Here is a 57,324-nt window from a genome sequence, read left to right as displayed (position 1 = left end):
GGCCGGGCCCGCCTGCCGCCGAGGAGGGCGGCGGCGAGGAGGGAGGTGACGGCGTCGGGGTCCGGCGGGGGCTGCCGGTCGAGGGCGGCGACCTCCTCCTCGACGAGCTCTTCGAGGACGCGCCGCCAGCGGCGGACGGCCAGGCCGATGCGCTCCGCCGCCTCCCGGTCGGCTGCGGGCGGAGGCAGGGCTTCCGCGGCGGGTTCGCGCCGCCACGCCTCGGCGATCCTCTCCTCGGCGGCGGCGACCGCGCACTGGAGCAGGGCGGCGAGGGATTCGGCCAGCGAGTCGAGGAGTTCGTCGGCGGTGGTGTCGAGGGGGTAGCCGCGCCAGCGGGTGAGAGCGTCCCCGGCGAGTACGGCGCCCTGGTCGAGCCGGGCCCGGACCCGCTTGCCCTCCTTGCGGTACGCGTCCTCGACGGCCGTGGTGAGCCGTACGGCGGCGGCGTACTGGGCGGCGACGGCGGACGCCAGCTCCGGCATGCGGCGCCGGAGAGAGTCCAGGGCGCCGAGCGCGGTGCGCCCGACGGCGTACTGGCGGGCGGCGGGGTCCTCGGCGTGGTGGGCGAGCCAGGCGCCGAGCGGGGCGACGGCGCTGGCGGGCAGCAGCCCGCCGCCGCCCGCGGACTCGGGCAGCTCGGGCACGGTGAAGCGGGGAACGTCGCCGAGTCCGGCGCGGGTGAGGAGGGCCCCGTACTGGCGGGAGACCTCCGCGAGGACCTGGTGGGGGACGCGGTCGAGGACGGTGACGAGGGTGGCCTTGTACTGCTTGGCGGTGCGCAGCATGTGCCAGGGCACGGCGTCGGCGTAGCGGGAGGCGGTGGTGACCATCACCCAGACGTCGGCGGCGCAGATGAGCTCGGCGGCGAGTGTCCGGTTCTCGACGACGAGGGAGTCGATGTCGGGGGCGTCGAGGAGGGCGAGGCCGCGCGGCAGGCCGGTGACGGTCTCGATGCGCAGCTCGCGGGTGGCGGCGGAGCCGGAACGGCCGCGTCCGCCGGGGGTGCCGCGGCCGGCGTGTCCGGTGGCGCCGCGGCCTCGGCCGCGGGCGGGGTACGTGTCGTCCTCGTCGGGCGGCGCCCAGACGCGGAGCAGGTCGGGCAGGACCCGCATGCCGGCGAACCAGTGGTGGTCGTCGGGGTGGCAGACGAGGACGGGGATCCGGGTGGTGGGGCGCAGCACGCCGGCCTCGCTGACCTGGCGGCCGACGAGGGAGTTGACGAGGGTGGACTTGCCGGCCCCGGTGGATCCGCCGACGACGGCCAGGAGCGGCGCCTCGGGGGACTTCAGGCGCGGTACGAGGTAGTCGTCGAGCTGCGCGAGCAGCTCGGCTCTGGTCTGGCGGGCGCGCGGGGCACCGGGAAGGGGCAGCGGCAGACGCACGGAGGCGACCCGGTCGCGCAGGGCGGACAGGGCATCGAGCAGCTGAGGCCGAACATCCAAGGTCACCACATGGGAAGAATGCCCAATTTGGGACCCTTTTTGAAGCTTATACGCCCTCTGCGCGCCGACCGCGACTCCGGAGGGACCTTCCGGTCAGAGCAGACGAGTGGGGCGCAGGCATAACGAGTGCACAACACCCGGCCCGACGCGGCGCAAAAGCGGTGCGAGAATCGCACCTGCCTGCGATTATCGGGACCGCTTCACCGAACCTCCACATCGTGGCACGCGGGTGAAGCAACCGGGACAAGGCGACCGGAGCCCTATCCTTGACCCGGCACGGACGACAGTCCCACCCCCACCCCGGGGCTCCAGGCCGCCACGGCCGCCTTCCGGCCCCCGTAGCTCAGTGGATAGAGCAGGTGCCTTCTAAGCACTTGGCCGCAGGTTCGAGTCCTGCCGGGGGCACTCTCCTTATCTGACCAGCGGAAACGCTGGTCAGAACTCTTTTCGGCACCTTTACACGGCACGAGGAGCCAAGTGCCCGGCCGGACGGGGTGCAGGCGTTCGCATACCCCGGACCGAAATACGGCCGAATTCCTCCCGCTCAACGCCGGGCCGCCGCCTCGGCGCGGAGGAGGCGTTTGTCCGGTTTGCCGTGGGAGGTGAGCGGGATGTCGTCGCGCCAGAACACCGCCGTCGGGCGGTAGGCCGGGGCGAGGGCGCGTTCCACGAGGTCGCAGGCCTCGGCCGCGGCCGCCCCGTCGGGCGTGCGGCCCGCGGCCGGGACGAGGAAGGCGCACACCTCCTCCCCCGCCGCCCCGCCGGGCCGGCCGACCACGGCGGCGCGGGCGACCGCCGGATGCCGCGCGAGGGCAGCCTCCACGGGCAGGCAGTACACGTTGTCCCCGTCGACCATCACCGCGTCCGCGAGCCGGTCGTCGAGGTGGAGGTAGCCGTCGGCGTCGGTGTGGCCGAGGTCGCCGGTGCGCAGCCAGCCGTCGCGGAGCACGGCCGCCGTCAGGTCGGGGCGGCCCCAGTAGCCGGACATCACCGCCGCCGACCTGGTCCACACCTCGCCGGTCCGCCCGGCGGGCAGCGGCCGGCCCTGCGGGTCGCGGACCTCGACCTCCACGCCGGCGGCGGGCCGCCCGACCGAGGTCAGCAGCTCCGGCCGGTCCCTGACCGCGGCGTCGTGGTCGGCGGGGGTCAGCCGGCAGATCACCGCGGACTCGTTCATTCCGTACCCCTGCTGCCAGCGGCCGCCCCAGCGGGTGACCGCCTCCCGCAGCCGCTCGGGCAGGACGGGCGCGGCGCCGTACGAGATGACGCCGAGCCCGGGGATCCCGTCGGCCGTCGCCGGGTCGTCGAGGAGCCGGTAGAGCATGCCGGGCATCAGGTACGAGGCCGCGGGCGCCAGCCGCCGGCAGGCGGCTGCGAACTCCCGCGGCTCGAAGGCCGCCAGGATCTCCGTACGGCCGCCGGCGCGCAGCTGCTCCAGGCAGCGGCCGCCCGCCCGCTGGGCGAGGGAGGTGACGGACACGTACGCGGGCGGCTCGCCCCGCTCGCGCGTGGCGCGCCCGTCGGTGCGGGCGGCGAGCGCCCGGAACGTGGACGCCACGCCCTTGGGGACTCCGGTCGTGCCGCCGGTGTACGCCACGCGGGCCACGTCGTCCTCCCGGGCGGCCACGGGTACCGGGACGGCGTCGCGGGCGTCGGCGGCCCGCAGCAGCGTGTCGAGGGAGAGCAGCCCGGCCCCGGCAGCCGGGACGGGGATGTCGTGGACGACGAGCGCGGGGCGGCAGTCGCGCAGGATGAAGTCCAGCCCTGAGGTGTACGGGTCGGCGACGACCTGGGTGAGGCGGGCGCCCAGCACATGCGCCGCGAGCCGCAGCTGGACCACCTCGCTCCGGTTCCGGCCGAAGACGACGGCGAGGCCGGTGCCGCGCCCGACACCGCGGTCCGCGAGTTCCCCGGCCAGCCGGTGGACGCGGGCCAGCAGCCCGGCGAAGTCCAGCACCTCGCCGCCGGATCCGAGGGCGGGCCGGTCCCCGTACCGCTCCAGCGCTCCGACCAGGTCGGCCACGTACCGTGCCCGTGCTGGCGCCATGCCCACTCCTCTCCTCGGGAAGCGGAGGCGACCGTACGCGCCGGGGGCGGGTGCCCGGCCGGCGTGTCCGCTTCCCGGTGCTGCCGCGGCCCGGCGCCCGCCGGCCATGGGCGGCATGACGGACGCGTCCCGGGCACGCCCGTTCGGTCCGGCCGCCGCCTGCTGCGCCGGCCACCGGCCCTTCTACCCGCCCGAGCCGTGCGACGCACTGGCGAGCCCGCCGGGATTCCGCCGGTCGTGGCGCGCGCCGCCGGCATCGGGGCCGGTGGCCGGGAGCGCGAAGGCCCGAGTGGGGGCTGGGGCCGAAAGTCGCCGTCCGTTGGGGCGGGTCGGCGGTCAGGTGGCGGGGACGTCGGCCGGGGTGTCCTGCGAGGACACCCCGAAGGTTTTCACGGCCTGGTAGTACGTCCAGGCGGTGCCGTCGCAGGACGTCTTCCTGGCGCCGGAGTAGCCGGCGCACACGCGCTGCAGGTCGGCGTGGAAGGCCTCGTCGAGGCGGGCCTTGTGGGCGGGGAAGGTGCCGGCCCTCTTGAAGTTGCGGTAGCCGAAGTCGTGGCGGGCGCAGGCGTTCCGGAAGGGGAACCCGAGGGGGTTGTCGGGCGAGGAGGAGCAGTGGTCCGTCGACCAGTCGAAGCCGTACGCCGCCCACGCGCCCGGGTCGGCACGCGCCGCGGCCCACGCGGTGTAGCTGGCGGAGCCGGTCTGCGTCCACCTGACCAGCACCTGCGGCTTGTCGGCGGGGACGGCGGAGGCGGGAGCGGCGAGGACGAGCACGCCGGCAGCGGCAGCGGCAGCGGCGACGCGGGCAAGGGTACGACGGCTGGGCACGGAATCCTCCTGGAGCGGGAGCCGGGGGACACCGCGCGAGCCACGTCCCGCGGCGGAGAGGGACTCCGCCCCGCAGCAGGACACGACGCCGCCCCGATCCCCACGCCCGCTACAACGGCGCGGCGCGGCCCGGGTGTCGGGGCGGGCGGGAGCGCAGGTGTCGCCTGTGACCTGTCCCCCTCAGGCGTCAGGCGGCAGGGGGCCGGCGCCAGGCGTGTCGGGCCTGCCATCCGGACCATGCAGTCCTCAGGTACCAGTCCCCGTCAGACCTCAGACAGATCTCACGTTCGTCCTGGGAGGGACGCCGGACGACGGCCCCCCGACCGAGACTGAGGGCATGAACCGCCGTCCCCTCGTCATCGCCGCCGCCGTGGCCGCCGTGGTCGCGACCGCCGCGTTCGCGCTGCCCAACCTCCCGCCCAACCCCCTGACCGACCCGATCACCGACCAGGTGTTCCAGGAGAAGAGCAAGCGGTACCCGACCGCCGCCGACGCGCCGCGGCGCGGACCGGAGGCGTTCACGCTGCCGTCGTGGGTGCCCGAGGACGCGAGGGACATACGGATACACGCGCGCACCACCGGGGGCGGGGCCCGCCTGATCCGCTTCACGCTGGGCTCCGCCCCGCTCGACGGGCCGCAGTGCCGTTCCGGGGCGCCGAAGCGGCCCCGGGGGCGGGAGTTGGACGCCAAGTGGTGGCCGCGCGGCATACGCGCGCAGGAGCGGCCGGAATGCCGGGACGCCCACCAGTACCAGGTGGCGGTGCGCGGCAAGCGCGTCTACGCCTGGACCGACGGCACCCCCTCCCCCGGCACCGCACCCGGCCGGTCCATACCCGCCGTGGCGCGCTGACCGCCACTCCCGCGGGCCGCTGCGGGACCCAGGGGTGCGGGAGCGGCAGCTGCTTGCGCCGGAGCCGCCATCTCCCGGCGGCGGGGCGGAACTTCACGGCCGATCCCCTCGTCCGGCGCGCGGAGGGCCTCCTCTACCCTCGTCGGGTGAGTACCTTCGTGAACCGGCTCGGCGAGGACGTGCCGCGCACCGGCGAGCCGCCGCACGGTGACGTCGCGGCGGCGTGGTCACTCGACACCACCCTCGACGTGGTCGGCGGCCACCGCATCGAGGAGGCGCTCCCGCTGCTGGACGCCGAGGAGCGGGACCGGGCGGAGCGGTTCGTACGGCCCGGCGACCGGCACCGCTACCTCGCCTCCCACCTCGGGCTGCGACTGCTGCTCGGCGGATACCTGGGGCTGGCTCCGGAGAAGGTGACACTGATCCGGGAGGCGTGTCCGTGCTGCGCCGCGCCGCACGGCCGGCCCGCGGTGGCCGGTGGAGGGGTGCAGTTCTCGCTCTCGCACAGCGACGACATGGCGTACCTGGCGTTCGCCGGGACGGCGGTCGGGGTCGACGTGGAGAAGGTGCCCGGTGACGACGTGGTGGCGGATGTCATCGACCTGCTGCACCCGTCCGAGACGGCGGAGCTGGCCGCGCTGCCGGCGGCCGGGCGGCGGATCCCGATGGCCCGGATGTGGGCCCGCAAGGAGGCCTGCCTGAAGGCCACCGGCGTGGGCTTGGCGGACGGTCTGGCCGAACCGTACGTCGGCACCGGTCCCCACCCGGCACCGCTCGCCGGCTGGTACCTGACGGACCTCCCGACACCGCCCGCCTACGCGGCCGCGCTGGCCCTCAGGACCTGACCGCCGCCCACTGCGTGCGAGGGGTGCGCCGGGACCCTTGCGGGCAGGCGGAGGTGCCGGGCGGGGCGCGCCACGCCGGGGTGGCGGGGGCGGGATGTTCGCGGCGGGGGCCGTTATGGTGGCCGCCATGGACATCCTCCGGGCCACCACCGTTGCCGAACTCCAGGCTGCGGAAGGGCTCTTCGACGGTCCCGCACCCCTGGACCGGTGCGAGCGGTTCCTGTCGGCGCCGGGGCACGTGATGCTGATCGCGTATGTGGACGGGGTGCCCGCCGGGATGGTCAGCGGCGTCGAGATGAGCCACCCCGACAAGGGGACCGAGATGTGCCTGTACGAGCTCTCCGTCGACGAGGGCTACCGCCGCCGCGGCATCGGCCGGGCGCTGACCGAGGCGCTCGCCGCGGAGGCCCGCGACCGGGGCTGCTACGGCATGTGGGTGGGGGTCGACACCGACAACGAAGCCGCGCTGGCGACGTACGACTCGGCGGGCGCCCGCGACGAGGGTGTCTTCGCCATGCGCGGCTGGCCGCTGGCCGACTGACCCTCCCGCCGGCGTACCGGTCCGGCCGCCGCCGGCGTACCGGTCCGGCCGTGGGCGGGGCCGTCCAGTCACCGGCGTGCCGGCCGGCACCGGCGGCCTGCTGCTCCGCCTCCCTGCCGCCTCCGCCCACTGGCCCCGATCTGATGTCACATCAATTCCTGTCTGCCTCCGACCGAAGGGAGCCATTGACTTCTCATCGGCGCGACGCATCAATGACGGCCACCGCACCGGCTCGGCCTCCTCCCCACAGCGGGTGGGCGGGAGGGGTTCGTCCGACGAAGGAGTGGCGACCCAGTGAGTAGAACGCTCCCACGCAGAATCCTGGCCGGGGCGGGCGCGCTGTCCCTGGTGCTGGCGGCCGGCGCGGCCGGTCTGGCCGGCACGGCGCAGGCGGCGACCAGGACCACGCCCGTCTTCGAGAACTGCGACGCCCCGGCCCCGCAGCCGGACGGCTCGGGCACCCAGGACTACACGGTGACCCTGCCCGGCACCGCGAAGGCCGGGGACACCGTCCCCGTCACCATCGACCCGGGCGCGAGCCCGCTGATCCCGGGGTTCTCGATCACGACGGTGAACACCACCAAGCTCACCCTCAAGGTCGGCGGCACCACCCAGCTGGTCACCAGCCCGCCGGAGACGGTCAGCGTCGTGGCCGGCACCCCGCTCGACCCCAAGCCGTTCTCCGGGACGGTCCGCATCCCCGACGGCACCGAGGGCACCGCGGTCGACGTCCGGCTGGACCTGGCCGTAACCGACGCCGACCTCGGCGGCACGGTCTTCACCACCACCTGCACCCCGGCGCCCCGCCCGAGCGCCGTCCTCGGCTCGGTCGCCGTCGAGGCGCTGCCGAAGGATCCCGTCACGACCAAGGCGACGCCCAACAGCGGCGGGGCCGGCACGGCCGTCACCGTCAGCGGCGCCAACTTCCCCGCCGGGCCGGTCACCTGCTCGGCGCTGCTTGCGGGCGCGCCCACCGGCGACACCGGCACCGGTTCCGCGGACGCGTCGGGCGCCGCGACCTGCCTGCTGACCGTCACGAAGAAGGCCGACGCCGTCCGGATCGACGGCTCGGCCGCCCCCTACAAGTCCTTCGTGTTCGTCGAGGACCAGGCGGGGGTGAAGAACCCCGTCGACATCGAGGTGCTCCCCGGCCCGCTCGCGCTCGGCCCGGAGGCCGGCCAGCCGGCCGTCTCCTTCCCGCCGGTCACGATCAACGGCAAGGCCCAGTCGGTGGTCGGCGCGTTCCACGCCGCGGCCGTCCGGGACTTCCGCGGCGGCACCCTCGGCTGGGACGTGACGGCGACCCGTACGCCGTTCCTGAACCAGACGACCGGCCACTCCATGCCGCAGGCGCAGCTCGGCATCCAGCCGTCCTGCACCGTCACCAACCCGGACAGCCCGAGCACCTGCACCGCGGGCGCGCCCGGCGCGATCACCGACACGCCGATGAAGGTGGCCTCCCAGGCCCCCGGCGGCGAGGAGCTGACCGGCGGCGAGTTCGCGGTCGGCGGCGCCGGGATGATCCAGCTGCCGCCGTTCGTGTTCGCCGACACCTACCAGACGGTCGTCACCTTCTCGATCGCCTGACCCGCCCCTCCGCGCCCCGAGGGGAGCCCCGATGCGCTGCCGCACGCCCCGCCCCGGCCCGGCCCTCTGCCTGCTCCTGCTGGCCGCGGCGCTGCTCCTGCCCGCGGGGTCCCGGGCGTCGGCGGCGGACAACGGCACCTGGTCCGTCTTCCCGACGCCCGCCGCCGGCCGCACGGACCGGGCGTACTTCTTCCACCAGGGCGCGGCCGGGACGGCCGTCTCCGACAGCGTGACGGTCCTGAACTCCTCCGACCGGGAGCTGACCCTGCGGATCTTCGCCGCGGACGCGGTGAACACCCCGGCGGGCGGCGCGTTCGCGCTGCTGCCCGTGGAGCGCCCGCCGCGGGACGTCGGGGCGTGGATCGCGCTGGCCCCGCAGGCCGCGAACCCGGTGACGGTGCCCGCGCGGGGCCGGACGGACATCCCGTTCACGGTGCACGTGCCGCAGGACGCGGCGCCCGGCGACCACGTCGGCGGGATCGTCGCCCTCGGCACCGCCGTCGAGGGCGTCCGCCGGGAGGGCGGGGTGCAGGTGGGGGTCCGGCGGCAGGTCGGCGCCCGCCTGTACTTCCGGGTGCCGGGCCCGGTGGTGCCCGGCCTGAGCGTGGAGGACGTACGGGTCCGCCGCACCGCGCCGCTGCTGCCCTGGACGGGTAAGGCCCGCGCCACGATCTCGTACGTGCTGGTCAACCGCGGCAACGTGGTCGTGGAGCCGGAGGCCGCCGTCACCGCCGAGGGCCTCTTCGGCCGTACGCTGCTGGACCGGCCGGCCCGCGGGCGCGGGCCGGTGCTGCTGCCGGGCGGGCGGGTCGAGCTGTCGGAGCCGTGGCCGGACGCGCCGCAGGCCGACCGGGTCACGGTACGGGTCACGGCGGGGTCGGCCGCCCATCCGGGCCTGTCCGCCGTGGGCGGCACCCGCTTCGTGGCGGTCCCGTGGACCGCCCTCGCCGTCCTCCTCCTGCTCACGGCCGCGGCGGCCGCCCTCCTGCGCCGCCGCCGACACCGCCGGCGCCGGGGCCGCAGCACGGCCGCCCCGCACCCGGAGGAGTCCCCTGCTCCGGCGAGCTGAGCCGAACACGCGGGAACCCCCGGCCGCGAGCGGACGGGGGTTCCGGGCCGGCCTGCCGGCGGGGTCAGTGGTTGCGGGGGAAGCCCAGGTCCACGCCGGCGTGCGCCTCGGAGGGGTCCGGCCAGCGGGTCGTGACGACCTTGCCGCGGGTGTAGAAGTGGACGCCGTCGTTGCCGTAGATGTGGTGGTCGCCGAAGAGGGAGTCCTTCCAGCCGCCGAAGGAGTGGTAGCCCACCGGCACCGGGATCGGCACGTTGACGCCGACCATGCCGGCCTCGACCTCCAGCTGGAAGCGCCGGGCCGCGCCGCCGTCGCGGGTGAAGATCGCCGTGCCGTTGCCGAACGGCGAGGCGTTGATGAGGGCCACGCCCTCCTCGTAGGTCTCGGCGCGGAGCACGCACAGCACCGGGCCGAAGATCTCGTCGCGGTAGGCGTCGGAGTCGGTCTTGACGTTGTCCAGGAGGGACAGGCCGATCCAGTGGCCGTCCTCGAAGCCCTCGACGGTGTAGCCCGTGCCGTCCAGGATGACGTCCGCGCCCTGGGCGGCGGCGCCGTGGACGTACGAGGCGACCTTGTCGCGGTGCGCCTTGGTGATCAGGGGGCCCATCTCCGACGCCGGGTCGCTGCCCGGGCCGATCTTGATCTTCTCGGCGCGTTCGCGGATCTTCTCGACGAGGGCGTCGCCGATGGCGCCGACCGCCACGACGGCCGAGATGGCCATGCAGCGCTCGCCCGCGGAGCCGTACGCGGCGGAGACGGCGGCGTCGGCGGCCGCGTCGAGGTCGGCGTCGGGCAGGACCAGCATGTGGTTCTTGGCGCCGCCCAGGGCCTGGACCCGCTTGCCGTTGGCGGAGGCGGTGGTGTGGATGTGCCGGGCGATCGGGGTGGAGCCGACGAAGGAGACGGCGGCCACGTCCGGGTGCGAGAGCAGCGCGTCGACGGCCTCCCTGTCGCCGTGGACGACGTTCAGGACGCCGTCCGGCAGGCCGGCCTCGGACGCCAGCTCGGCCAGCCGGTTGGCGGCCGACGGGTCCTTCTCGCTCGGCTTGAGGACGAAGGTGTTGCCGCAGGCGACGGCCAGCGGGAACATCCACATCGGGACCATCGCCGGGAAGTTGAACGGGGTGATGCCCGCGACGACGCCGAGCGGCTGGCGGATCGCGGCGACGTCGACGCGGTTCGACACGGACGTGGACAGCTCGCCCTTGAGCTGGGTGGTGATGCCGCAGGCCAGCTCGACGATCTCCAGGCCGCGCGCGACCTCGCCGAGGGCGTCCGAGTGGACCTTGCCGTGCTCGGCCGTGATCAGCGCGGCGATCTCGTCGCGGTGGGCGTCGAGCAGGGCCCGGTAGGCGAAGAGCACCTTGGTGCGGGCGGCCAGCGAGGAGCGGCCCCAGTCCTGGAAGGCCTCCTTGGCGACGCGTACGGCGTCGTCGACCTCCGCGGCGGACGCCAGGGCGACCTGCGTGGTGACCTCGCCGGTGGCGGGGTCGGTGACGGGGCCGTAGTTGCCCGACGCGCCCTCGACGGTCTTGCCACCGATCCAGTGGTTGACGGTCTTCATTGCCTTTGCTCCTTCACAGATGGCGACGTCGCTGAGCGGCTTGCCGGTCGTACTCCTCGCGGGCCGCGACCGCGGCAGCGCGGGTCGCGGTCGCGGCCACGGGAACATCCCACCACGCCTGCGCGGGGGGTGGGCCCGACACAGTGTCGGGTGTTCGGGTCTGCGCGTAGACACATGTGGGACGGTCCGCCTCCCGCGCCTCGGCGAGGGCTTTGCGCAGGTCACCGATGGTGCGGGTGCGGATGACGGCCATGCCGAGGGAGGCCGCGTTCGCGGCGAGGTCCACCGGCAGCGGCGGCCCGCTGTACGTGCCGTCCCCTGCCCGGTGGCGGTAGGCGGTCCCGAACCCCTCGGCGCCGACGGCCTGGGAGAGGCCGCCGATGGAGGCGTAGCCGTGGTTGTCGAGGATCACCACCTTGATCGGGACGCCTTCCTGTACGGCGGTGACGATCTCGGTGGGGTTCATCAGGTACGTCCCGTCCCCGACGAGCGCCCACACGGGCCGGTCGGGGGCGGCGAGCGCGGCGCCGAGGGCGGCGGGGATCTCGTAGCCCATGCAGGAGTAGCCGTACTCGACGTGGTACTGGTCGGCGGAGCGGGCCCGCCACAGCCGGTGCAGGTCGCCGGGGAGGGACCCGGCGGCGTTCACGAGGACGTCGCTGCCGTCGACGAGGGCGTCCAGCAGGCCGAGGACCTGTGCCTGCGTCGGGGCGGCGTCCTCGTCGGGGACGGCGTAGGCCCGGTCGACCTGCTGCTCCCAGCGGGCCTTGGCCTCGCGGGAGGCGGCGGTGTGGGCGGGGTCGGCGCGGTGCCCGGCGACGGCGGCGCGGAGCGCGTCGAGGCCTTCGCGGGCGTCGGCGACGAGCGGGAGCGCGGCGAGCTTGTGGGCGTCGTACGGGTCGAGGTTGAGCCCGACGAACCGGACGGCGGGGTCCTGGAAGAGGGTCGCGGAGGCGGTGGTGAAGTCGGTCAGCCGGGTCCCGGCGGCGATGACGAGGTCGGCGCGGCGGGCGAGGCCGTCGGCGGCGGCGGTCCCGGTGTGCCCGATCCCGCCGACGTCGGCGGGGTGGCCGTACGGCAGGGCGCCCTTGCCGGCCTGGGTGCAGGCGACGGGGATGCCGGTGGCGTCGGCGAACGCGGCCAGCGCGGCCCCCGCCCCGCTGTGGCGGATCCCGCCGCCGGCGATGACCAGTGGCCGGGCGGCGGCCCGTACGGCGTCGGCGGCCGCGGCGAGTTCGCCCCGGTCGGGCAGCGGCCGGCGCACGCGCCACACGCGTTCCGCGAAGAACTCCTCGGGCCAGTCGTGGGCCTCGGCCTGCACGTCCTGCGGCAGGGCGAGCGTGACGGCGCCGGTCTGCACCGGGTCGGTGAGCACCCGCATCGCTTCGAGGGCGGCCGGGACGAGGGCTTCGGGCCGGGTGATCCGGTCGAAGTGGCGGGAGACGGGGCGCAGGGTGTCGTTGACGGACACGTCGCCCGCGCCGCGGGCTTCGAGCTGCTGGAGGACGGGGTCGGCGGGCCGGGTGGCGAAGGTGTCGCCGGGCAGCAGGAGTACGGGGATCCGGTTGATGGTGGCGAGGGCGGCGCCGGTGACGAGGTTGGTGGCGCCGGGGCCGATGGAGGTGGTGACGGCGTGGGTGGAGAGCCGGCCGCTCTGGCGGGCGTAGCCGACGGCGGCGTGGACCATGGCCTGCTCGTTGCGGCCCTGGAGGAACGGCATGCCGGCGCGGCCGGTCTCCAGGAGGGCCTGGCCGATCCCGGCGACGTTGCCGTGTCCGAAGATGCCCCAGGTGGCGGCGATGAGCCGCGTCGTGCGGCCGTCGCGCTCGGTGTACTGGCGGCTGAGGAAGCGGACGAGCGCCTGGGCGACGGTGAGCCTCATCGGGTTTCGTCCTCCGCTCGGGGGAAGGGCAGCCTGGGGTCGACGGCGAGGCCGGGCCAGGTGTCCCGGATCCAGGCGTGGTCGGGGTGGTCGCGGATGAGCCAGGCGCGGGCGGGGTCCGGTCCGGCCATCACGTTCAGGTAGTACATGTCGTGGCCGGGGGCGGCGATCGACGGGCCGTGCCAGCCGTCCGGGATGAGGACGGCGTCGCCGGTGCGCACCTCGGTGAGGATGTCGGTCCTCCCGCCCGGGGAGGGGCTGACGCGCTGGTAGCCGTAGCCGGGGGTGCCGCCGCGGGGGGCGATCTCGTAGTAGTAGACCTCCTCCAGCCGGGATTCGCGGCCGGGGTGGTGCTCGTCGTGCTTGTGGGGCGGGTACGAGGACCAGTTGCCGCCGGGGGTGAGGACTTCGACGGCGATGAGGCGGTCGCAGTCGAAGGCGTCGGCGGCGGCGAAGTTGTTCACCTGGCGGGAGCAGCCGCCTGCTCCGCGGAGTTCCACGGGCACGTGGCGGGCGGGCCCGTACCGGGGCGGAAGCGTCCGCTCGCAGACGGCGCCGGCGAGGGCGAACCGGCCGCCTCGGGGGGCGGTGACGCGGCTGCGGCTGTCCCGCGGGAGGTAGGCGAAGTCGCTGACGGCCGCGAAGACGGAGCTCCGGCCGTGCAGGGAGAACGCGGCGCCGGGCGCCGCCCCCGCCCCGCCGCCGGGGGTGCAGTGCACCCGCGCCGCGCCCCGGAGCGGCAGCACGATCCACTCGCAGCCGCCGGCCTCGTGCGTGTACGCCTCCCCCGGCTCCAGCTCCAGGATGCGGAGCCGGGCGTGCGGGAGGTCGTGCGCGGTCACCTCTGCCATGCCAGGGCCTCCTCGACCTCGTCCGGGTGGGGCATCGCGGAGGAGCAGGCGAGCCGGGAGGCGACGAGGGCGCCGGCCGCGTTCGCGTACCGCAGGATCCGCGGCAGGTCCCAGCCGGCGAGCAGCCCGTGGCAGAGGGCGCCGCCGAACGCGTCGCCCGCGCCGAGGCCGTTGACGACGTCGACCTTGACGGGGGCCGCTTCGGCGGTGGTCCCGTCGCGGTGCACGGCCAGGACGCCGTCGGCTCCGCGTTTGACGACGGCCAGGTCGGCGCCGGCGGCGAGCAGGGCCCGCGCCGCGGCGTACGGTTCGGACTCGCCGGTGGCGGTCTCGCACTCCTCGGGGTTGCCGACGGCGACGGTGGCGAGGCGCAGCGCCCGCGCGTAGTGCTCGGCCGGGTCCTCCCGCCAGAGCGCGGGCCGCCAGTCCAGGTCGAAGACGGTCGGCCCGGTCCGGGCCCGCGCTTCGAGCGCGGCCAGGGTGGCGGTCCGGCTGGGCTCCTCGCTCAGGCCGGTGCCGGTCGTCCAGAGGATGCGCGCCGCCCGCAGGGCGGCCGGGTCGAGGGAGTCGGCGGTGATCTCCAGGTCGGGGGCCTTGGGGTGGCGGTAGAAGTAGAGGGGGAAGCGGTCGGGCGGGAAGATCTCGCAGAACGTGAGGGGGGTCGGCAGCGCGGCCACCTCCTCCACCCAGCGGTCGTCCACGCCGAACGCCCGCAGTTGGGCGTGCAGGTACGCCCCGAACGGGTCGGCGCCGGTCCGGCTGATCAGCGCGGTGCGCCGGCCGAGCCGGGCGGCGGCCACGGCGACGTTCGCGGCGGAGCCGCCGAGGAACTTCCCGAAGGTGTCCGCCTCGGCGAGCGGTACACCCGTCCTCAGCGGGTAGAGATCCACTCCGATCCGCCCCATGGCGATGAGGTCGAACACGACGTCGTCCGCTGTGGTCGTCACCGGCTCCCCGTCCTCCACTCGTTCCGCACCAGTCCTGCCCGCCCACCCGCCCCGCCAGTCCCGCCCCGCAGGGCCGGTCCCGTCCCGCCCGTCCCGTTCCGTCCTGTCCGTCCCGTACCGAAGGTGGTGCCATGACCTCCTCCCCACCCGCGTTGACCCGTATCCGCGTCGGCTCGGCTCCGGACTCCTGGGGTGTCTGGTTTCCCGACGATCCGCTCCAGACGCCGTGGCACCGCTTCCTCGACGAGGTCGCGGAGTGCGGGTACGAGTGGATCGAGCTGGGCCCGTACGGCTACCTCCCCACCGATCCCGGCCGGCTCGCCGAGGAGACCGCGAAGCGGGGCCTGCGCGTGAGCGCCGGCACCGTCTTCACCGGACTCCATCACGGGCCGGCGGTCTGGGCGGACACCTGGGAGCACGTGTCGCGGATCGCCGCGCTGACCCGGGACATGGGCGCGGCCCACCTGGTGGTGATCCCGGCGTTCTGGCGGGACGACAAGACGGGCGCGGTGCTGGAGGACCGGGAGCTGACCGCCGGCGGATGGCGCGAACTGGCCGGGCAGACGGAGCGCCTGGGGCGGGAGGTCCGGGACCGGTTCGGGCTGCGGATCGCCGTCCACCCCCATGCGGACACCCACATCGACACCCCGGCGAACGTGGCGCGCTTCCTCGACGCGACCGACCCGGAGCTGGTGTCGCTGTGCCTGGACACGGGGCACTACGCCTACTGCGGCGGCGACAGCGTGGCGGCAATCGAGGAGTTCGGCGAGCGGATCGGCTACCTCCACCTCAAGCAGGTCGATCCGCGGATCCTCGCGGAGGTGGTGGCGGAGCAGGTGCCGTTCGGGCCGGCCGTGGCCCGGGGGGTGATGTGCGAGCCGCCGTCGGGGGTGCCGGCGCTGGAGCCGGTGCTCGCCGCCGCGCAGCGGCTGGGGGTGGACCTGTTCGCGATCGTGGAGCAGGACATGTACCCGTGCCCGCCCGAGCGTCCGCTGCCCATCGCCCGCCGCACCCGTGACTACCTGCGCTCCTGCGGCGCCCGCTGAACCGACCGGACCGGCCTGTGGGAGGTACGACGACATGAGCACGCTCGGCATCGCCGTCATCGGGGCGGGCAGGATGGGCGCCGACCACGCCCGGCGCATCGGGCGGACGGTCGGCGGGGCCCGCGTGGTGGCCGTGGCCGACCCGGACGGGGACCGCGCGAAGGAGGTCGCCGCCGGCCTGGACGGGGCGCGCGCCCTCACCGACCCGGCGGCGGCGGTGGCCGCGCCCGGCGTGGGGGCCGTGCTGATCGCCTCGCCGGCGGCCGCCCACGAGGAGGCGGTCGGGTACGCCCTGGAGCGGCGGCTGCCCGTCCTGTGCGAGAAGCCGCTGGCGCCGGACGCGGCGGGGGCGCTGCGGCTACTGGAGGCAGAGCAGCGGCTGGGGCGGCGGCTGGTGCAGGTGGGGTTCATGCGGCGGCACGACGCGGAGTACGGGCAGCTCAAGGAGCTGCTGGACGGGGGCGGGATCGGCCGGCCGCTGTTCCTGCACTGCCGGCACCGCAACGCGTCCTCGCCGCCGTTCTTCACGGCGGACATGCTGCTGGGCGACTCGGCGGTGCACGAGGTCGACGCGGCGCGCTGGCTGCTGGGGCAGGAGGTGACGGCGGTGTCGGTGTTCTCGCCGGCGCCGTCCTCGCTGGCCCCGGAGGGGCTGGGCGATCCCCGCTTCGTGCTGATGGAGACCTCCGGCGGGGCGCTGGTGGACGTGGAGGTCTTCGTGAACTGCGGGTTCGGCTACGAGGTGCGGTGCGAGGCGGTCGGGGAGTCGGGGAGCGCGTCCCTCGGCGAGCCGCAGGCGGTCGAGGTCCGCCGGGCCGGGCTGCGGGCGTCGGCGATCCCGCAGGACTTCACGGTGCGGTTCGCCGACGCGTACGACCGGCAGCTGCGCCGGTGGGTGGCCGCGGCGGCCCGGGGCGGGGTGGCGGGGCCGGACGCATGGGACGGCTACGCGGCGGCGGCCGTCTGCGAGGCGGCGGTGGCCGCGGCTCGCAGTGGGGTACGGACCGCGGTGGAGCTGGTGGAGCGGCCCGCGCTGTACCGCTGACGGGGCCGCCGGCCCGCACCGTCGGCGGTGTCCCGGCGGCGTCCCGGCTGTCGCCGCCGTGTCGCCTCCGTCCGCGTCACGCGGACTTCCGTAACAGGAAGTACACAAAAGCACACGTGCAGTCACGACTCCGCTGCCTTCCGGGAAACACCCGAGGTGATCGTTCGGGGCCGCGCGCCGGATCCCCCGCCGGCCTCCCGGCCGGCCCGGCGCGCGGACGAGGAGGTGTCGCCGATGAGCGACGGACCGCTGTGGTCCTACAAGGAGATCGCCGCCCACATCCGGGTCCAGCCGGACTCGGTGCGCTCCTACCGCAAGCACGGGCTGCTGCCCGCTCCGGACCTCGTGCAGGGCGGCAGGCCCTATTGGCGCGCGGACACGATCCGCGAGTGGGCGGCGCGCCGCCCGGGCAACCGCTCCCGCAGCAGCTCCTGACGCGCGGCGGCACAGGTCGCGGCCCGGACGCCCGGTGCGTCCGGGCCGCCCGCATGTCCGGAGCCCGCCCGGCCCGCGACCCGCCCCGCCCGCGGCGCGCGGAAACAGCCCTCCGCCACTCGCCTAATACCCCCTGGGGGTATAGTCTCGTGCTGTCGGAGGGACCGTGGCACACAACCGCCCCCTGCGGCAGCAGCCGGACGCACCCCTGAACGAGGAGAACGACATGACCGCCGAGACGGACACCCGCACCACCACCGTCTACCGCGTGACCGGCATGACCTGCGGCCACTGCGAGGGCGCCGTGACCGCCGAGCTCTCGGCCCTCCCGGGCGTGGCCTCGGTCAAGGCCGTCGCCGCCACCGGGGAGGTCACCGTGGTCTCCGAGGCACCGCTCGCGGAGGAGGACGTCCGGGCCGCCGTGGACGAGGCCGGCTACGAGTTCGCCGGCCAGGCCTGAGCAGCCGGGGCCCGGCGCCCCTCCCGCGCAGCACCCGACCCGGGCCGTACCGCCGGCTGATACCGGCTTCGTACGGCCCGGCCGTCCCTTTGGAGCCGGATCATGAGCATGAGCACGAGCCGCAGCACGGTGCACGACGGGCCCCCGCGGGCCGCGGCACCGCCCCCGCCCGCCGCCGAGGTCGAGCTGGCGATCGGCGGGATGACCTGCGCCTCCTGCGCGGCCCGCATCGAGAAGAAGCTGAACCGCATGGACGGCGTCACCGCCACGGTGAACTACGCCACCGAGAAGGCGCGGATCTCCTACGGCGCCGGCGTCGAGGTCGCCGACCTGATCGCGACGGTCGTGCGGACCGGGTACACCGCCGAGGAGCCGCCCCCGCCCGCCCCCGCCGCCACCCCCGCCGGCGCCCCGGAAGCGGAGGCTCCGAAGGAGGCGCCCGATCCGGCGACGGCGGCGCTGCGCACCCGGCTGCTCGTCTCCGCCGCGCTGTCCCTGCCGGTGGTCCTGCTCGCGATGCTGCCCTCCCTGCAGTTCGACAACTGGCAGTGGCTCTCCCTCACGCTCGCCGCCCCCGTCGTCGTCTGGGGCGCCCTGCCCTTCCACAAGGCCGCCTGGACCAACGCCCGGCACGGCGCGGCGACCATGGACACCCTCGTCTCGCTCGGCACCCTCGCCGCCTTCGCCTGGTCGCTGTGGGCGCTGTTCTTCGGGCACGCCGGCATGCCGGGCATGCGGCACGGCTTCGACTTCACCGTCTCCCGCACCGACGGCTCCTCCGCGATCTACCTGGAGGTCGCCGCCGGCGTCGTCACCTTCATCCTGCTCGGCCGCTACCTGGAGGCCCGGTCCAAGCGGAAGGCCGGCGCCGCGCTGAGGGCCCTGCTGGAGCTCGGCGCGAAGGACGTCACCGTCCTGCGCGACGGCCGCGAGGTGCTGGTCCCCGCCGCCTCCCTGCGGCCCGGCGACCGCTTCACCGTGCGCCCCGGGGAGAAGATCGCCACGGACGGCACGGTCGTCGAGGGCGAGTCCGCCGTCGACGCCTCGATGCTGACCGGCGAGTCCGTCCCGGTCGAGGTCGCCGCCGGCGACGCCGTCACCGGCGCGACCGTGAACACCTCCGGCCGCCTGGTCGTCGAGGCCGTCCGCGTCGGCTCCGACACCCAGCTGGCCCGCATGGCCCGGATGGTCGAGGAGGCGCAGAACGGCAAGGCCGAGGTGCAGCGGCTCGCCGACCGGATCTCCGCCGTGTTCGTGCCCGTCGTCCTGCTCATCGCGCTCGCCACCTGGGTCGGCTGGCTGCTCGCCACCGACGACCCCACCGCCGCGTTCACGGCCGCCGTCGCCGTGCTGATCATCGCCTGCCCCTGCGCGCTGGGCCTGGCCACGCCGACCGCGCTGATGGTCGGCACCGGGCGGGGCGCCCAGCTGGGCATCCTGATCAAGGGGCCGGAGGTGCTGGAGTCCACCCGCCGCGTCGACACCGTCGTCCTGGACAAGACCGGAACCGTCACCACCGGCCGCATGGCCCTGTCCGGCGTGCACCCCGCGCCCGGAACGGACGGCGCCGAGCTGCTGCGCCTCGCCGGGGCCCTGGAGCACGCCTCGGAGCATCCGATCGCGCGGGCCGTCGCGGCGGGCGCCGCCGAGCGCGGCCCGCTGCCGGTGCCGGAGTCCTTCGAGAACCTCGCCGGGCTCGGCGTCCGCGGCGTGGTGGAGGGCCGCGAGGTGCTCGTCGGCCGCGAGCGGCTCCTCGCCGAGCGGTCGATCACCCTCCCCGACGGGCCGGCGCAGGCCAAGGCGGCCGCCGAGGCCGAGGGGTCCACCGCCGTGCTGGTCGCCTGGGACGGTGCGGTGCGCGGTGTGCTGACCGTCGCGGACGCCGTCAAGGAGACCAGCGCCGAGGCGGTGTCCCGGCTGCGGGCGCTCGGCCTCACGCCGGTACTGCTGACCGGCGACAACCGGGCCGTCGCCGAGGCGGTGGCCCGCGAGGTCGGCATCGACGAGGTGATCGCCGAGGTGCTGCCGCAGGACAAGGTGGACGTGGTGCGGCGCCTGCAGTCCGAGGGCCGGACGGTGGCCATGGTCGGGGACGGCGTCAACGACGCCGCGGCCCTCGCCAGGGCCGACCTGGGCCTGGCCATGGGGACGGGCACCGACGCCGCGATCGAGGCGGGCGACCTGACGCTGGTCCGCGGCGACCTGCGGGTCGCGGCGGACGCCATCCGGCTCTCCCGGCGCACCCTCGCCACGATCAAGGGCAACCTGTTCTGGGCCTTCGGCTACAACCTGGCGGCCCTGCCGCTTGCGGCCGCCGGACTGCTCAATCCGATGATCGCAGGGGCCGCGATGGCCTTTTCCTCGGTTTTCGTGGTCACGAACAGCCTGCGGCTGCGATCCTTCCGGTAGCGGTTCCTCTCCTCACACTGTGCACACTTCCTTCACAGGAGACGCAGATCACAGTGACAGGAGCGTAACCATCGGCCCGGTCAGTGGGTCTAATGGGGCGGTGCCAGGAGCGTCTTGGGGGACGTTCACGGAGGTCTTGGGGGACGTCCGTGGCACCGGCCGGCCGGGACGCGTGCCCGACGGGGTGCTTTGAGCGGCCCCCCCGACCCGTACGGGTCCCGGCAGAACCCGACCGGAGCGCACCGGTGGTGCGCTCCTCGCCGACACCCGGCCCGGATCCCGTGGGGGGAGTCCTCGGCCGGGGCAAGGGAAAGCGCCCCGTCCGTCGACCCGTGGGGGGATCGACGGCGGGGCGCTTTTCGCGTACTGCGGGCCGGCGCCCCGGAGGGCGGCGGAGAGGCCGCGGGCCGTGCGTCAGCGGGCCTCGACCGGGACGAAGTCGCGCTCGACGACGCCCGTGTAGATCTGGCGCGGGCGGCCGATGCGGGAACCCGGCTCCTTGATCATCTCGTGCCACTGGGCGATCCAGCCGGGAAGGCGGCCGAGCGCGAAGAGCACGGTGAACATCTCGGTCGGGAAGCCCATCGCGCGGTAGATGAGGCCCGTGTAGAAGTCCACGTTCGGGTAGAGGTTGCGCGAGACGAAGTACTCGTCGGAGAGCGCGTGCTCCTCCAGCTTGAGGGCGATGTCGAGCAGCTCGTCGGACTTGCCGAGCGCCGAGAGCACGTCGTGGGCCGCAGCCTTGATGATCTTCGCGCGGGGGTCGAAGCTCTTGTACACCCGGTGGCCGAAGCCCATCAGGCGGACGCCGTCCTCCTTGTTCTTCACCTTGCGGATGAAGGCGTCGACATCGCCGCCGTTGGCCTGGATGCCCTCGAGCATCTCCAGCACGGACTGGTTGGCGCCGCCGTGCAGCGGGCCCCACAGGGCCGAGATGCCGGCGGAGATCGAGGCGAACATGTTCGCCTGCGAGGAGCCGACCAGGCGGACGGTGGAGGTGGAGCAGTTCTGCTCGTGGTCCGCGTGCAGGATCAGCAGCTTGTCGAGCGCGGAGACCACCACCGGGTCCAGCTCGTACTCCTGCGCCGGCACGGAGAACGTCATGCGCAGGAAGTTCTCGACGTAGCCGAGGTCGTTGCGCGGGTAGACGACCGGGTGGCCGACCGACTTCTTGTACGCGTACGCCGCGATCGTCGGGAGCTTGGCCAGCAGGCGGATCGTGGAGATGTGCCGCTGCTTGTCGTCGAACGGGTTGTGGCTGTCCTGGTAGAACGTCGACAGCGCGCTGACCACGGAGGACAGCATGGCCATCGGGTGCGCGTCGCGCGGGAAGCCGTCGTAGAACCGCTTGACGTCCTCGTGCAGCAGGGTGTGCTGGGTGATCTCGTTGCGGAACGACGCGAGCTGGTCGACGGTCGGCAGCTCGCCGTTGATCAGCAGGTACGCGACCTCGAGGAAGGTCGAGCGCTCCGCCAGCTGCTCGATCGGGTAGCCGCGGTAGCGCAGGATGCCCTGCTCGCCGTCCAGGTAGGTGATCGCGGACTTGTAGGCGGCGGTGTTGCCGTAGCCGCTGTCCAAGGTGACGAGCCCGGTCTGGGCCCTCAGCTTCGCGATGTCGAAGCCCTGGTCGCCCACGGTGCTCTCGACCACCGGGTAGGTGTATTCACCGTCCGCGTACCGGAGTACTACAGAGTTGTCGCTCACGTCATCCCTCACCGACGTAGTGCCTCTTCTTCGAGGTGCCCTGACTTCCTCTACCTTCCCCCATCTGGCGCAGGAGAGTGCACTCGGGGTCGGCGTAAGGCGATTTCGACGGCACTGAGTGCCGTCAACCTTCTTATCCTGCCCCCTCGGCGCCGAAAGCGGAAACCCTAGGCGGTGTTTCCCACCGGTATGCGGCCGGACAGCCTAGGGGCGACCGCCGTGAACCTCCTGCCTGCGGAAACCGTACGCACCGCCTGCGCGAGGGCCTTGCGCGACCCCACCAGCACGACCAGCTTCTTCGCCCTGGTCACCGCCGTGTAGAGCAGGTTCCGCTGGAGCATCCTCCAAGCGCCGGTGGTGACGGGGATCACGACGGCCGGGTATTCGCTGCCCTGGGAGCGGTGGATGGTGACGGCGTACGCATGGGCCAGTTCGTCCAGTTCCGCGAAGTCGTAGCCGACCTCCTCGTCCTCCTCGGTCCGGACGGTCAGCCGCTGCTCGACCGGGTCGAGGGCGGTGACCACGCCGACGGTGCCGTTGAAGACGCCGTTCGCTCCTTTTTCGTAATTGTTCCTGATCTGGGTGACCTTGTCCCCCACGCGGAAGACCCGGCCGCCGAACCGCTTCTCCGCGAGGTCCGGCCGGGCCGGGGTGATGGCCTGCTGGAGCAGCCCGTTGAGGTGGCCCGCCCCGGCCGGCCCGCCGTGCTTGGGTGCGAGGACCTGGATGTCGCGGCGCGGGTCCAGGCCGAAGCGGGCGGGGATCCGCCGCGCGGCGACGTCGACGGTGAGGCGGCCGGCCTCCTCGGTGTCCTCCTCGGGAAAGAGGAAGAAGTCGGGCAGGCCGTCGGTCAGCGGGGGCAGGCCGGTGTTGATCCGGTGGGCGTTGGTGACGACGCCGGACTGCTGGGCCTGCCGGAAGATCCGGGTGAGGCGGACCGCGGGGACGGGCCCGCCGTCGGCGAGGAGGTCCCGCAGCACCTCCCCCGCGCCGACCGAGGGCAGCTGGTCGACGTCGCCCACGAGCAGCAGGTGGGCACCCGGCGCCACGGCCTTGACCAGCCTGTTCGCCAGCAGCAGGTCCAGCATGGAGGCCTCGTCGACGACGACCAGGTCCGCGTCCAGCGGGCGGTCCCGGTCGTACGCGGCGTCCCCGCCGGGCTTGAGCTCCAGCAGCCGGTGCACGGTCGAGGCCTCGGCGCCGGTCAGCTCGGACAGCCGCTTCGCTGCCCGCCCGGTCGGCGCGGCGAGGACGACCTTCGCCTTCTTCGCCCGGGCCAGTTCCACGATGGAGCGGACGGTGAACGACTTGCCGCAGCCGGGCCCGCCGGTCAGGACGGCCACCTTCCGGGTGAGGGCGAGCCGTACGGCGTCCCGCTGCTCGGGGGCCAGCTCGGCACCGGTGCGCCCGGCGAGCCAGCCCAGCGCCCGCTCCCAGTCCACGTCCTGGAAGGACTGCATCCGGTCGTCCTCGGCGTTCAGCAGCCGCCGCACCTGCCCCACGAGCGAGAGCTCGGCGCGGTGGAACGGCACCAGGTACATGGCGGTGACCGGCGGCCCGCCGTCCGGGTCCGGCACCAGCTCCCGTACGACGCCCTCGGGGTCGGCGGCGAGTTCGGCCAGGCAGTCGATGACGAGGCCGGTGTCGACCTGGAGCATGGTGACTCCGTCGGCGATGAGCCGCTCCTCGGGCAGGAAGCAGTGGCCCTGGTCGGCGGACTGCGACAGCGCGTACTGGAGGCCGGCCTTGACCCGTTCGGGGCTGTCGTGCGGGATGCCGACGGCCTGGGCGATCCGGTCGGCGGTCAGGAAGCCGATGCCCCAGACGTCGGCGGCGAGCCGGTAGGGCTGGTTGCGGACCACCGAGATGGAGGCGTCCCCGTACTTCTTGTAGATGCGGACCGCGAGGGAGGTCGAGACGCCGACGCCCTGGAGGAAGACCATGACCTCCTTGATGGCCTTCTGCTCCTCCCAGGCGGCGCCGATCATCTTGGTCCGCTTGGGGCCGAGGCCCGGCACCTCGACCAGCCGCCCGGGGTCGGCCTCGATGACGTCGAGGGTGTCGGTCCCGAAGTGCTCGACGATGCGGTCGGCGATGCGCGGGCCGATCCCCTTGATCAGGCCGGAGCCGAGGTAGCGGCGGATGCCCTGGACGGTGGCGGGCAGCACGGTCCGGTAGTTCTCGACCGTGAACTGGCGGCCGTACTGGGGGTGCGAGCCCCAGCGGCCCTCCATGCGCAGCGATTCGCCGGGCTGGGCGCCCAGCAGGGAGCCGACGACCGTCAGCAGGTCCCCGCTGCCCCGGCCGGTGTCGACGCGGGCGACGGTGTAGCCGTTCTCCTCGTTCGCATACGTGATGCGCTCCAGGACCCCCTCGACCACCGCGAGTTGGACCGCCCCGTTCGTTGCCATGGGACGACGTTACCGTCCGCCCGTGACACTCCGGCGGGCCTGTGGACGGGCGGCCCGGGAACCGGAAAAGGGCCCGGCCTCGCGGCCGGACCCCCTCGCGGTCACCCCCTCCTCGCCGGTACTTCCCGATCCCCCCGGATCCCTCCCCGGAAGTGCCGACGCATCATGAGACCCGCCTGGCCCGCCGGGGGTTGCACACCGGAGCCGGACTTTGCGATTCCCTTACCCGTCGGGGCGAGCGAGGTCAGCGCGACCCCGCCGATCAGCAGCAGCGCGGCGAGCAGGCGCGCGCCGGAGGCCTCCTCGCCGAGCACCAGAGCCGCCGAGGACATCCCGAACACCGGCACGAGCAGGGAGAACGGGGCGACGGAGGAGGCCGGGTAGCGCCGCAGCAGGTACCCCCAGGCCCCGAAGCCGAACACGGTCGACACCCAGGCGACGTACCCGATGACGGCGATCCCGGACCAGTCCAGGGCCCTCAGCGCGGCCAGGTCCCGCTCGGGCCCCTCCAGCAGCAGCGACAGCGCGAGCAGCGGCAGCACGGGCACGGTGCACACCCAGACCATGAAGTTCAGCGCGTCGGGCGGGGCCGCCTTGCGGGTCAGCACGTTCGAGACGCCCCAGCAGGCGGCGGCCGCGACGACCAGCGTGAAGCCGAGCACCGGCCCGGACGCGCCCTGGTCGGCGGCGGCCAGGGCGATCCCGCCGAGCGCGACGGCCATCCCGGCCAGCCGGACCCGCCCCGGCCGCTCGCGCAGCACGGCGCCGGCCAGGGCGGCGGTGAAGACCGCCTGCACCTGGAGGACGAGGGAGGAGAGACCGGCCGGCATCCCGGCGGCCATGCCCGTGAAGAGGAACCCGAACTTCGCGATGCCGAGCGCCGCGCCGACGCCCAGCACCCATTTCCAGGCGACCTTGGGCCGGCCCACGAAGAAGACCGCGGGCAGGGCGGCGGCGAGGAAGCGCAGGGCGGACAGCAGCAGCGGCGGGAAGTGCCCGAGCCCGATCTCGATGACGACGAAGTTGAAGCCCCAGACCGCGGCGACGAGGACCGCGAGGGCGGTGTGTGCGGGACGCATGATCCGAGCATCGGCGCGGCGACCGTGAAGCACCAGCAACGATTCCTTCCGCGATGGATGAAGCATCCGTGATGAATCCACGGCCCGGCCCCCGGTCCGGGGGCCCTGCCTACGATGGTCGGCATGCTCGACCTCTCCCGGCTGCGCGCCTTGTACGCCGTCTCCGTCCACGGCTCCGTCGCCGCCGCGGCGGCCGCCCTCGGCTACACGCCGTCCGCGGTGTCCCAGCAGATCGCCAAGCTCGAACGGGAGACCAGGACCACCCTGTTGGAGCGGCGCGGACGCGGGATCGCGCTCACCGAGGAGGCATGGCACCTGGCCGGCACCGCGCGCGAGCTGCTGGCGATCGTGGAGCGGGCCGAGACCACCCTGGAGGAGCGACGGGGGCAGCCGGGCGGGCTGCTGACCGTGGCCGCGTTCGCCTCGGCGGCGCGCGGGCTGCTGCCGGGCGTGCTGGCCGCGCTGGCCCGCCGCCATCCCGGGCTCGACGTACGGCTGACGGAGGTCGACCCGCACCTGTCGGTGGACCTGGTGGCCCGCGGCGTGACGGACCTGGCCGTCGCCCACGACTGGGACATCGCGCCGCTGCCCGCCCCCGACGGCGTCGAGCAGGCGCTGATCGGGCACGACCGCTGCGACCTGGTCGTGCCCGAGGGCCACCCCTTCACGCGGCGGGCGGCGGTCCGCCGGTCGGACCTCGGCGGACAGCGGTGGGTGTGCCAGCCGCCCGGCCGCGTCTGCCACGACTGGCTGGTGCGGACGCTGCGCACGGCCGGCTTCGAGCCGGACGTCGCGCACGTGGCGGAGGAGAACCACACGATCGTCGCGCTCGTCGCGGCCGGGCTCGGGGTGGCCGTGGTCCCCCGCCTCGGCACCGGCGCGCTGCCGCCGGGAGCGGTGGCGGTGCCGCTGGAGCCGGGGCCGGTGCGCCGCCTGTACGCCCTGTGGCGCACCGGAGCCGCCCGCCGCCCGGCCATCACCGAGGCGGTGCGGACGCTGCGGGAGCACTGGGCCGCGCAGGAGGGCGCCGCGCAACCGGACCCCGCGTAGGCGGACCCTGCGCAGGCGGGCCGGCGCACGAGCGGCCGTCGTGCGGGCCCCGTCCGGGGGACCCCCGGCCGTGTCCTCGGCGGTGGGGGCGCGGCCCGGCAGTAGGGTCCGGCGCGTGCCGCACCCCACTTCGCGCCGGTCCCTGCTCACCGCGGCCGCCATGGCCGCCGCCACGGCCGCCGGGGCGGCCGCGTACGCCGTACGCGACTCCTCGGCGGGCCCCGGCTCCGCCCACGGCGTCGGGTCCCGCTCCGGGGACGCCCGCCCCGGCGACCGCGCCCCCGGTCCCGCGCCCGACCTGGCCGCGCTGCGGCGGGCCGTCGCCGGGATGAGCCTGACGGAGCAGGTCGGCCAGTTGTTCGTCTCGCGGGCCTACGGGCACTCGGCGACCGACCCGGATCCCGCGGACGCGGCGAAGAACCAGGAGCTGTTCGGGGTCCGCACCGCGGCCGAGCTGGTCTCCCGCTACCACCTGGGCGGGGTCGTCCTGTTCTCCTGGGCGCACAACACCCGCAGTCCGCAGCAGGTCGCCGAGCTGGCCGCCGGCCTCCAGCAGGCCGCCGCCGGCACGGGGGCGGGCATCCCGCTGCTGCTCTCGGTGGACCAGGAGCACGGGGCGGTGGCCCGTATCGGCAAGCCGGCGACGCTGTTCCCCGGGGCGATGGCGCTGGGGGCGCGCACCGGCCGCACCCCGGCCGCGGCGGAGGCGCGCCGGGCGGCGCGCATCGCGGGCACCGAGCTGGCCGCGATGGGGATCCGGCAGGACTACGCGCCGGTGGCGGACGTGAACACCAACCCGGCGAACCCGGTGATCGGGGTGCGGTCCTTCGGCTCCGACCCGCAGGCGGTGGCGGCGCTCGTCGCGGCGCAGGTACGCGGCTACCAGGGCGCGGGGATCGCGGCGACGGCCAAGCACTTCCCCGGGCACGGCGACACGGAGACCGACAGCCACGTCGGCCTGCCGGTGGTGCGGCACACCCGGGAGCAGTGGGAGGAGTGGGACGAGCCGCCTTTCCGGGCGGCGGTGGATGCGGGCGTGGACGCCGTGATGACGGCGCACATCGTCTTCCCGGCGCTCGACCCGTCGGGGGATCCGGCGACGCTGTCGCGGCCGATCGTGACGGGCATGCTGCGCGAGCGGCTCGGCTTCCGGGGCGTGGTCGTCACCGATGCCCTGGACATGGCGGGCGTGCGGCAGAAGTACGGGGACGACCGGGTGCCGGTGCTGGCGCTGAAGGCGGGGTGCGACCAGCTGCTGAACCCGCCCGACCTGGGGCTGGCGTTCCGCTCCGTGGTGCAGGCGGTGGAGTCGGGCGAGCTGGCGCAGACGCGGGTCGCCGAGTCGGTGCTGCGGGTCCTGGAAATGAAGGCGCGCCGGGGCCTGTTCGACCGGCCGCAGACCGCGGCCGGGTACACGGCGGCCGTGGTGGGGAGGCCGGCGCACCTGGCGGCCGCCGACGAGATCGCGGCGGGCACGACGACGCTGCTGGCCAACCCGCTGGGGCTGCTGCCGCTGGACGCGTCGGCGGCGCCCGCGGTGCTGGTGACCGGCACCGACCCGGCATCCCCGAGCGCCACGACGGGCCCGCCGACGGCCGTGCTGGCGCGGGAGCTGGCGGCGCTGGGCTGCCGGGCGACGGCGGTGCCGCCGGCCCGGGCCGCGGCGGCGGCCCCGGGGAACACCGCGGTGCTGGTGTGCACGTACAACGTCCCCGAGGGGGAGAGCCCGCAGCGGAAGCTGGTGGAGGACCTGCTGGCCACCGGGGTGCCGGTGGTAGCGGTGGCGCTCCGCAACCCCTACGACCCGGCCCGGCTGCCGACCTGCGCGGCGGAGCTCGCCACGTACACGTGGTCGGACGTGGAGATGCGGGCGGCAGCCCGGGTGGTCACGGGTGCGGCGCTGCCGGCGGGCCGGCTGCCCGTGCCGGTGCCTGGCCGCTACCCGCTGGGGCACGGGCTGGCGTACGGCTGACCGCACGCCGGCCCGCGCCCGGCGGGTGGGGCTACGGGCGCAGCTGGTGCTCGCGCCGCAGTTCCTGCTTGTCGAGCTGGGCGTCCGGCTTGGCCAGCGGGGCGGTGCGGCCGGCGTCGAGGGCCGCAGCGGCCGGGGCGACCCCGGCCCACTCCTGGATCCGCTGGGTGGCCAGCGCCCGGTCGCCGTCGCGGAGCTTGGCGACGTTGGCGCCGTGGTTGGCGCCGGGGGCGGTCATGACGTAGCTGTCGCGGGCGCCGTAGCCCAGGCGGAACGGTTCTGCGCCCCAGGGGTCGTTCTGCCCGTAGACGAAGAGCATCCGCTGGGCGTTGTTCTTCACCCAGGTGTCGATGTCCGCCATGGCCGCCGGCTGGAAGGTCATGGGGATGTCGCGGGGCACGAAGTTGCGCGGCGGCTGGTAGCCGTACCGGCTCAGGCCCTTGAGGTGCGGCTGCTTGATGTCGGGCGAGCCGAGCTGGGTGCCGGCCTGGTAGTAGTACGGCGTGTACGTCGACAGGCCCTGGTCGGCGTAGGCGGAGAAGCCGGAGATCGCGTCGATGGAGTCCCAGATCTCCTGGTCGGAGGCGGTCTTGGCGTCCGGGATCGAGCCGCAGTCGGCGAGCAGGCTGTACTGCCAGAACGCCCACGTGTAGTCGAGGACGACGGCCTCGTAGGCCTTGTCGAGGTTCCCGACGGTGTGGAAGGTCCAGCCGTTCTCGGCGGCGGCGGCCGCGTACTTGGCCTCCAGGGGCTCGCGGCGGACGAGGGCCTCGCGCTGGACGGCGTTCAGCCGGTCGCGGCACTCCTTGGTGCCGACCTTCGCGAAGAACCGGTCGTAGGCCGAGTCCTCGTCGTTGACGACGTCGTTGGGCGCGACGTACGCGACGACGCCGTCCATGTCCTTGGGGTAGAAGCGCTCGTAGTAGGTGGCCGTCATGCCGCCCTTGCTCGCCCCCGTGGAGATCCACTTCTTGGTGTAGATCTTCTTCAGGGCGGTGAAGATGCGGTGCTGGTCGCTGGCCGCCTGCCAGATGTCGAGCTTGGACCAGTCGGCCGGGTCGGGCCGGGAGGGGTTGAAGAACCGGTACTCCATCGACACCTGGTTGCCGTCGATGATGGTCGTCGGCTCGCTGCGGCGCGGGTTGGTGTTGACGTTGTAGCCCGAGGTGAAGAAGACCGTGGGACGCGACTCGTCCTTGTGCAGCAGGGTGAGGCGCTGCTTGAAGGTGCCCTTCCACGGCTGCCGGTGGTCGACCGGCTGCTCGTAGTTCAGTACGAAGAACCGGTAGCCGGCGTACGGCTTCTCCTCGATCAGGCTCATGCCCGGGACGGCGAGGATCCGGTCCTTGATGTCAGCGGCTGCGGCCTGCCCTGCGGTGGCCGGCGCCGCGGCGGCCGGCTCTGCGGCGGTGGCCGCCTGAGCCGTGAAGCCGGCCGTGCCCATGGTGCCGATCAGTACAGCGAGCGGCAGCAGCCGGCCAAGCGTCTTGCGCATTCACCCTCCCCTTTGTTCACTGCGGTCGCCCGTGAACCTAGCGGGGTCAACACGCCGCTGACCAGACCCGGTTGGGACCCGTCCTCAGCAGAGGATCCAGCCGGACTCGGCCGACCCGGCCCCGATACTCCCCTTTACATACACACACCGGCTGATCGCCCCGACCGTGACAGGTCCGGCGTAGCGGGTGAATTGCCCCGTATCGCGGAGGGGGACCCCGCCACGCGGCTGGACGGACACCGCCATCGGCCGGCGCGCCCCCGGCGCGTCGGCCACGGCGGCCGCGCAGGCCTGCGTACGGCTCTTGTAGACGCGCACCTCGCCGCCGGCGAACGGCAGGGACTTCACCAGCCGGCCCTCGCAGCCGCCCGTCGCCGCCGCCGCGGGCGGCGCCGCCAGCAGCCCCGCCGCACACAGCAGCAGCACCGCGGGCGCCGCCCCCGCCCTGAGGACCCCCCGGCCCCGCCCCTCGCGCTCCCGTGCCACCACAGTCCCCCCATCCCCGGAACGCCGGCGCGCCCCACCCGTACCCCCGTACGCGACGCGCACAGACGTACGACGCACGAGCCCCCCGGAAGGTTGCCACGGTGCAAGTTCCGGGGGGCTCGGGCGTGTTCGGCGGGGCGGCTCAGGCGGCGGCCGGCTCGTCCTCCCCCACGAAGGTCCGCCACAGCTCCGCGTACCGGCCGCCGCGGGCGAGGAGCTCGTCGTGCGTGCCGTCCTCCGCGACCCGGCCGCGGTCCATGACGACGACCCGGTCGGCGCGGGCGGCCGTGGTCAGCCGGTGCGCCACGACGAGCGTGGTGCGCTTGCCCGCCAGCCGGTCCGTGGCCCGGTTGACCTGCGCCTCGGTGGCCAGGTCGAGCGCGGCGGTGGCCTCGTCGAGCAGCAGCACGTCGGGGTCGACCAGTTCGGCGCGGGCCAGCGCGATCAGCTGGCGCTGCCCGGCGGACAGGTTGCGGCCGCGGTCCGCGACGGTGTGCAGGTAGCCGCCGTCCAGGGTGGCGATCATGTCGTGCGCGCCGACCGCGCGGGCCGCCGCCTCGACCTCGGCGTCGCTCGCGTCGGGCCGCCCGTAGGCGATCGCGTCGCGGACGGTGCCGGGGAAGAGGTACGGCTCCTGCGGGACCACCCCGAGGCGGCGCCGGTACGCCGTCAGGTCCAGCTCCCGCAGGTCGGCGCCGTCGGCGGTGACCCGGCCGCCCGTCGGGTCGTAGAACCGGGCGACGAGCTTGACCAGCGTGGACTTGCCGGCGCCGGTCTCGCCGACGAAGGCGACGGTCTGCCCGGCGGGTATCCGCAGGCTGATCCCGGCCAGCGCGTCGCCCTTCGCGCCGCGCTCCTGCGCGGTGCCGTACGCGAAGCGCACGTCCTCGAAGGCGATCTCGCCGCGCAGCTCCCGCACCTGGCGCGGATCGGCGGGGGCCGGCGTCGCGGTCGGCTCGCGCAGCAGCTCCTGGATCCGGCCGAGGGACACCGTGGCCTGCTGGTATCCGTCGAAGACCTGGGACAGCTGCTGGACGGGCGCGAAGAACAGGTCGATGTACAGCAGGTACGCGACCAGCGCGCCGAGCGTCAGCGTGCCGGCCTCGACGCGGCCCGCCCCGGCGATCAGGACGGCCGCGGCCGCCCCCGACGACAGCAGCTGCACGAACGGGAAGTAGACCGAGATCAGCCACTGGCCGCGCACCCGCGCCTGCCGGTAGGCGTCGCTGCGCTCCGCGAAGCGGACCGCCCCGGCGCCCTGCCTGCGGAAGGCCTGGACGATGCGCAGCCCGGAGACGGACTCCTGGAGGTCGGCGTTGACGAGGCTGACCCGGTCGCGGGCCAGCTCGTACGCGGCGACCGACTTGCGGCGGAAGAAGACGGTGCCGACGACGAGGACGGGCAGGGTCGCGAAGACGATCAGGGCGAGGCCGGCGTCGATGACGACGAGGGCGACGAGGATGCCGAGGAAGGTGAAGACGGAGACGACGGCGGTGACCAGCCCGGTCTGGAGGAACGTCGACAGCGCGTCCACGTCCGTGGTCATCCGGGTCATGATCTTGCCGGTGAGTTCGCGCTCGTAGTAGTCCAGGCCGAGCCGCTGGAGCTGGGCGAAGATCTTCACGCGCAGCGCGTACAGCACCCGCTCGCCGGTCCGGCCCGTCATCCGCGTCTCGGCGAACTGGGCCGCCCACTGGCCGAGGACGACCGCCAGGGCCAGCAGGGAGGCCGCCCAGACGGCGCCGACCGCGGCCTGCTCGACGCCCTGGTCGATGCCGTGCCGGATCAGGACGGGCAGCAGCAGCCCGGCGGCCGCGTCCGCGGCGACGAGCCCGAGGCTGACGGCGAGCGGCGCCCAGAAGCCGCGCAGCAGGCGGCGCAGGTTGTAGCTGGACTCGGCGCCCGCCGCGCGGGACTCGTCGACGTCCGGCTCGTCGTCGGCGGGCGGCAGCGCGGCCACCTTCGCGAGCAGCTCGGGCGTGGCCGGCATCCCGCCGACGGCGCCCGCCATGGTGAACACCGCCCCGGGCCCGCCGGCCGCGGCCGCGGCGGTGGGGGCGCCGGCCTTCTGGGAGTCCTCCTGCCGGCGCCACAGCTCGGGGGTGATCCCGCCGGCGACGCGCCGCTTGGCGTTGACCGGCTCGGCGTCGATCTCGGCTTCGAGTTCGATGTCCTTCTCGAAGTCCTGCTCGTACCCGCCGGCCGCGCCCGGGGCGTCGGCGGTGCGGGGCGAGCCGGCGGCGAGGGCGTCCGGGTCGGTCAGCAGCCGCCGGTACAGCGCGGAGCGGCGCTCCAGCTCCTCGTGGGTGCCGATGTCGGCGAGCCGCCCGCGGTCGAGGACGGCGATCCGGTCGGCGAGCGCGAGCGTGGAGCGGCGGTGCGCGATCAGCAGGGTGGTGCGGCCCGCCATGACGGACCGCAGCGCCTCGTGGATCTCGTGCTCGACGCGGGCGTCGACGGCCGAGGTGGCGTCGTCGAGGAGCAGGAGCCGGGGGTCGGTGAGGATCGCGCGGGCCAGGGCGATGCGCTGGCGCTGGCCGCCGGAGAGGGTCAGGCCCTGCTCGCCGACCTTGGTGTCGTATCCGGCGGGCAGGGCTTCGACGAATCCTTCCGCCTGGGCGGCGCGGGCGGCGGCCCGGATCTCCTCGTCGGTGGCGTCGGGCCGGCCGAAGGCGATGTTCGCGCGGATGGTGTCGGAGAAGAGGAAGGAGTCCTCGGGGACGAGGCCGATGGCGGCGCGCAGCGAGTCGTACGTAAGGTCCCGCACGTCGTGCCCGCCGACGCGGACGGCGCCGCCGTCGGTGTCGTAGAAGCGGGGCAGGAGGAGGGAGAGCGTCGACTTCCCGGAGCCGGAGGATCCGACGACGGCGACGGTCTCGCCGGCGCGGACGGAGAGGGAGAACCCGTCGAGGACGGGCCGCTCGGGGTCGTAGCCGAAGACGACCCGGTCGAACTCGACGGTGGCGGGAGCGTCGGCGGGCAGCTCGTGCGCGCCCTCCCGGATGGCGGGCTCGGTGTCGACGAGCTCGAACACGCGCTCGGCGCCGGCGCGGGCCTGCTGGCCGACGGTGAGCACCATGGCCAGCATGCGGACCGGGCCGACGAGCTGGGCGAGGTAGGTGGAGAAGGCGACGAAGGTGCCGAGGGTGACCTGCCCGCGGGTGGCCATCCAGCCGCCGAGGGCCAGCATGGCGACCTGGGCGAGGGCGGGGACGGCCTGGAGGGCGGGGGTGTACCGGGAGTTCAGGCGTATGGTCCGCAGCCGGCCCGCGAAGAGCCGGCGGCCGGCGTCGCGCAGCTTGGCGGTCTCCTGCTCCTCCTGGCCGAAGCCCTTGACGACGCGGACGCCGGTGACGGCGCCGTCGACGACGGACGCGACGGCGGCGGCCTGGCCCTGCGCCCACCAGGTGGCGGGGAAGAGCTTCCTGCGGCTGCGCTCGGCGATGAACCACAGGGCGGGCGCCATCAGCAGTGCGACGAGCGTCAGCAGCGGCGACAGCCACAGCATGACGCCGAGGGATATGCCGAAGAGGAGGAAGTTGCCGACGGTCATCGGCAGCATGAAGAGCAGGCCCTGGATGAGCTGGAGGTCGCTGGTGGCCCGGCCGACGACCTGGCCGGTGGACAGTTCGTCCTGGCGCCGGCCGTCGAGGCGGGCGATGGTCGCGTACATGTCGGTGCGCAGGTCGTGCTGCACGTCGAGGGCGAGGCGTCCGCCGTAGTAGCGGCGTATGTAGGTGAACGCGTAGACGAGGAGCGCGGCGCCGACGAGCAGGCCGGCCCAGGGGGCCATGGGCTTGCTGTGGTCGCCGATGACGTCGTCGATGATGACCTTGGTGACGAGCGGGACGAGCGCCGTGACGGCCATGCCGGCCAGCGAGGAGCCGAGTGCGAGGAGCACGTTGGCCTTGTACCGCCAGGTGTACGCCGCGAGCCGCCTGGCCCAGCCCTGGCCCTTCTCCGGCGGGCCGCCGTCCTCGGACCTCTCCCCGGCTGTCTGCTCCGTCTGCGCCGCCGCCACGTTCTGCCTCCCCGTCGTCCGTCGCTGCCGCCTCCCCCAACGCCCCGACCGGCGGATTTCATCCCGCCGCAGCATTTCCACGGTGCGTATGTGTCAGGTCGGGCGCACGCGGGGCGCGGCCGACCGCGTGAGCGCGCCGGCGCCGCCGGGGGCAGGCTCAGCCGTGCGGCGCCGCCCCGCGTGCGGCCCCCGGCGGGCGCCCCCATGCTGGGCGCATGCCCGAGCCGCAGGAGCAGCCGCCGACTGACGGGGGCCGCGGCCGGGGGTCGGTCCTGGAGAAGGCGGCGTACGTGACCGCCCCGGCGACCGTCGTCCTCGGCCTCCTCTACTACTTCGGCCGGACGTACACGGACGCGTACTACGCCTACTTCGGCATCCCGGCGAACGACCTCCAGCTCTCCCTCCAGGCGTACGTCGCCAAGAGCCCGACCGCCGTCTTCTTCCCGTTCTGGATGCTGCTGGTCTGCGGGCTGGTCGTCCTGCTGGCGCTGGGCGCGGTCGGCCGGGCCCTGGCGGTGCCGGGCCGCCAGGCGGTGCGCCGCAGGGTCGTGCTGTCGCTGCTGGCCGCCGGCATGCTGCTGGTCCTGGCGGGCTTCCCGGCCTTCTTCCTGGAGGGCCGGATCTCCTGGCTGCCGCAGGGGTGGGTGAGCGAGTTCCTGCCCTGCCTGATCGTGGCGCTGGGGGCGACGCTGGCGTTCTTCGCCGTCCAGATGCACCTGGGGCGGCCCCGGCGCGACGTCCTCGACCCGGGCGCCCTCACGGGCGACCGCCTGTGGCTGGCGGGCGGCGCCCTGCTGATCGGGCTGCTCACGCTGAGCCTGTTCTTCGCCATGGCGCGGTACGCGGACCAGGCGGGCAGGTCCGCGGCCGTCGGCCTCGCGGCCACGGGGTGCGTCGACGACGAGTGCCCCCGGGTCATCGTCCACTCGAGGGTGCCCGTCCCCCACCACCTGGAGGACATCCATTTCGTCGACAGGGGCCCGGGCATGGCGCCGTACCGGTACCAGTACCGCGGGTTCCGGCTCCTCGCGAAGTCACCGGCCCGCTTCTACCTGATCTCCCACGCCCTCTCCCGCCAGGAGCCCCGCCTGGCGGTGATCCCCGACGACGACTCCGTCCGCCTGGAGATCAGCCCGTGACGTCGGTGGACGGGTCCCCGGTGGGAGTGGCGTCCGTGGGCTCGGCGTCGGCCGTGGGCGACGGGTCGGGCGGCTCCCCGGTACCGCCGGTGGTCTCGCCGCCGGTCGCCTCGCCGGTGATGTCGGCGGTGTAGACCCCGCCGTCGGAGGTTTCGGCCGTGAGCTGCCCGCTGTAGGTACCGGGCTCGGAGGCCACGTGCCGGACCGCGACCGGGCAGCTGAATTTGGGCGGCAGTTCCACGCCGGAGCAGTTGTCCTCCGCGAGGTCGGTCTCCCCTGTGTCGATGGCCGCGGACACCTGCTCTACGGTCTTGGCCTCACTGTCGGGGTTGTAGATGGCGAAGTACCGGACGGCGGGCTCGCCCACGGGCGCGGCGGGCACGCGGATGGTCGGCCGGGACCGGTGGGCGCTCTCCCCCAGGAACAGCGTGTCCGAGGATGTGCCGGTGTCGGACGGCTCCGCCGTCGTGGGTGGCACGGAGACGGTCTGCGGGTTCGGTGCGGGTTCCTGGCAGCCGGCGAGGACGGCGGCCAGCAGCGTCGCGGCCGCCGCTGCGGCGGGGCTTCGGGGAATTGCGGGCATGACGGGGTCTGCGCCTCCGCTCCCGGATCGACGAGGATCGGCTCACGGGTACGCTCCCACAGCCGACGCCGACCGCCCCGGAATCCCGGCCGTGACCCAGCGTCATCACCTGAAGGGCGTCAGACGGCGTCGAACTCGTACTCCAGGACGTACGCGGCGGAGTCGAGCGCCATCTCGTTGACCTCGACCACCCGCCGGTCGGCGTCGAACGCGGTGCGGCACACCAGCACGACGGGCGTCCCGGGCCCGAGCCCGAGGGCCTTGGCCTCCTCCGGCGCGGGCATCCGCGACCGGACCTCCTCCCGGAACCGGACGGGCCTCCGCCCGAGCTCGGCGAGCCGCGCGTAGACCCCACCGGGGCCGGTGTCAGGCTCGGCGATACGGGTGCCGGCGGCGAGGGCGGCGTCCAGGTAGGAGGTGGCGAGCACGACCGGCCTGCCGTCGAGGAGGAACTTCCTGCGCCGTACGAGGACCGCCGCCCCGACCGGAACCTCGAGGACCGCGGCCACGGCGCGCGGGGCAGGCTCCTCGGCGACGCCGAGCACATGCACGGTGACATCGTGCCCGGTGGCGTCGGCGGCCCAGATGGAGCCGCCCGCGCCCCACACCTCGACGGCGAGACGCTGGATCCCGCGGCGCCGGATGCCGACCTTGAACTCCCGGACGAAAACGCCCGCACCCTTGCGGGGCTCGACCAGCCCCTCGGCCTGGAGCGCCGCGAACGCCTGGCGGGCGGTCATCCGGGCCACGCCGTAGGTGGCCATCAGGTCGCTCTCACCGGGCAGCCGGTCGCCGGGCCCGTACCGGCCGGACGCCATGCCGTCCTTCAAGTCGGCGGCGATGCGCTGGTACTTGGGCTGCCGCTTCTCGGCGCCACGAGGCATGCCATCCCTCCCCGATCATCTCCGGACAGCGTAGGGGGCGGCAGATGGCACGAATGGCCGCTTTCGCATACCTGATCACACACTCGCGAACATATCTAGACACCCACGAGCCCCAGCCACTGCAGGGCGCTTCACTGAACACCTATCTAGATAGGCAAGGTGAGGAACGTGGACACAGTTGCCCCTCCCGACGACGCATCCTGGCTGCTCCCCCGCAGCCCCCGCACCCCCGGCTGGGCGCGGGCCTTCTTCCGCGCGCAGGCGCGCGCGTGGGGCGTGGCGCACCCGACCGCGGAGGCGGCGGAGCTGGCGCTGTCGGAGCTCGTCACCAACGCCGTACGGCACGCACGGGCGCCCCGGGGCCGGGAGATCGGCGTACGGGCGGTGTGGGACGGGGCGTGCCTGCGGATCGAGGTCGCCGATGCCGGCGACTGCGTCGACCTCGAACCGGCCCCTCACGGGCCGGACGGCGAAGGCGGCCGCGGCCTCGCGGTGGTGGCGGCCGTGGCGGACCGTTGGGGCCACGGCCCCCGCCCGCACGGCATCGGCAAGACGGTGTGGGCCGAGTTCCCCGTCAGGGGGTAGGCGCGGGAAGCGGCTTCACGGTCGGGGGCTGCTCCAGGGGCTTGTTCTCGCAGCCGAGCGCGTCGGTGATGCGGCGAGTCATGAGGTACGTCAGGGCCGTCTGGCGGTCCCGGGCTGCCTGGTCGATGTCCGTCCGGCCGATGTTGACCGTGTACGAGGCGTCCGCGTACAGCCATGCGGCTTTCGGCAGGTCGCCGAGCCCGGGCAGAACGCACTCGACGTGCAGCGTCGTGAAGAAGTCGTTGGCTTCGCCGAACGTGCCGTTCGCCTCGAACGGGACGCCCTGGTCCAGGGACGGTTTCACCTTCGGCGATGTGCGGTCCACCCAGCCGAATCCGAACCTGGCGCGCTCTACGCCCGCCTGACCGGCGGGGCGGTACGCGCACGTGTCGAAGGAGTTTGTCCGCTGCTTCGGATCCAGCCTTCGCAGCCGGAGCTCCAACTGCTCGGCCGCACGGCTCGTGCTGCTCATGACATCGGTTTGAAAACCGTCCGCGCGGAGGATGTCCCGCAGAAGCACCTGCTCCTGGGAGCCGGGCGCGATCTCACACGGATGGTCGGCCTTCGCTTCGGACTCGTCCGAATCACACGCTCCCAGTGCAAGTACACACAGCAGCGCGACCGCCGACCGTCCGACCGCCTTGAGCGCGTCAGGAGCGGAGATGCGCACGGGCGGCATCCCTCCCACTGGTGTAGCCGGTCTGTGCCTTGTCCTGGGCGTGCTCGAAGGCCGGATCGCGCATCATCTGGCGGTCCTTGGCCCACGCCTCAAGCATGTCGTTCGTTGCTCCCATACCCGCGCCGTAATGCGAGCTGGAGTCCTTCTTCCCCTGGCTCTCGGCCTCCTCCTTGACGCCGGCGACCCACTCGTACTTGAGCGAGTCGATGAGCGAGCCCCCGACCGTGCCCGCGATCGGAATCTCGCCGATGAGTGAGTTCGCGAAGGCGGCCGAGTGCTCGGACGTGCCCTCGGCCCACTTGACCCGGTCGTCTTCCTTGTCCTTGTAGACATCGGCGCCGATGCCGTTGAGGGCGCCCGCCGCCACGCCGATGTCATGGGCCCTGTTGTCCCAGTCCGCGCTCACACCGTGCAGGTCGCCCTTGTACGGGGCGGCTGCGGTGAGCTGCTCCGCCGAGTGCATGCGCTCGGCCTCAACCAGCAGGGCGAACGCCGGGCCGTCGTCGGCCACGCCGCGCATGACGCGGATCAGGCTGGCCTGCCCGACCGCGATCTGGGCCTTGTCGCCCGAACCGTGGATGGAGTCGCTGCCGCTGATGCCGCCCAGGTCGGACTTCTGGCCGCCGAGGATGTCGTGCGTGTCCGCCACGTAGTCGACGAGCGCCTTCGCCATCGGGCGGCGCAGGCCCTCCAGGTCCTTCGGGAACTCGTCGCCGTCCATCTCCCGGTCGAGGAGGCGCACGGCGTGGTGCATGACCCGGGCCTGGCCTTCCGTGTGCGGGCCAGGCGGGCCGAGCTTCTCGCCGTCCGTGTGGCCGGTCGCCGCCGCCTGGAGGGCCGCGCCGAGGCCGGCCGTCTTGTCGCCGTGCACCGCCATCGGCGGGCCGTAGCCGGTCGAGATGTAGGGGTCCGGCATGTCGCGCTCGGTGAGCAGGTACTTCAGGTGCTCGTTCTTGTTGCCGGGCGCCTCGGGGTCGAGGAAGTACGTCGCCGAGTCCGGGTCCTTGGCCATGATGCCGAGCAGGCCGTCCAGCGGGTCCCCGGCCAGGTCGGGGCGCTGCGGGTCGTAGGCGTGGTCGTACATGTGCGGCTTGGACTTCTCGGCCTCGATCATGCCGTCGCCGACGTCGTTGAGGAACTGCTTGCCGTAGCCGTCGCCGTTCGCCATGAGGGTGACCAGCGCCTGATAGCCGTACGTCGGCCGCAGGCCCTTCGCGACGAGTTCCGGGCCGAGTTCCTTGAGCCCGTTCACGAACGGCTTGTACGCGTACCCGTCCGGGTCCTTGGTGCCGGAGGCGATCGTCCCGGCGAGGCCCGCGTTGATCGACTCGTGGAGCTTCCGCTCGGCGGCCGGCGCGCCGCGCTCGTTCGACGCGAGGTGCATCTGGTCGGCGAGCAGGAGGGTGTCCTTCGCGCCCATCGCGTGCAGGTACGCCTCGGCGAAGTGCTTGTCCCCGGAGTTCTGCTTCAGGACCTCGTCGAAGTGCCGCAGCTCCTCCGGGGAGGCCTTGCCCTGGCGGATCTTGTGGGTGAGGGCGAGCGCCTCCACGGCTTCGACGTCGTTGACGGGCTTGGCGTTGAAGCCGAACATCGCGGTGCCGTCCGCGCCGGACGCGTTCAGCAGGGCGGTCTTGACGTCCGCGTCGAACTCCGTGACGGCCTTGACGGTGTCGGCGATCCGGCGGGTCCAGGCGCGCTCGGTCTCCGGGAGGTCGGGGTCGTGCCGGACGGCGTTCGCCGTGGCGGCGTCGGCCTTGGAGTAGTCGTAGCTCGCGACGCCCGCGTCGGAGACCTTCATGCCGGCGGCCTGCGCGTCCGCGACGGCCGACGTGAGCCGGCCCTTGAGGTCGGTGAACCGGGCGTGCGCGTCACGGAGCAGCGACTCCATGGCCAGCGCCTCCTTCTGCGCCGACGCGTACTCCTGGCGGGTGGCGGAGGAGTTGCCGGCGGCGGTCGTGGCGCTGGTGCCCAGCCAGCCGTTGCCTGCGGAGACCTTCTGGACCTCGTCCTTGTAGACATCTTCCATCGTCTTGAACTGCGTCGCCATGGCCTTCCAGCCGTCGGCGGCCGTGGTGAGCGCGGAGAGGTCCGTCTGCATGATCTCGGTGTAGCTCGGCACGTCCCGCCTCCCCTAGAGTCCCGTGACCTTGGACTGCACCGGCTGGAAGCTCCGGCCCGTCAGCTGGTCTTGCCCGGTGAACAGGTTCGACGCCCCGCGCAGGGCCGCCTTCTCCGAGTCCAGCCGTCCCATCAGGCGCTTGACCTGGTCGTCCCAGTGCGTGTGCGCCTTCGTCAGACCGGCCGCCGTATCCCAGCCGGTGAGGGCCTTGACCGCGGTCCTGGTCGGCTCGTCGGCCGCGTCCGCGGCCTTCGTCGTGCCGGGCTGGAGGACGTTCTCGATGGTGTTGGCGGCCTTCTTCTTCTCGGGAGGCGCCGTGGCCAGCACACCGGGCCCGCCGGGCGCCGCGGCGCCGCCGCCCGGGTCGGCGGCGAGCTGGTTCAGCCGCATCTGCGGCGGCGGGCCCCCGGACGCCGCGGACTGCCCGGACCGGCCTGAGTCACCCTCGAAGGACACCGCTCCCCCTTGTGTTCCGTGCTCGTGATCGCGGCCAACCTAGCGAGCGCGGTACGCGGTTACACGTGGGTCGGGGCGAACATGCGGAGTTTGGCCGGAAGTACCACCACCGACGGGCCGCGGGTGGCGAGGGCCTTCGCGAGGTCGGCGCGGAGGGTTTCCGGGGTGGTCGTGGCGGCGGGGACTCCGAAGGATTCGGCCAGGGCCGCGAAGTCCGGGCGGGTCAGTTCGGTGCCGGTGGTGCGGCCGTCGAATGCGTCCGTCATGTACTCGCGGAGGATGCCGTAACCGCCGTCGTCGACGATCAGCCAGGTGACGTCCAGGTCGTGCTGGCGGGCGGTGGCCAGCTCGGCGAGGGAGTACATCGCGCCGCCGTCGCCGGAGACGGCGAGGACGGGGGTGCCGGGCTCGGCCAGGCAGGCGCCGAGGGCGGCGGGGAAGGCGTAGCCGAGGCCGCCAGCGCCCTGCGCCGAGTGCATGGTGTTGGGGTGCCGCGGGTCGAAGGCCGACCACGCCCAGTACGCCAGGATCGTCATGTCCCAGAACGACGGGGAGCGGGCGGGCAGGGCCGCGCGGATCGACGCCAGGAGGCCCTGCTCCAGGTCGAGGCCCTGGCCGGCGAGGCGGGCCGCGACGGCCGACAGGACGGTGCGGACCCGCTCGGCTGCGGCGGGGTCGCGGCGTTCGGCGACGGTCTCCAGGAGGGCCTGGACGGCGAGGCGGGCGTCGGCGTGGATGCCCAGCGCGGTGTGGTTGGACTCCAGCTTGCCCGGGTCGGCCTCGATCTGGATGACGCGGCCGCGCGGCCGGAACGTGTGGTAGTTCGACGACAGTTCACCCAGCCCGGAGCCGACGACGAGCAGGACGTCCGCGTCTTCGAGGAAGTCGGTCGTGTGGCGGTCCTCCAGCCAGGACTGGAGGGACAGCGGGTGGTGCCAGGGGAAGGCGCCCTTGCCGCCGAAGGTGGTGGCGACGGGCGCGTCGAGGCGCTCCGCGAGCTGTCTCAGCTTTCCGGCGGCGTCCGAGCGGATGACGCCGCCGCCCGCGAGGATCGCCGGGCGTTCGGCGTGCTCCAGCCAGTGCGCGGCGAGCGCGGTCAGCTCGGGGCGCGGGGCGAGTTCGCGCGGGGTGGCGTCCATGCCGGTGACCTGCGGGATGAACGTTTCCGCCCGCAGGACGTCCTCGGGGATCTCCACCCAGACCGGCCCGTGCGGCGCGGTCAGCGCCGACTCCCAGGCCGCGGCGACGGCGGAGGGGATCTGCGAGGGGGTGCGGGCGGTGTGGACGGACTTGACGACGTCCCGGAAGGAGGCGGCCTGGTCGCGCAGCTCGTGCAGGTGGCCGCGGCGCCCGCCGCCGAGGCCCGCGGCCGGCACCTGGGAGGAGATGGCGAGGACGGGCGAGGAGGCGGCGGCCGCCTCCGCCAGGGCGGGCAGCGCGGTGAGCGCGCCCGGGCCCGTCGACAGCAGCAGCGGCACGGCCTCGCCGGTCAGCCGGCCGTACGCGTCGGCCGCGAAGCCGGCGTTGTTCTCCACCCGCAGCGTGACGAGCCGCAGGTCGGAGCGGCCGACCGCGTCGAACAGGCCGAGGGCGTGCTGCCCCGGCAGCCCGAACACGGTCGTCGCGCCGAGCCCGCGCAGCGTCTCCACGACGAGGTCCCCGCCCGTGCGGCCCGGCGGCGGGGCGAGGGCCGCCGCGCGCTGGGCGTCGGTGGGGCGGAGTACCAGGTCGTGGTCGTGCGTCACGCTGTGCGGGCCTTCCGTGCCGACGTGCCGAAGGGCGGGGCCGTGGCGGCTACTTGCCCTTCGCGGCCGCGATCTGGCGGCTCATGATGGTGGTCAGCTCGTACGCGGTGTGCGAGGCCGCGACCGAGGTGATCTCGGCGTGATCGTACGCCGGGGCGACCTCGACGACGTCCGCGGAGACCAGGTTGCAGGAGGACAGGCCGCGGATGATCTCCAGCAGTTCCCGGGAGGTCATGCCGCCCGCCTCGGGGGTGCCGGTGCCGGGGGCGTGGGCCGGGTCGAGGACGTCGATGTCGATGGAGATGTACAGCGGGCGGTCGCCGATGCGCTGGCGCAGCTGGTCGGCGACCTCGTCGGCGCCGCGGCGGTAGACGTCGGCGGAGGTGACGATGCCGAAGCCCATCTTGGCGTCGTCGTCGAGGTCCTGCTTGCCGTACAGCGGGCCGCGGGTGCCGACGTGGGACAGCGCCTCGGTGTCGAGGATGCCCTCCTCGACGGCGCGGCGGAACGGGGTGCCGTGGGTGTACTCGGCGCCGAAGTAGGTGTCCCAGGTGTCCAGGTGGGCGTCGAAGTGCAGCAGGGCGACCGGGCCGTGCTTCTTCGCGACGGAGCGCAGCAGCGGCAGGGCGATGGTGTGGTCGCCGCCGAGGGTCATCAGGCGGGAGCCCGCGTTCAGCAGCTCGTCGGCCGCGGCCTCGACCGTGTCGACGGCCTCGTTGATGTTGAAGGGGTTCACGGCGATGTCGCCGGCGTCGGCGACCTGCGCGAGCGCGAACGGGGAGGCGTCCTGCGCGGGGTTGTACGGGCGCAGCAGGCGGGAGGCCTCGCGGATGGCGTTGCCGCCGAAGCGGGCGCCGGGGCGGTAGGAGACACCGGAGTCGAAGGGCACGCCGACGACGGCGACGTCCGCGGAGCCGACCTCGTCCAGGCGGGGCAGGCGCGCGAACGTCGCGGGGCCCGCGTAGCGCGGGATGCGGGAGGAGTCGACCGGTCCGCGCGGCGTCTGCTCGGTGCTCATGGGGTGCCCTTCGTGAGGTCCTACTGTGCGGTCCTTCGAGCGTACGGCGCGGCCGGGAGGGCGCGAAGTGTACGTTTCCTCCATACAGCCCCGCTCGTATGTCCGGAGTATCCATGGACGAATCCCGCACACCGGATGTTCCGGCTCCCGCCGGGGACCCTGCGTCGCCGGTGCCGCCCGTCCCTCTCGGTGCGCTGCTCGCCGACCGGGAGCTGGGGCTGCGGCACCTGGCGGGGCCCGCGGAGGCGGCGGTGCACGGGGTGCACGCCTCGGAGATGGCCGATCCGGCGCCGTACCTGCTGGGCGGGGAGCTGCTCCTGACGGCCGGGGCCGCGGACGCGGCGGGGGCGCCCTCCGAGGCCGCCGAGGGCCTCGCCGCGGCCGGCGGGTACGACCGGTACGCGGCCCGGCTCGTCGCGGCGGGGGCCGCCGCGCTCGGCTTCGGCGTGGCGCCGCTGCACGCGGAGGTCCCGCCGGCGCTGGCCGAGGCGTGCGCCCGGCACGGGCTGCCGCTGCTGGAGGTGCCGCCGCGGACCCCGTTCACCGCGGTCGCCCGGGCCGTGTGGCGGCTGATGGCCGAGGCCCGGACGCGGGAGCTGCGCCGGGTGACCGAGGCCCAGCAGGCCCTCGCGGCCGCGGCGGCCCGCCCCGACCCCGTCCCGGCGGTGCTGTCGCGGCTCGCGTCCGGCCTCGGCGGGTACGTCGTGCTGTGGCCGGACGGCCGCACCGCGGGCGGCCCCCCGCCGACCGCGTCGGGGGCCGGGGCGGCCTTGGACGCGCTGCTGGCCCGGGTGGGGCGGCCCGGCGGCCCGGCCACCGCCACGGACCAGGCCGGCGGCTGGCACCTGGCGGCCCACGCCCTGGGCCGGCACGCGGACCGGCAGGCCGCCCTGGGCACCGCCGCCCCGCTCCGGACCCCGGGGGACCACACGATCGCCTCGGTCGCGGCGGTCCTGCTGACGCTGCTCACCGCCGAGCGGCCGGCCGGGGAGCAGGCCGCGGCGCTGACCCGGCTGCTGCTGGGCGGCTCCCCCGCCGCGGCGCTGGGCGGTCCGGGCCCGTGGTACGCCGTCCACGCCCGCGGCGGCCCGGACCCGCGGGTCCTCGCGGCCGCGCTGGGCACCGTACTGGCCGATCCGGACGGGCCGGCCGTACGCCTCCTCACCGACCGGGACCCGGCCCCGCAGCCCGGCTGGCGGCTGGGGGTCAGCGCCCCGGCCGCGCCGGACGCCCTGCCCGTGGCCGACGCGCAGGCGCACCGCGCCCTGGCCCGCGCCGAGGCGGCCCGCACGGCCCTGGCCCGGCACACCGAGCCGGGCCTGGCGGGCCTGGTCGGCGAGGCCGAGGCCCGCGCCCACGCCGAGGCCCTGCTCGGGCCGCTCCCGCCGGTGCTGCGGGGGACGCTGCGGACCTGGCTGGCCCACCACGGCAGCTGGGACCGCACGGCGGCGGCGCTGGGGGTCCACCGCAACACCGTCCGCCAGCGGATCGCCCGCGCCGCGGCCCTGCTGGACCGGGACCTCGACGACGCGGACGTCCGCATGGAGCTGTGGTTCGCCCTGCGAACGGCGGCGGCGCAGGCCTCGGCGGACGGGCGGCCGGCGGAGGGGAAGGCGCCGCCTCCCGGACCCGCCGTCAGCGGTTGAAGGCGGGTAGGGCGAAGCGCTGGACGACCGCGAGCCCGTCGCCCTTGGCGTCGGTGCTGTTGACGGAATAGACGAGGGTGCGGGACAGGTCGCGGGTCGCGGCGATCACGGTGTGGTAGCCGGGCCGGGCGCCGGTCTTGCCCCACACCTCCTTGCCGTTGACGGTGAACCGCTCCAGGCTCGCGCTGCGCGTGGCGCCGGGGATGTCCGGAACGGTGAACATCTCCTCCAGCTGCGGGGCGGGGACGACGCGGCCGCCGAACAGGGCCGTGACGAACCGCTCCAGGTCGCGGGTGGTGGAGATCATGTCGCCCGCGGCGAAGCGGTCGGACATGTTCCACTCGGTGACGTCGACGGTCTTGCCGTCGATCAGCTGGTAGCCGCGGTGGTGGGCGCCGTGGATGCGGGGGTCGGTGCCGCGCGGGAAGGACGTGCCGGTCATGCCGAGGGGGCGGAAGATCCGGACCTCGGCCTGGTGGGCGTAGGAGTCGCCGGTGGCCTTCTCCACCAGCATGCCGAGGATCGTGTAGTTGATGTTGTTGTACTGCTGCCGCGTGCCCGGGTCGAACGCCGGGCCCTTGGCGGTGCCGGAGGCCACGGACTGCTGTGGGGTGATCGTCTCGAAGCGGTGCGGGTACTCCTCGGCGACGGTGTTGCCGAAGCCGTCGCCGCCCTGGATGCCGCTGGTGAAGTTGAGCAGGTGGCGGACGGTGACCGGCTTGGCGAACGTCGCGGGCAGCAGCCCGGGCATCAGCTGCTGGACGGAGGCGTCCAGGTCGATCCGGCCCTCGGCGGCCAGCTGGAGGACGAGCGCCGCGGTGACGACCTTGGTGGTGGAGCCGGCCCGGAAGCGGGCGTGCTCCAGGGCGGGGGCGCCGGTGCGCAGGTCGCGGACCCCGGCCGTGCCCGTCCAGCTGCCGTTCCCGCCGACGCGGACGAGGGCGGCCGTCGCGTCCCGGTCGGGCAGCCCGGCGAGCGCCGCGCGCAGCGCCGCGGTGTCGGGGCCCTGTGTGACGGCATTCGCGGCGGCCGGGGCGGGTGCGGCGGCGTGGGCGGCGGTGGCGGCGAGGGGGCCGGCGGTGAGGCCGAGGAGCAGGGCGGCGGCGAGGGCGGTGCGGGTACGGCGGTTCATGCGGACTCCCGGTCGGTCGGCGTGTGGGCGGTGCGGGACGGCTCCCATCCTGGCGATCACCGGCCGCCCGCCGGATCCTGCGCGGGCAGGAGCCGCCCCCTGCGGGTAACGCCGTGCGCCGTCCGGGGAGTTGGCAGGGTTGTCCCCGAGGTCGCCGTCGGGGCCGCCACCAGCGGGGGTGGCGCTTGTCATACCGTCTGCAGAGCTCTGGACAGAGTCGCCAACTCGCCGGTAACTTTGCTATGAGCAAGCGCTTAGACACAGGCGGCGGACTGCCGCGACGAAGGGAGCCGGCCGTGCGCCGTACGGTGTTCAACGAGGACCATGAGGCCTTCCGGGAGACCCTCCGCGCCTTCATCGAGGCCGAGGTCGTACCGGTCTACGACGAGTGGTTCGCCGCCGGCCAGGCGCCCCGCGACTTCTACTACAAGCTCGGCGAGCTGGGCGTCTTCGGCATCAACGTCCCCGAGGAGTTCGGCGGCGCCGGCCTGGACACCCACAAGTTCGAGGCCGTCCTGTACGAGGAGACCTCCCGCGCGGGCGTCAACTTCGGCGGCTCCGGCGTGCACGTCCTGCTCGCCCTGCCCTACATCAAGATGCTCGCCACCGACGAGCAGAAGAAGCGCTACCTCCCGAAGTTCGTCTCCGGCGAGGAGATGTGGGCGCTGGCGATGACCGAGCCGGGCACCGGCTCCGACGTCGCGGGCATGAAGACCACCGCGAAGCTCTCCGAGGACGGCACGCACTACGTCCTCAACGGCGCCAAGACCTTCATCACCGGCGGTGTGCACGCCGACCGCGTCATCGTCTGCGCCCGCACCTCCGCCCCCACCGAGCAGGACCGCCGCTTCGGCATCTCCCTGTTCGCCGTGGACACCAAGTCCGAGGGCTACTCCATCGGCCGCAAGCTCGACAAGCTGGGCCTGAAGACCTCCGACACCGCCGAGCTGGCCTTCGTCGACGTCAAGGTGCCGGTCGAGGACCTGCTCGGCGAGGAGGGCAAGGGCTTCTACTACCTCGGCCACAACCTGGCCTCCGAGCGCTGGGGCATCGCCTTCGGCGCGTACGCCCAGGCCGCGGCGGCCGTCCGGTTCGCCCAGCAGTACGTCACCGAGCGCACCGTCTTCGGCAAGCCGGTCGCCCACTTCCAGAACACCAAGTTCGAGCTGGCCGCCTGCCAGGCCGAGGTGGACGCCGCCCAGGCCGTCGCCGACCGCGCCCTGGAGGCCCTGGACGCCGGCGAGCTGACCCCGGCCGAGGCCGCCTCCGCGAAGCTGTTCTGCACCGAGGTCGCCCACCGCGTCATCGACCGCTGCCTCCAGCTGCACGGCGGCTACGGCTACATGAACGAGTACCCGATCGCCCGCCTGTACGCCGACAACCGCGTCAACCGCATCTACGGCGGTACCAGCGAGATCATGAAGACGATCATCGCCAAGGCGATGGGGCTGTAAGACCCCTTGAGCAAGGCACTGACCGATCTCCTCGATCTGCTCGACCTGGAGCAGATCGAGGAGAACATCTTCCGCGGCCAGAGCCGCACCTCCCTGGTGCCGCGGGTGTTCGGCGGGCAGGTCGCGGCCCAGGCGCTGGTCGCGGCCGGCCGGACCGTGCCCGGAGACCGCACCGCGCACTCCCTGCACTCGTACTTCCTGCGCACGGGGGACGCGGGCGCGCCGATCGTCTACTCCGTGGACCGGATCCGCGACGGGCGCTCCTTCACCACCCGGCGGGTCGTCGCCGTCCAGCACGGCCAGCCGATCTTCCACCTCTCCGCGTCCTTCCAGACGTACGAGGAGGGCCTCGACCACCAGGTCGCCATGCCGGACGCCCCGGACCCGGAGACGCTGCCCACGGCCGCCGAGGACCTGCCCGCCCACCGGCACCTCTTCCGGGACGCCGGCACGGTGGAGCGGCTCCTGGAGTCGCGGGCCGCGGTGGACCTGCGGTACGCGACGACCCCGCCGTGGGGCACCATCGGCGAGCCCGTCGAGCCGCGCTCGCAGGTGTGGTTCCGCACCGCCGGCAAGCTCGACGGGGACGACCCGCTGCTGCACACCTGCCTGGCCACGTACGTCTCGGACATGACCCTGCTCGACTCGGTGCTGCTCGCGCACGGCCGGGGCGGCTGGGCCGTCGGCGACGTGGTCGGCGCCTCCCTGGACCACGCGATGTGGTTCCACCGGCCGTTCCGCGCCGACGAGTGGCTGCTGTACGACCAGGACTCGCCGACCTCGCACGGAGGCCGCGGGCTGGGGCAGGCCCGCATCTGGACCCGGGACGGCCGCCTGGCCGTGACCGTCATCCAGGAGGGCGTGGTCCGCGTCCCGCGCACCTGACGCCGGGGACCGGGCGCGGCGGCCCGGACGCCCGGGCGCGGTGCGACCGCGCCCGGTCCGTCCGCCCGCGCCCGGTCCTCCGTCAGTCCCCGGCGAGGCCGGCCGCGTCCAGCAGGTAGGCGACCAGGGGGTCGTAGTAGCGCGGGTCGCGGACGTGGTCGTCCAGCGGGACCACCACCTGGACGGTGCCCTCGGCCTCGCCGAGGAAGAGCGCCGGGTCGTTGCAGTCGGCGTACCCCACCGCGTCCAGTCCGCGCTGCGCGGCGCAGCCCGCCCAGCCGTGGTCGGCGACGACCAGGTCCGGCAGGGGGCGGCCGGCGGCGGCGAGCCCGTCCAGGATCGCGGCCATGGGCTCCGGGGAGTGGGTGTGCCACAGGGTGGCGCCCCGCTCCAGGACCGCGACGTCGGCGAACTGCCACACCGAGGCCTCGTCGGCGACGAGCCCGGAGGGGATGGCGACGATCTCGCAGCCCGCCGCCCGCAGCGCCGCGGCCGTGGCGCGGTGCACGTCCAGCAGGCCGCCGGGGTGCCCGGTGGCGAAGAGGACGCTCTGCCGGTCCAGGGCCGCCTTGCGCAGCCGGGCCGCCATCCGGTCGAGGGCGGCCGCGGTCAGCTCGGGGTCGATGGTGTCCTGGCCCTGCCGGTGCTCGGCGTCGTCGACGACGCCGCAGCGCTCAGCCATCACCGCGAGGACGTCCTGCTCGTCGCTCCAGCGGTCCCCGAGGTCGAGGCCGAGCCAGTAGTGCCGGTCGCCGTTGGCGAGGGCCCGGTAGTGGGCCAGGTTGTTCTCGCGGGGGGTGGCGACCTCTCCGGCGATCCTCGTGCGGACCAGGTGTTCCACCAGTTCGGCGCGGGTCGGGACGGACGTCGGTATCGGCACGGTCGGCTCAGTCGGCTTCGGCATGCGGCCCATTGTGCCGCCGCTCCGCCGGAGGCGGGGCTTCCATCGCAGGCGGCGGGCCGGGCGCGTCACGCGCTCAGCGCCCCGAACGCGCCGTGCGCGAGCCGCCGCAGCAGCGACTCCGTGGCCTCGCGGCCGGGCGTCCCCAGGTGGGGCGTGGAGTTCAGCAGGCCGAAGACGGCGTGGACGGCGACGCGGACCTCGGCCTCGCCGACGCCGGGGTGCAGCTCGCGCACGACGGCCACCCACAGCTCGACGTACCGGCGCTGGAGCTGCCGTACGAGCTTGCGGTCGGCGTCGCGCAGCCGGTCCAGCTCCCGGTCGTGGAGGGTGATGAGGGCGCGGTCGTCGAGGGCGAAGTCTATGTGGCCGTCGATCAGCGAGGCCAGGACGGCGGCCGGGTCTCCGGCGGCCTCCTCGACGCGGCGCCGGCCGCCGGTGAGCAGCCGCTCGCTGATGCCGACGAGCAGCTCGGCCAGCATGGCGTCCTTCCCGGCGAAGTGCCGGTAGAGCCCGGGGCCGCTGATGCCCACCGCCGCGCCTATCTCGTCGACGCCGACGCCGTGGAAGCCGCGCTCGGCGAAGAGGCGGGCGGCCTCGCTGAGGATCTGCTCGCGACGGGTGGGTGCGGCCGCTGAAGTGCTCATGGGCAACCATTCTAGACAGGGCCGTTAGCGGTCGTTAACCTAGGCGCCACAGACGTTAACGCTCATTAACCGCGTGGACCCGAGCAAGGGAGCTCGACCGATGCAGCAGGCACCCGTGCTGACCAGCGCCGCGGACCCGGCGTCCGAGGCCTGGCGCACCAACGAGGCGGCCCACCGCGAACTGTCCGAGGGGCTGCGCGCCCGCCTCGCGGCGGTCCGCCTCGGCGGCGGCGAGAAGGCCCGGGCCCGCCACACGGCGCGCGGGAAGCTGCTGCCCCGCGACCGGGTGGACGCGCTCCTGGACCCCGGTTCGCCGTTCCTGGAGCTGGCCCCGCTGGCCGCCGAGGGCATGTACGGGGGCGCCGCGCCGGCCGCCGGGGTCATCGCGGGCATCGGGCGGGTCAGCGGCCGCGAGTGCGTCATCGTCGCGAACGACGCCACCGTCAAGGGCGGCACGTACTACCCGATGACGGTCAAGAAGCACCTGCGGGCCCAGGAGGTGGCGCTGGAGAACCGCCTCCCCTGCCTGTACCTGGTCGACTCGGGCGGCGCCTTCCTGCCGATGCAGGACGAGGTCTTCCCCGACCGGGAGCACTTCGGCCGCATCTTCTACAACCAGGCCCGCATGTCGGGCGCGGGCATCCCGCAGATCGCCGCCGTCCTCGGCTCCTGCACCGCGGGCGGCGCGTACGTCCCGGCGATGAGCGACGAGGCCGTCATCGTCCGCAACCAGGGCACGATCTTCCTGGGCGGCCCGCCACTGGTGAAGGCCGCCACCGGCGAGGTCGTCACCGCGGAGGAGCTCGGCGGCGGCGAGGTCCACAGCCGCGTCTCCGGCGTCACCGACCACCTCGCGGAGGACGACGCGCACGCGCTGCGGATCGTCCGCAACATCGTGGCGACCCTGCCCGAGCGGGGCCCCCTGCCGTGGGGGGTGGAGCAGGCCGAGGAGCCGAAGGTCGACCCGTACGGCCTGTACGGCGCGGTCCCCGTCGACTCCCGCACCCCCTACGACGCCCGCGAGATCATCGCCCGCATCGCGGACGGCTCCCGCTTCCAGGAGTTCAAGGCCGAGTTCGGCACGACGCTGGTCACCGGCTTCGCCCGCATCCACGGCCACCCCGTCGGCATCGTCGCCAACAACGGCATCCTCTTCGCCGAATCCGCCCAGAAGGGCGCCCACTTCATCGAGCTGTGCGACCAGCGCGGCATCCCCCTGCTGTTCCTGCAGAACATCTCCGGCTTCATGGTGGGCCGCGACTACGAGGCCGGCGGCATCGCCAAGCACGGCGCCAAGATGGTCACCGCCGTCGCCTGCACCCGCGTGCCGAAGCTGACGGTGGTCGTCGGCGGCTCGTACGGCGCGGGCAACTACTCGATGTGCGGGCGGGCGTACTCGCCCCGCTTCCTGTGGATGTGGCCCAACGCCAAGATCTCCGTGATGGGCGGCGAGCAGGCGGCGTCCGTCCTCGCCACGGTCAAGCGCGACCAGATCGAGGGCGCCGGCCAGGAGTGGTCCGCGGAGGACGAGGAGGCGTTCAAGTCCCCGGTCCGCGCCCAGTACGAGGAGCAGGGCAACGCCTACTACGCCACCGCGCGGCTGTGGGACGACGGGGTCATCGACCCCCTGGAGACCCGCCAGGTGCTGGGGCTCGCCCTGACCGCCTGTGCGAACGCGCCGCTGGGCGAGCCCGGCTTCGGCATCTTCCGTATGTGACCTGCGACCTGTGACGTGAGGACCCCCAAGATGTTCAGCACTGTCCTTGTGGCCAACCGGGGCGAGATCGCGGTCCGGGTCATCCGCACCCTGCGCGAGCTCGGCATCCGGTCGGTGGCCGTCTTCAGCGACGCCGACGCGGATGCCCGGCACGTGCGGGAGGCCGACACGGCCGTCCGGATCGGGCCCGCCGCCGCCGCCGAGAGCTACCTGTCCGTTGAGCGGCTGCTGGAGGCGGCCCGGCGGACCGGCGCCGAGGCCGTCCACCCCGGCTACGGCTTCCTCGCGGAGAACGCCGCGTTCGCGCAGGCCTGCACGGAGGCCGGGCTGGTCTTCATCGGCCCGCCCGCCTCCGCGATCTCCCTGATGGGCGACAAGATCCGGGCCAAGGAGACCGTCCGGGCGGCGGGCGTGCCCGTGGTCCCCGGCTCCTCGGGCAGCGGCCTGTCCGACGCCGAGCTCGCCGAGGCCGCCGAGAAGATCGGCATGCCGGTCCTGCTCAAGCCGTCCGCGGGCGGCGGCGGCAAGGGCATGCGGCTGGTGCGCGACGGGGCGGTGCTGGCGGAGGAGATCGCGGCGGCCCGCCGCGAGGCCCGCTCCTCCTTCGGCGACGACACCCTGCTCGTGGAGCGCTGGGTGGACCGGCCCCGCCACATCGAGATCCAGGTGATGGCCGACGCCCACGGCAACGTCGTCCACCTCGGCGAGCGCGAGTGCTCGCTCCAGCGGCGCCACCAGAAGGTCATCGAGGAGGCCCCGTCCGTCCTGCTGACCCCGCAGATCCGCGCCGCGATGGGCGCCGCGGCCGTCGAGGCCGCCCGCGCGTGCGGATACGTCGGCGCGGGCACCGTCGAGTTCATCGTCCCCGGCGGCGACCCCTCCTCCTACTACTTCATGGAGATGAACACCCGCCTCCAGGTCGAGCACCCGGTGACCGAGCTGGTCACCGGCCTGGACCTGGTCGAGCTCCAGCTGCGGGTGGCCGCGGGCGGCGAACTCGGCCTCACCCAGGACGACGTGCAGCTGACCGGGCACGCGATCGAGGCCCGTATCTGCGCGGAGGACCCGGCGCGCGGCTTCCTGCCGTCCGGCGGCACGGTCCTGGCGCTGTCGGAGCCGTCGGGGCGGACCGTGCGGACCGACTCCGGGCTGGCGGCCGGGGTGGACGTGGGCTCCACGTACGACCCGATGCTGTCGAAGGTGATCGCGTACGGGCCCGACCGGGCGGCGGCGCTGCGCGTCCTGCGCGGGGCGCTCGCGGACACGGTGATCCTGGGCGTGCAGACGAACGCCGGCTTCCTGCGCCGGCTGCTGGCCCACCCGGACGTGGTGTCCGGGAACATGGACACCGGGCTGGTCGAGCGCGACCTGCCGGGCCTCCTGCCGGACGGGGTCCCGGCCGAGGTGTACGCGGCCGCCGCCCTGCTGGCCCGCGAGCCCGCCCCGGACACGGCGGCCGGCCAGGGCTGGGCGGACCCCTTCTCGGCGGCCGACGGCTGGCGCCTCGGCGGCACCCCGGCCTGGACGGTCCACCACTTCCGCCTGCCCGGCCAGGACCCGGTCGCCGTCCGCACCCGCCGCCTGGGCGCGGAGCTGGAGATCGAGCACCCCGGCGGCGGGGGCGGCCCGGTTCGCGGCCGGATCGTCTCCCGCACCGCCGACCGGCTCACCGTCGAACTCGACCGCGCCACCCACACGTTCGGGCACGCCGCCTCCCCGGAGGGCGTCTGGCTCGGCCGCGACGGCGACAGCTGGCACGTCCAGCACCACGACCCCGTCGCGGCCGCGCTCGGCGGCCGCGGCCACGCCGGGGCCGACACGCTGGCCGCCCCGATGCCGGGCACCGTCACCGTCGTCAAGGTCGCGGTCGGCGACAAGGTCGCCGCCGGGCAGAGCCTGCTCGTCGTCGAGGCGATGAAGATGGAGCACGTCATCTCCGCGCCGCACGCCGGCACGGTCGCCGAGCTGGACGTCTCCCCCGGGACGACCGTCGCCATGGACCAGGTCCTGGCCGTCGTCACCCCCGACGAGGACGAGGAGGAGGGCGCGTGAACGGGCTCCCCATGGCCGTCCCGGCCCCCGGCCTGCCCGCCCGGGTGCGGATCCACGAGGTCGGCGCCCGCGACGGGCTGCAGAACGAGAAGACGGCCGTCCCCACCGGGGTGAAGGCCGAGTTCATCCGCCGCCTGGCCGCCGCCGGGCTGCGCACCGTCGAGGCGACGAGCTTCGTCCACCCCAAGTGGGTGCCGCAGCTCGCCGACGCCGAGCAGCTCTACCCGCAGCTCGCCGACCTCGCCGGGGCGGGCGTGCACCTGCCCGTGCTCGTGCCGAACGAACGCGGCCTGGACCGGGCGCTCGCCCTCGGCGCCGACCGGATCGCCGTCTTCGGCTCGGCGACCGAGACGTTCGCCCAGCGGAACCTCAACCGGACCGTCGCCGAGTCCCTCGCCATGTTCGAGCCCGTCGTGGCCCGGGCCAAGGAGGGCGGCGCGCACGTCCGCGGCTACCTGTCCATGTGCTTCGGCGACCCGTGGGAGGGGCCCGTACCCGTCGCGCAGGTCGTCGGCACGGCGAAGGCGCTGCTGGACCTCGGCTGCGACGAGCTGAGCCTCGGCGACACCATCGGCACCGCCACCCCCGGCCACGTGCGGTCCCTGCTCACCGCCCTCAACGGGGCGGGCGTGGCGACCGACCGGATCGGCGTGCACTTCCACGACACCTACGGCCAGGCCCTCGCCAACACCCTCGCCGCGCTGGAGCACGGGGTGGCCACCGTGGACGCCTCCGCGGGCGGCCTCGGCGGCTGCCCGTACGCGAAGAGCGCCACCGGAAACCTGGCCACCGAGGACCTGGTGTGGATGCTCGACGGCCTCGGCATCGAGACCGGGGTCGACCTGGCCGCCCTCACCGCCACGAGCGTGTGGATGGCCGAGCGGCTGGGGCGCCCCAGCCCCTCCCGCACCGTCCGCGCCCTCTCCCACAAGGAGTAAAGACCACATGTCCCTCGACCACCGCCTGACCCCCGAGCACGAGGAGCTCCGCCGCACGGTGGAGGCGTTCGCGCACGACGTCGTCGCGCCGAAGATCGGCGACTTCTACGAGCGGCACGAGTTCCCGTACGAGATCGTGCGCGAGATGGGCCGCATGGGCCTGTTCGGCCTGCCCTTCCCCGAGGAGTACGGCGGCATGGGCGGCGACTACCTCGCCCTCGGCATCGCCCTGGAGGAGCTGGCCCGCGTCGACTCCTCCGTCGCCATCACCCTGGAGGCGGGCGTCTCCCTGGGCGCGATGCCGCTGTACCTGTTCGGCTCCGAGGAGCAGAAGCGGCAGTGGCTGCCCAAGCTGTGCTCGGGCGAGGTGCTGGGCGCGTTCGGCCTGACCGAGCCGGGGGCCGGCTCGGACGCCGGCGGCACCCGCACCACGGCCGTCAAGGACGGCGGCGAGTGGGTGATCAACGGCTCCAAGTGCTTCATCACCAACTCGGGCACGGACATCACCGGCCTGGTCACCGTCACGGCCGTCACCGGCCGCAAGGACGACGGCCGCCCGGAGATCTCCTCCATCATCGTGCCGTCCGGCACCCCCGGCTTCACGGTGGCCGCCCCGTACTCCAAGGTCGGCTGGAACGCCTCCGACACCCGCGAGCTGTCCTTCGACGGGGTGCGGGTCCCGCTGGAGAACCTGGTCGGCGAGGAGGGCCGCGGCTACGCCCAGTTCCTGCGCATCCTCGACGAGGGCCGCATCGCGATCTCGGCGCTGGCCACGGGCCTGGCGCAGGGCTGTGTGGACGAGTCGGTGAAGTACGCGAAGGAGCGGCAGGCCTTCGGCCGGCCCATCGGGGACAACCAGGCCATCCAGTTCAAGCTGGCCGACATGGAGATGCGCGCCCACATGGCCCGGGTGGGCTGGCGCGACGCCGCGTCCCGGCTGGTGAACGGGGAGCCGTTCAAGAAGGAGGCGGCCATCGCGAAGCTGTACTCCTCGACGGTCGCCGTCGACAACGCGCGGGACGCCACGCAGATCCACGGCGGCTACGGGTTCATGAACGAGTACCCGGTGGCCCGCATGTGGCGCGACTCCAAGATCCTGGAGATCGGGGAGGGCACGAGCGAGGTGCAGCGGATGCTCATCGCGCGCGAGCTGGGCTTCGCCGGCTGACGCGCGGACACACCGGAGGCCGGGGGCCGGCGCGGGGGAACGATCCCGCGCCGGCCCCCGGCCTTTCGCGTCACGGCCGTTCGGTTTCTGCCGAATTGCCGGGTCCGCAGGGGAACGGCTTTTCCCATGCGGAGCCGACGGGGCGGCAGTTCGCCATGCCCGCAGGGCATTTCACCGAAAGGGCGGATCGCGGAAGGTCTCCCGGAGATCACGATTGGCGCTCGGGCGGACACCCGGCCTTGCATCCCCGCCGAAGACCCCTTTAGGTTAGGCTTACCTTCCCCACCGAACGGCCCGTTTCGGCCGCCCGGAACGTATGAAAGCAGACACCGACATGCCCAAGTCCCGTACCTCCTACCTCACCCGCCGCGGCCTCGTCGCCGCCGGCGGTGCCCTCGGCCTCGTCGCGGCGCTGACCGCGTGCGGCGGCACCGACAAGGCGAAGAGCGGCGGCGACGCGGACAGGGGCGCCGCGGCGTCGGGCGCCTGGACCTTCAAGGACGACCTGGGCAAGGACGTCAGCCTGAAGGCCGCCCCGAAGAACGTCGTGGCCTACACCGGCACCGCGGCCGCGCTGTACGACTACGGCGTCTCGGTCAAGGGCGTCTTCGGCCCGACCAAGACCGCCGACGGCAAGCCCGACGCGACCGCCGGCTCGATGGACATCTCCAAGGTCGAGATCCTCGGCAACGTCTACGACGAGTTCAACGTCGAGAAGTACGCCTCCCTGGCCCCCGAGCTGCTCGTCACCAACACCTGGGACGGCACCTACTGGTACGTGCCGGAGGCCTCCAAGGACAAGATCCTGGCCCTGGCCCCGGCCGCCGCGATCGGCGTGGGCGGCGACGCCTCCATGGACAAGTCCCTGGCCCGCACCGCCGACCTGGCGAAGGCCCTGGGCGCCGACCTGAACAGCAAGAAGGTCACCGACGCCAAGGCCCGCTTCGAGGCCGCCGCCGGCAAGGTCCGCGAGGCCACCAAGGCCAACCCGGGCATCAAGGTGCTCGTCGGCTCCGGCTCCGACGCGCTGTTCTACGTCTCCACCCCGAAGACCTCCGCCGACCTGAAGTACTTCGAGACCCTCGGCGTCGAGTTCGTCAGCCCCGAGCAGGACAAGCTCGACCAGGGCGGCTTCTTCGAGAGCCTCAGCTGGGAGAACGCCGGCAAGTACAAGGCCGACCTCGTCCTCCTCGACAACCGCACGGGCACCCTCCAGCCCGACGCCCTGAAGGCCAAGCCGACCTGGAACGAGCTGCCCGCCGTCAAGGCCGGCCAGGTCGCCCCGCGCGTGACCGAGCCGATCTACTCCTACGAGAAGTGCGCCCAGGTCCTCGAGGACCTCGCCAAGGCCATCCAGAACGCCAAGAAGGTCGGCTAAGGCTCCGGCCGGCCCCGCGGCCGGCCCGCACGAACGGGGACCCGGGCCCGGGGGGGGGGGGGGGGGGGGGGGGGGGGGGAGGGGGGGGAGGAGGGGCACCCTTCCCCGGGGGCCGCCCTCCCCCTCCTCCGT

General features: G+C 74.1%; 45 protein-coding genes and 1 tRNA gene (1 of these 46 only partly in view). 23 read left to right on the top strand and 23 right to left on the bottom strand.

Features of this window, described 5'->3' with window-relative positions; genetic code table 11:
• Positions 1-1,442: the 5' portion of an ATP-binding protein gene (locus tag ACZ462_RS06160; RefSeq protein WP_467807187.1), read on the bottom strand. Its footprint begins 208 nt before the window's first position; the window shows 1,442 of its 1,650 coding nt (coding positions 1-1,442); it begins with the start codon at positions 1,440-1,442; its stop codon lies beyond the left edge, outside the window.
• A gap of 332 nt (positions 1,443-1,774) precedes the next feature.
• Here ACZ462_RS06160 and ACZ462_RS06155 point away from each other — a divergent pair.
• Positions 1,775-1,847 (top strand) — tRNA-Arg (locus ACZ462_RS06155).
• A 139-nt stretch (positions 1,848-1,986) separates the two neighbouring features.
• Here ACZ462_RS06155 and ACZ462_RS06150 read toward each other — a convergent pair.
• On the bottom strand, positions 1,987-3,489 hold the full coding sequence (locus tag ACZ462_RS06150; RefSeq protein ID WP_467807185.1) for a class I adenylate-forming enzyme family protein: 1,503 nt from the start codon (positions 3,487-3,489) through the stop codon (positions 1,987-1,989).
• A 336-nt stretch (positions 3,490-3,825) separates the two neighbouring features.
• Positions 3,826-4,263, bottom strand: a complete 438-nt coding sequence (locus ACZ462_RS06145) for a phospholipase (RefSeq protein WP_467807246.1) — start codon at positions 4,261-4,263, stop codon at positions 3,826-3,828.
• Positions 4,264-4,654: 391 nt separating this feature from the next.
• Between ACZ462_RS06145 and ACZ462_RS06140 the strand changes: the two genes are divergently transcribed.
• The 5 genes from ACZ462_RS06140 (at position 4,655) to ACZ462_RS06120 (ending at position 9,209) form a co-directional block, all read left to right on the top strand.
• Positions 4,655-5,167: a hypothetical protein gene (locus tag ACZ462_RS06140; protein ID WP_467807184.1), complete on the top strand. Its 513-nt coding sequence runs from the start codon at positions 4,655-4,657 to the stop codon at positions 5,165-5,167.
• 146 nt (positions 5,168-5,313) lie between these two features.
• A complete protein-coding gene (locus ACZ462_RS06135; RefSeq protein ID WP_467807183.1) occupies positions 5,314-6,012 on the top strand; it encodes a 4'-phosphopantetheinyl transferase family protein in 699 nt (232 codons plus the stop codon).
• A 127-nt stretch (positions 6,013-6,139) separates the two neighbouring features.
• Positions 6,140-6,553: a GNAT family N-acetyltransferase gene (locus ACZ462_RS06130; RefSeq protein WP_467807180.1), complete on the top strand. Its 414-nt coding sequence runs from the start codon at positions 6,140-6,142 to the stop codon at positions 6,551-6,553.
• 294 nt (positions 6,554-6,847) lie between these two features.
• Entirely contained in the window at positions 6,848-8,140 is a 1,293-nt protein-coding gene (locus ACZ462_RS06125; protein WP_467807179.1) for a hypothetical protein, read from the top strand.
• A gap of 31 nt (positions 8,141-8,171) precedes the next feature.
• Entirely contained in the window at positions 8,172-9,209 is a 1,038-nt protein-coding gene (locus ACZ462_RS06120; protein WP_467882518.1) for a WxL protein peptidoglycan domain-containing protein, read from the top strand.
• A 64-nt stretch (positions 9,210-9,273) separates the two neighbouring features.
• Here ACZ462_RS06120 and ACZ462_RS06115 read toward each other — a convergent pair whose 3' ends face one another.
• The 4 genes from ACZ462_RS06115 to iolC are packed head-to-tail and all read right to left on the bottom strand — an operon-like array spanning position 9,274 to position 14,411.
• On the bottom strand, positions 9,274-10,773 hold the full coding sequence (locus ACZ462_RS06115; RefSeq protein WP_467807177.1) for a CoA-acylating methylmalonate-semialdehyde dehydrogenase: 1,500 nt from the start codon (positions 10,771-10,773) through the stop codon (positions 9,274-9,276).
• A gap of 13 nt (positions 10,774-10,786) precedes the next feature.
• Positions 10,787-12,655 carry a 3D-(3,5/4)-trihydroxycyclohexane-1,2-dione acylhydrolase (decyclizing) gene (iolD, locus tag ACZ462_RS06110; protein ID WP_467807175.1) on the bottom strand — a complete coding sequence of 623 codons (1,869 nt, stop codon included), beginning with the start codon at positions 12,653-12,655 and terminating at the stop codon, positions 10,787-10,789.
• Positions 12,652-13,506 carry a 5-deoxy-glucuronate isomerase gene (gene iolB, locus ACZ462_RS06105; protein ID WP_467807173.1) on the bottom strand — a complete coding sequence of 285 codons (855 nt, stop codon included), beginning with the start codon at positions 13,504-13,506 and terminating at the stop codon, positions 12,652-12,654. The genes iolD and iolB overlap by 4 nt, the downstream gene beginning before the upstream one ends.
• Positions 13,494-14,411: a 5-dehydro-2-deoxygluconokinase gene (gene iolC / locus ACZ462_RS06100; RefSeq protein ID WP_467807245.1), complete on the bottom strand. Its 918-nt coding sequence runs from the start codon at positions 14,409-14,411 to the stop codon at positions 13,494-13,496. The genes iolB and iolC overlap by 13 nt, the downstream gene beginning before the upstream one ends.
• A 173-nt stretch (positions 14,412-14,584) precedes the next feature.
• Between iolC and ACZ462_RS06095 the strand changes: the two genes are divergently transcribed.
• The 5 genes from ACZ462_RS06095 (at position 14,585) to ACZ462_RS06075 (ending at position 19,848) form a co-directional block, all read left to right on the top strand.
• Positions 14,585-15,499, top strand: a complete 915-nt coding sequence (locus ACZ462_RS06095) for a sugar phosphate isomerase/epimerase family protein (protein WP_467807172.1) — start codon at positions 14,585-14,587, stop codon at positions 15,497-15,499.
• 34 nt (positions 15,500-15,533) lie between these two features.
• Positions 15,534-16,544 carry a Gfo/Idh/MocA family protein gene (locus tag ACZ462_RS06090; RefSeq protein ID WP_467807171.1) on the top strand — a complete coding sequence of 337 codons (1,011 nt, stop codon included), beginning with the start codon at positions 15,534-15,536 and terminating at the stop codon, positions 16,542-16,544.
• A gap of 234 nt (positions 16,545-16,778) precedes the next feature.
• A complete protein-coding gene (locus tag ACZ462_RS06085) occupies positions 16,779-16,979 on the top strand; it encodes a helix-turn-helix transcriptional regulator (protein WP_467807169.1) in 201 nt (66 codons plus the stop codon).
• A 226-nt stretch (positions 16,980-17,205) separates the two neighbouring features.
• The gene (locus tag ACZ462_RS06080; RefSeq protein WP_114057630.1) at positions 17,206-17,439 is read left to right on the top strand and encodes a heavy-metal-associated domain-containing protein; all 234 of its coding nucleotides are present in this window, start codon (positions 17,206-17,208) and stop codon (positions 17,437-17,439) included.
• A gap of 108 nt (positions 17,440-17,547) precedes the next feature.
• A complete protein-coding gene (locus ACZ462_RS06075; protein WP_467809217.1) occupies positions 17,548-19,848 on the top strand; it encodes a heavy metal translocating P-type ATPase in 2,301 nt (766 codons plus the stop codon).
• A 414-nt stretch (positions 19,849-20,262) separates the two neighbouring features.
• Here the strand turns inward: ACZ462_RS06075 and ACZ462_RS06070 are convergent, their stop codons facing one another.
• The 3 genes from ACZ462_RS06070 to ACZ462_RS06060 all read right to left on the bottom strand — a co-directional run bounded on the left by ACZ462_RS06070 (position 20,263) and on the right by ACZ462_RS06060 (position 25,042).
• Complete coding sequence (locus ACZ462_RS06070; protein ID WP_467809215.1) at positions 20,263-21,552, bottom strand: citrate synthase; 1,290 nt, start codon at positions 21,550-21,552, stop codon at positions 20,263-20,265.
• Positions 21,553-21,719: 167 nt separating this feature from the next.
• A complete protein-coding gene (gene recD2 / locus ACZ462_RS06065) occupies positions 21,720-23,963 on the bottom strand; it encodes an SF1B family DNA helicase RecD2 (protein WP_467809214.1) in 2,244 nt (747 codons plus the stop codon).
• A gap of 101 nt (positions 23,964-24,064) precedes the next feature.
• Positions 24,065-25,042: an EamA family transporter gene (locus ACZ462_RS06060; protein ID WP_467809213.1), complete on the bottom strand. Its 978-nt coding sequence runs from the start codon at positions 25,040-25,042 to the stop codon at positions 24,065-24,067.
• Positions 25,043-25,165: 123 nt separating this feature from the next.
• Between ACZ462_RS06060 and ACZ462_RS06055 the strand changes: the two genes are divergently transcribed.
• Entirely contained in the window at positions 25,166-26,092 is a 927-nt protein-coding gene (locus ACZ462_RS06055; RefSeq protein ID WP_467809212.1) for a LysR substrate-binding domain-containing protein, read from the top strand.
• A gap of 115 nt (positions 26,093-26,207) precedes the next feature.
• The gene (locus tag ACZ462_RS06050) at positions 26,208-28,064 is read left to right on the top strand and encodes a glycoside hydrolase family 3 protein (protein ID WP_467809211.1); all 1,857 of its coding nucleotides are present in this window, start codon (positions 26,208-26,210) and stop codon (positions 28,062-28,064) included.
• Positions 28,065-28,095: 31 nt separating this feature from the next.
• Here ACZ462_RS06050 and ACZ462_RS06045 read toward each other — a convergent pair whose 3' ends face one another.
• The 3 genes from ACZ462_RS06045 to ACZ462_RS06035 all read right to left on the bottom strand — a co-directional run bounded on the left by ACZ462_RS06045 (position 28,096) and on the right by ACZ462_RS06035 (position 34,066).
• A complete protein-coding gene (locus tag ACZ462_RS06045) occupies positions 28,096-29,559 on the bottom strand; it encodes a S28 family serine protease (protein ID WP_467809210.1) in 1,464 nt (487 codons plus the stop codon).
• Positions 29,560-29,643: 84 nt separating this feature from the next.
• Positions 29,644-30,045 (bottom strand): hypothetical protein, encoded by a 402-nt coding sequence (locus ACZ462_RS06040; RefSeq protein ID WP_467809209.1) that lies wholly within the window; start codon positions 30,043-30,045, stop codon positions 29,644-29,646.
• Between the two features lie 142 nt (positions 30,046-30,187).
• Positions 30,188-34,066 carry an ABC transporter ATP-binding protein gene (locus tag ACZ462_RS06035; protein ID WP_467809208.1) on the bottom strand — a complete coding sequence of 1,293 codons (3,879 nt, stop codon included), beginning with the start codon at positions 34,064-34,066 and terminating at the stop codon, positions 30,188-30,190.
• A 215-nt stretch (positions 34,067-34,281) separates the two neighbouring features.
• Between ACZ462_RS06035 and ACZ462_RS06030 the strand changes: the two genes are divergently transcribed.
• Positions 34,282-35,205, top strand: coding sequence for a hypothetical protein (locus ACZ462_RS06030; RefSeq protein WP_467809207.1), 924 nt, complete (start codon positions 34,282-34,284; stop codon positions 35,203-35,205).
• Here ACZ462_RS06030 and ACZ462_RS06025 read toward each other — a convergent pair.
• Complete coding sequence (locus ACZ462_RS06025) at positions 35,195-35,788, bottom strand: hypothetical protein (RefSeq protein ID WP_467809206.1); 594 nt, start codon at positions 35,786-35,788, stop codon at positions 35,195-35,197. The genes ACZ462_RS06030 and ACZ462_RS06025 overlap by 11 nt on opposite strands.
• A 119-nt stretch (positions 35,789-35,907) precedes the next feature.
• Complete coding sequence (locus ACZ462_RS06020) at positions 35,908-36,672, bottom strand: GntR family transcriptional regulator (protein ID WP_467809204.1); 765 nt, start codon at positions 36,670-36,672, stop codon at positions 35,908-35,910.
• 168 nt (positions 36,673-36,840) lie between these two features.
• Here ACZ462_RS06020 and ACZ462_RS06015 point away from each other — a divergent pair, with 168 nt between their 5' ends.
• A complete protein-coding gene (locus ACZ462_RS06015) occupies positions 36,841-37,257 on the top strand; it encodes an ATP-binding protein (protein WP_467809203.1) in 417 nt (138 codons plus the stop codon).
• On the opposite strand, the gene ACZ462_RS06010 is transcribed toward ACZ462_RS06015, so the two are convergent.
• From ACZ462_RS06010 to speB, 5 genes are read right to left on the bottom strand one after another with little or no spacing between them, the layout of a single operon-like run.
• A complete protein-coding gene (locus ACZ462_RS06010) occupies positions 37,247-37,927 on the bottom strand; it encodes a hypothetical protein (RefSeq protein ID WP_467809202.1) in 681 nt (226 codons plus the stop codon). The two genes, ACZ462_RS06015 and ACZ462_RS06010, sit on opposite strands and share 11 nt — an antisense overlap.
• Positions 37,908-40,055: a hypothetical protein gene (locus tag ACZ462_RS06005; RefSeq protein WP_467809201.1), complete on the bottom strand. Its 2,148-nt coding sequence runs from the start codon at positions 40,053-40,055 to the stop codon at positions 37,908-37,910. The genes ACZ462_RS06010 and ACZ462_RS06005 overlap by 20 nt, the downstream gene beginning before the upstream one ends.
• A gap of 12 nt (positions 40,056-40,067) precedes the next feature.
• The gene (locus ACZ462_RS06000; RefSeq protein ID WP_467809200.1) at positions 40,068-40,511 is read right to left on the bottom strand and encodes a hypothetical protein; all 444 of its coding nucleotides are present in this window, start codon (positions 40,509-40,511) and stop codon (positions 40,068-40,070) included.
• Between the two features lie 59 nt (positions 40,512-40,570).
• On the bottom strand, positions 40,571-42,256 hold the full coding sequence (locus ACZ462_RS05995) for a thiamine pyrophosphate-binding protein (RefSeq protein ID WP_467809199.1): 1,686 nt from the start codon (positions 42,254-42,256) through the stop codon (positions 40,571-40,573).
• 49 nt (positions 42,257-42,305) lie between these two features.
• Positions 42,306-43,274 (bottom strand): agmatinase, encoded by a 969-nt coding sequence (speB, locus tag ACZ462_RS05990; RefSeq protein ID WP_467809198.1) that lies wholly within the window; start codon positions 43,272-43,274, stop codon positions 42,306-42,308.
• 113 nt (positions 43,275-43,387) lie between these two features.
• On the opposite strand from speB, the gene ACZ462_RS05985 reads away from it, so the two are divergent.
• Positions 43,388-44,920 (top strand): PucR family transcriptional regulator, encoded by a 1,533-nt coding sequence (locus ACZ462_RS05985; RefSeq protein ID WP_467809197.1) that lies wholly within the window; start codon positions 43,388-43,390, stop codon positions 44,918-44,920.
• Here the strand turns inward: ACZ462_RS05985 and ACZ462_RS05980 are convergent.
• On the bottom strand, positions 44,910-46,052 hold the full coding sequence (locus tag ACZ462_RS05980) for a serine hydrolase domain-containing protein (protein ID WP_467809196.1): 1,143 nt from the start codon (positions 46,050-46,052) through the stop codon (positions 44,910-44,912). The genes ACZ462_RS05985 and ACZ462_RS05980 overlap by 11 nt on opposite strands.
• Before the next feature lie 296 nt (positions 46,053-46,348).
• On the opposite strand from ACZ462_RS05980, the gene ACZ462_RS05975 reads away from it, so the two are divergent.
• Both ACZ462_RS05975 and ACZ462_RS05970 read left to right on the top strand, forming a co-directional pair.
• Positions 46,349-47,506, top strand: coding sequence for an acyl-CoA dehydrogenase family protein (locus tag ACZ462_RS05975; protein WP_467809195.1), 1,158 nt, complete (start codon positions 46,349-46,351; stop codon positions 47,504-47,506).
• Positions 47,507-47,512: 6 nt separating this feature from the next.
• Entirely contained in the window at positions 47,513-48,391 is an 879-nt protein-coding gene (locus ACZ462_RS05970; protein WP_467809194.1) for an acyl-CoA thioesterase, read from the top strand.
• A gap of 82 nt (positions 48,392-48,473) precedes the next feature.
• Here the strand turns inward: ACZ462_RS05970 and ACZ462_RS05965 are convergent, their stop codons facing one another.
• The gene (locus ACZ462_RS05965; RefSeq protein ID WP_467809193.1) at positions 48,474-49,304 is read right to left on the bottom strand and encodes a phosphatase; all 831 of its coding nucleotides are present in this window, start codon (positions 49,302-49,304) and stop codon (positions 48,474-48,476) included.
• 56 nt (positions 49,305-49,360) lie between these two features.
• A complete protein-coding gene (locus ACZ462_RS05960) occupies positions 49,361-49,939 on the bottom strand; it encodes an SACE_7040 family transcriptional regulator (protein ID WP_467809192.1) in 579 nt (192 codons plus the stop codon).
• A 100-nt stretch (positions 49,940-50,039) separates the two neighbouring features.
• On the opposite strand from ACZ462_RS05960, the gene ACZ462_RS05955 reads away from it, so the two are divergent.
• The 5 genes from ACZ462_RS05955 (at position 50,040) to ACZ462_RS05935 (ending at position 57,192) form a co-directional block, all read left to right on the top strand.
• Complete coding sequence (locus ACZ462_RS05955; RefSeq protein ID WP_467809191.1) at positions 50,040-51,656, top strand: carboxyl transferase domain-containing protein; 1,617 nt, start codon at positions 50,040-50,042, stop codon at positions 51,654-51,656.
• Positions 51,657-51,686: 30 nt separating this feature from the next.
• Entirely contained in the window at positions 51,687-53,708 is a 2,022-nt protein-coding gene (locus tag ACZ462_RS05950; protein WP_467809190.1) for an acetyl/propionyl/methylcrotonyl-CoA carboxylase subunit alpha, read from the top strand.
• Positions 53,709-53,719: 11 nt separating this feature from the next.
• Complete coding sequence (locus ACZ462_RS05945; protein WP_467809216.1) at positions 53,720-54,646, top strand: hydroxymethylglutaryl-CoA lyase; 927 nt, start codon at positions 53,720-53,722, stop codon at positions 54,644-54,646.
• A 7-nt stretch (positions 54,647-54,653) separates the two neighbouring features.
• Complete coding sequence (locus ACZ462_RS05940) at positions 54,654-55,814, top strand: acyl-CoA dehydrogenase family protein (protein WP_114057651.1); 1,161 nt, start codon at positions 54,654-54,656, stop codon at positions 55,812-55,814.
• A 334-nt stretch (positions 55,815-56,148) separates the two neighbouring features.
• The gene (locus ACZ462_RS05935) at positions 56,149-57,192 is read left to right on the top strand and encodes an ABC transporter substrate-binding protein (protein ID WP_467808784.1); all 1,044 of its coding nucleotides are present in this window, start codon (positions 56,149-56,151) and stop codon (positions 57,190-57,192) included.
• Positions 57,193-57,324: the final 132 nt, after the last annotated feature.

The organism is Streptomyces sp. NPDC031121 (assembly GCF_055570615.1).
This window is presented reverse-complemented; position numbering and strand designations above follow the sequence as displayed.

What these genes read in the sequence shown, in the direction of transcription:
- ACZ462_RS06150 (WP_467807185.1), bottom strand. Translation starts at nt 3,489, where the DNA reads ATGGCGCCAGCACGGGCACGGTACGTGGCCGACCTGGTCGGAGCGCTG.
- ACZ462_RS06140 (WP_467807184.1), top strand. Translation starts at nt 4,655, where the DNA reads ATGAACCGCCGTCCCCTCGTCATCGCCGCCGCCGTGGCCGCCGTGGTC.
- ACZ462_RS06130 (WP_467807180.1), top strand. Translation starts at nt 6,140, where the DNA reads ATGGACATCCTCCGGGCCACCACCGTTGCCGAACTCCAGGCTGCGGAA.
- ACZ462_RS06120 (WP_467882518.1), top strand. Translation starts at nt 8,172, where the DNA reads ATGCGCTGCCGCACGCCCCGCCCCGGCCCGGCCCTCTGCCTGCTCCTG.
- ACZ462_RS06115 (WP_467807177.1), bottom strand. Translation starts at nt 10,773, where the DNA reads ATGAAGACCGTCAACCACTGGATCGGTGGCAAGACCGTCGAGGGCGCG.
- iolD (WP_467807175.1), bottom strand. Translation starts at nt 12,655, where the DNA reads ATGAGGCTCACCGTCGCCCAGGCGCTCGTCCGCTTCCTCAGCCGCCAG.
- iolB (WP_467807173.1), bottom strand. Translation starts at nt 13,506, where the DNA reads ATGGCAGAGGTGACCGCGCACGACCTCCCGCACGCCCGGCTCCGCATC.
- iolC (WP_467807245.1), bottom strand. Translation starts at nt 14,411, where the DNA reads ATGGGGCGGATCGGAGTGGATCTCTACCCGCTGAGGACGGGTGTACCG.
- ACZ462_RS06095 (WP_467807172.1), top strand. Translation starts at nt 14,585, where the DNA reads ATGACCTCCTCCCCACCCGCGTTGACCCGTATCCGCGTCGGCTCGGCT.
- ACZ462_RS06090 (WP_467807171.1), top strand. Translation starts at nt 15,534, where the DNA reads ATGAGCACGCTCGGCATCGCCGTCATCGGGGCGGGCAGGATGGGCGCC.
- ACZ462_RS06085 (WP_467807169.1), top strand. Translation starts at nt 16,779, where the DNA reads ATGAGCGACGGACCGCTGTGGTCCTACAAGGAGATCGCCGCCCACATC.
- ACZ462_RS06080 (WP_114057630.1), top strand. Translation starts at nt 17,206, where the DNA reads ATGACCGCCGAGACGGACACCCGCACCACCACCGTCTACCGCGTGACC.
- ACZ462_RS06075 (WP_467809217.1), top strand. Translation starts at nt 17,548, where the DNA reads ATGAGCACGAGCCGCAGCACGGTGCACGACGGGCCCCCGCGGGCCGCG.
- recD2 (WP_467809214.1), bottom strand. Translation starts at nt 23,963, where the DNA reads ATGGCAACGAACGGGGCGGTCCAACTCGCGGTGGTCGAGGGGGTCCTG.
- ACZ462_RS06060 (WP_467809213.1), bottom strand. Translation starts at nt 25,042, where the DNA reads ATGCGTCCCGCACACACCGCCCTCGCGGTCCTCGTCGCCGCGGTCTGG.
- ACZ462_RS06055 (WP_467809212.1), top strand. Translation starts at nt 25,166, where the DNA reads ATGCTCGACCTCTCCCGGCTGCGCGCCTTGTACGCCGTCTCCGTCCAC.
- ACZ462_RS06045 (WP_467809210.1), bottom strand. Translation starts at nt 29,559, where the DNA reads ATGCGCAAGACGCTTGGCCGGCTGCTGCCGCTCGCTGTACTGATCGGC.
- ACZ462_RS06030 (WP_467809207.1), top strand. Translation starts at nt 34,282, where the DNA reads ATGCCCGAGCCGCAGGAGCAGCCGCCGACTGACGGGGGCCGCGGCCGG.
- ACZ462_RS06025 (WP_467809206.1), bottom strand. Translation starts at nt 35,788, where the DNA reads ATGCCCGCAATTCCCCGAAGCCCCGCCGCAGCGGCGGCCGCGACGCTG.
- ACZ462_RS06020 (WP_467809204.1), bottom strand. Translation starts at nt 36,672, where the DNA reads ATGCCTCGTGGCGCCGAGAAGCGGCAGCCCAAGTACCAGCGCATCGCC.
- speB (WP_467809198.1), bottom strand. Translation starts at nt 43,274, where the DNA reads ATGAGCACCGAGCAGACGCCGCGCGGACCGGTCGACTCCTCCCGCATC.
- ACZ462_RS05985 (WP_467809197.1), top strand. Translation starts at nt 43,388, where the DNA reads ATGGACGAATCCCGCACACCGGATGTTCCGGCTCCCGCCGGGGACCCT.
- ACZ462_RS05980 (WP_467809196.1), bottom strand. Translation starts at nt 46,052, where the DNA reads ATGAACCGCCGTACCCGCACCGCCCTCGCCGCCGCCCTGCTCCTCGGC.
- ACZ462_RS05965 (WP_467809193.1), bottom strand. Translation starts at nt 49,304, where the DNA reads ATGGGCCGCATGCCGAAGCCGACTGAGCCGACCGTGCCGATACCGACG.
- ACZ462_RS05960 (WP_467809192.1), bottom strand. Translation starts at nt 49,939, where the DNA reads ATGAGCACTTCAGCGGCCGCACCCACCCGTCGCGAGCAGATCCTCAGC.
- ACZ462_RS05955 (WP_467809191.1), top strand. Translation starts at nt 50,040, where the DNA reads ATGCAGCAGGCACCCGTGCTGACCAGCGCCGCGGACCCGGCGTCCGAG.
- ACZ462_RS05950 (WP_467809190.1), top strand. Translation starts at nt 51,687, where the DNA reads ATGTTCAGCACTGTCCTTGTGGCCAACCGGGGCGAGATCGCGGTCCGG.
- ACZ462_RS05945 (WP_467809216.1), top strand. Translation starts at nt 53,720, where the DNA reads ATGGCCGTCCCGGCCCCCGGCCTGCCCGCCCGGGTGCGGATCCACGAG.
- ACZ462_RS05940 (WP_114057651.1), top strand. Translation starts at nt 54,654, where the DNA reads ATGTCCCTCGACCACCGCCTGACCCCCGAGCACGAGGAGCTCCGCCGC.
- ACZ462_RS05935 (WP_467808784.1), top strand. Translation starts at nt 56,149, where the DNA reads ATGCCCAAGTCCCGTACCTCCTACCTCACCCGCCGCGGCCTCGTCGCC.